The sequence below is a fragment of the Pararhizobium sp. DWP3-4 genome (assembly GCF_049898205.1).
In the GTDB taxonomy this organism is placed as follows: Bacteria; Pseudomonadota; Alphaproteobacteria; order Rhizobiales; family Rhizobiaceae; genus Pararhizobium.
The window spans coordinates 1-45,562 of record NZ_JAFCXF010000020.1 but is presented as its reverse complement, the minus strand read 5'-3'; the positions used below and the strand labels follow the sequence as shown (position 1 = coordinate 45,562).

Below are 45,562 nucleotides of genomic sequence, written 5' to 3'. Positions count from 1 at the left end.
GCAGGCAACGATCTCCTGAACGGTGGAGCCGGCGGCGACAAGCTGGATGGCGGTGCAGGAACCGATACGGCTTCCTACGCGGGCGCAAAGACCGGCGTCACAACCAGCCTTGCCAATGCCGGCCTCAACACAGGTGACGCCGAGGGCGACAGCTATGTCTCGATCGAGAACCTGAAAGGCTCAGGTTATGCGGACAAGCTCTATGGCAATGCCGAAGCCAATATGCTCGAAGGGGAGGCCGGTAACGACTTCCTGAACGGCGGCGGCGGCAAGGACGTGCTGTATGGCGGGGCTGGTGCAGACGATCTGACTGGTGGTGCCGGTGCCGATAGCTTTGTCTTCAAGGCGCTGGCCGACTCGACCGTATCGATCAGCGGCCGCGACACGATCCTCGATTTCTCGGGCACCGGTGGTGACCGGATTGACCTGTCGGCGATCGACGCCAATACCACAGCGTCCGGCAATCAGGCTTTTACCTACCTTGGCAGCGCAGACTTTACCGGCAAGGCCGGGGAGCTGCGCACCGTCAAGGGCGCCTCCGACACTTATGTCTATGGCGACGTCAACGGTGACGGAAAAGCCGATTTTGCTGTTCACCTCGACGACGCCATCGCGCTTCACAAGGGATACTTCGTGTTGTAACGCAGTGAGGCCGCGAAAGCGGCCTCACTGACCCAGGAGAAGTCGGAAGCGAACCGTGGGTCGCCATCGCCGTCAGCGGTTTCTCAGCTGATCAAGCTTTCGGCACGCAACGCAATCCTCCGGTGCGTGTTGCGGGCCGGTTCCCGAACCCGAAGTGCACGGCGGAACCTGGCCGAGATCAAAGCCTTGAGGTGTTCACGGCCAGAATCAATCCCAACGATGGGGGCGAACGGCTTCATCACAGAGACCTTGCCGGCAGGGTGGATTCGCGCGAATTCACCGAAATTGGTGAAGGTTTCGTGATTGCCATCTTTCAGGAGGAAGGTCTCGGCTGCAAGCCCTTCAGCCAGCACCGCTTCATGCGTATCGAGTACGATGTGATAATATTCGATGATCTTGCGATCATCCGGCAGCGCGGGCGCAATGGTGATGCCGTTGACGAGATCCTTTGCTCGGATCAGCACGCCATCAATTAAGAGCGCGTGGCCTGGGGAAACATAGAGGTCTTTGTGGGGTGTCTGCCGGTCGATTGCGTGTTTGGCGACACGGATGGGGAGCACACCGGTAGGCCAGGACGCGCCATTTCGCTTGTAGATGTGACGGCCGATCCATTTGACGTCCATTGCCTTGCCATCGACGGTCGTAACGAGATCTCCGGTCTTAAGATGTTCGATACCGATCTCGCCGGCCGGTGTCGTGATCGCGGTGCCCAAGAGAAAACACATCGGATTTCCGCCCCCTTGGTCGCCCTTTTTCCACCATGGAATTCCGATGGCTTGGGCGATCGACGCAGGAAGGACCGTTGTCGCTGTGAGAGCGCTCAATGCGGCGACCTTGGCGCCGCTCGCGGCGGCCAAACCGAGAAAATGCCGCCGCGCACCATTGACTTGCGTCTGGCGTTCCTTGTTTGACGACATCGTCATCTCCTTTTGAATGAACCGCTGAATTTCAGTCTAAGATGAGCACCGTACTCGCTCCCGGCCTGGACAGATACCTCTGCAAGAGGTGAAGGCGAGCTGTCTCTTCGGAGTAGGCTAACCATCTTGAGTATCGTGTTTGCGCGCTTGCATCGATCGAGGATCAGCTAGATCACATGGCGTCGAGCTTCCATCCCCGACAGGCCCGGGACGCCCTAGGCAACTGAACCCCTACACCAAGCGCATGAAATCCCTGATTAATTTTGTTCGCCCTTGGACGGAATTTGATTTTCCATTTCCTCTGCATAGAGGATGAGAAGGGCGCCAAGCTCCTTGGCCGCAGTCGGGGACATTGCTGTCTGAAATTGATGCGGCGAGCGATCGGTATCCTTGTACGTATCCCATTCCCATTTGGAAATGGCGTAGCCGATCCGCAGCATGACGTGATACGGCTCGCTGACGGCGACACCCCATTCCAACAGGGTATAGGCCTTCAGCTTATTCCCGGCATCGACCTCCCATTTTGAAATGTCGTTTTCGCTCATAGTGCGGACTTTCCGATTTGGCATTTACCCAAACTCTGAAAACCGGCGATCTTTTAGAGTTTGCGGATCGAAAGACGGGGCGGGGAGTGTCACCCAGACGCTCTCCCCAGATGGCCCCCGTCATCCGCGTCGTCTGATTTAGGGCAAGCGTTGGAGTGCCCGCAGCGTATCAACAAGCGGCCGTCGAACCCGCGGACACTCAAGCTGCAAAACCGCTTACTGCGCGTGCCGCAGCTGCCGGTTCGAGCGGCGTGCGAGCTGCATCGAACTCATCCGGTCTTTCGCCCAGCTCAAAAAAATGCTCGATCGCCTGGACTGACCGTAACGCTGCCTGTCCGTCGCCATAAGGATTTACCGCGTGCGCCATGTCCTGATAGGCGCGCCGGTCCGTTAGCAATTCGCTGACTTCGTCAACGATGCGGTCCTCGTCGGTGCCAACAAGACGCACCGTGCCGGCGGCGACGGCTTCAGGCCGTTCCGTGGTTTCACGCATGACGAGGACCGGCTTGCCAAAGGTAGGCGCTTCTTCTTGCACACCGCCGCTATCCGTCAACACAATGGAACAATCGCGCATGGCTTTGACGAAATCACAGTAATCGAGCGGCTGCGTAATCAGCACATTCTCAAGCCCCTGAAGCGGGGGTAGCAACACGTCTCGCACGGCCGGGTTAAGATGCGCGGGGAGCAGGAAGGCGATCTCGGGGAACTTGCGCGCCAGCCGGGCGATGGCGCGTGCGGTTTGCGCCATGGGCTCGCCCCAGGATTCGCGCCTGTGTGCGGTCACCAGAACGCTTCTGCGGCCGCTGATCCGCCGAAGATCCGGATTTCCCGCTTGATGGATGCGCCCCGACACATGCAGCAGGGCATCGATCACCGTATTACCGGTCACGACAATATCGCTTTCCGGAACACGGTCCTTGAGGAGATTTGCCTTCGAAGTCTGCGTAGGTGCGAGATGCAGCGCTGCGAGCTGGGTGGTCAAGCGACGATTGATTTCCTCGGGGAACGGGTTATGCCGCTCGCCTGTTCGCAATCCCGCCTCAAGGTGGATCAGCGGGATTTTCCGGTAAAAGGCTGCCAGTGCCGCGGCAAAGCAGGTTGTCGTATCGCCCTGGACGACGACCGCGGCCGGCGCTTCGCTTTCGATGACATTGGCCACACCTGCAAGAACTCGGGCGGTAATGCTTTCGAGTGTCTGTGCCTGCGTAATGATGTTGAGGTCATGGTCGGGCTGAATTGCAAACAGCCGGTTGACCTGATCAAGCATTTCCCGATGCTGACCGGTGACGGCGACGATGGGCGTGCAATGGCGCGAAGACGCGAGCGCATGGACTAGCGGAGCCATCTTGATGGCCTCGGGGCGAGTGCCATAGACGATGAGTATTTTGCGCATGGCAATTTCCTTTATCCGGAGTTGACAATCATTTTGGCGAACGAAGGCAAACAAGCCTGGCCGACCCAATCCAGTTCGTTGTCAATCAGTGCAATATCGGCATTTGTTCAAAACGACTCCGAGCATGTTTGTCCGCTCGGACAGATACCGCTCGCAACGATCCACCTCGGCAAATGTGCTGTGCTCTGCGGCCGCAACCAGAATTGCGCAGTCCACATTCGGCAGGAATGCTGTCACATCATCGCTGGAAAGCATCGGGGGCAGATCGTACAAAATGACATCCGGCCCCATCCGCAGGCGTAAATCCTGCAATACGCGGACAGCCTCCAAACTCTGCAGCAATTCCGCGGAAAACTGCACCGGTCGATCATTTACCGCCACTGCCAGGTTTTCACCGTAGCGCAGAAAGATATCTTGGATCGGCGCATCGCCTTTCAGGAAATCCTCCATGGAGGCGCGCGCAGTGACGCCGAGCATTTCGCCAATTTGCGGTAGCTTCAAGTTGAGATCGACCAGCAGCGTGCGGCGGTCTAGCTGATGCGCCAAGCTGAAGGCAAGATTAAGCGCAACAAGCGATTTTCCGCAGGATGCTGTGGGCGACGTGATCGCAATCGATGTCCAGCCATTTTGACGAAGATTTTGCAGAACTGTTGTACGCATCATGTCGAACGGCACATGCGCCGGATCCGACCGGTCTATCGTGACGATGCGGTTTCGAAAGACCGTGTCGGGCGCCGGATCTAGGCTCGCGAGATTTCCCCAGGCGATTTCAAATCCCAGCCGCGTGCAGGCCTGCATTGCCTGCTCCGCCAGCTGATCATTGCTTTGCAATCTGAGACTGTCTTGCAGGGAGGCTCTTGTCTGATCCATGATTTACACTCTGCCTCCGGCGAAGGTTGCTGCGGGGATAAGAGAGACTTTTGGCCCTGCGTCGCTTTTCGCGGTTGCGTGACGGACATCTTGGACCGATACCGGACCACCCTGGTCCGCCGAAAGCGGCGTAATTCCAATAACGAGCATTGCCGCTACGTGACGTCTGTAGTTTGGAAAGTGCTTTTTGCTCGGCGGCCTGATGTTGGGGATGGTGGCAAGCGGTTGTGACTGGAGCAATTCCACCAGTTCCACAGGTCTGCGGATGGTCTTGTTGAGCAACTCAAGCAACACGATGACGGCAAGACCCAATCCAAGTCCTGCGATGCCGCCAAGCGCGACGATGCGCCGGCGTTGAGGACTGATTGCCCTCACAGGCGGCGTCGCAGCCTCAAGAAGCGAGAACCGACCGCCATCCGCCCGCATTTCGATTTGTTCGCCGGTTAGCGCCTCCGCACGCCTGCCGATGGCGGCATTGTATTGCACCTGAATATTCTGGCGGTTCCGCTCCAGCGAGTTTAGCACCGTTTCGCTGGCAGCAGTGCCTGCGATCGAGCGTGTCAGGTTTTCAATTCCACGCGTCACGGTCGTCTTTTCGATCGCTACGGCCCGCAGACGATCATCGATATCTGAAAGTTGCAGGTCGAGCCCGAACGGGCCGGCTTGTCTGGCCGCAGGCGCGTCATCCTTGTTGCCGACCTCTGAAGGGTTGGCCAAGAGCGCATTCTGCAGAGACGCGATCCTGACGCGCAGTGCCTTGATATTCGGGCTGGTTTCCGAAAAGAGTGCAAGCTGTTCTGCAAGGGCGCGATTGAGATCGGCAAGCATCTGCTGTTCGGGCGTAGCAGGCGCTGCTCCAGCAAATTGCCCTGCATTAGTATAGGTCGCGATCAGGTTGCCGCGTTTTGTGCGAAGATCCGTTTCCTCGCGCTCAAGCGAAATCAGCCTTTCCTGCAGGCTGCCTTGCTGGTTGCGACGAAAGTCGAGGCTCTCTGGGAGAGTGTCCTTGTTCTCGGTCTTGAACTTGAGGATTTCGGCTTCCAGCCGGTTCAAATCGGCCGACAGTCTGTCCACGGCCTGATTGAAGAACCGCAATGTGCTTCCGGCACGATCGGTCCGTTGACGCTGATTTCTGTCGAGGATCATGGCCGCGAGTTCGTTAGCCACTCTGGCGGCCATATCCGGCTTGCCGGCCAGGAAGGATACACTGAAAACGGTTGCTCCCTGATCGCGGCTCTGCGTGTCAAATTGCAATTGCTCGAACTTTATCCGGGACCGCATGTCTGCAACGAGATCGTTCTCCTCGGGCACCTTCGCGCTATCGCTGTACACCGCCAGCGTGTTTGCCAGCGCCAACAGATCATCTCGTGTGGTGATTTGCTGCTGCAGGATCTGCAATTGCTCGACGGCGCTCAGCGGCACGGTCGAGCGCGCAAGTTCGGCCGGAATTTGTGGCGCCTCGGACAGAATTTTTGCGCTCGAACTGTAGAGCGGCGAAATGGAAAACGTTGCCGTGACGGCTGACAACAATGCGGCGACCATGATCGCTAGGAGATAAGGCAGCCTTCGAAACAGGATCGAGGCATAAAATTTGAAGTCTATGTTGCCCATACCCCAAACACCCAACTTCCAAACGAGCTTAGCACCATGGCCGATGTCATTGTTCAGTGGTTCGGAATCTCGCAACAGATGGTCAATGGAGGGTGTACGGGAGATCATCCCCAGCCGGATTAGTACTTTTGGACGCGCACTATCTCCCTATGCTGTAGATCGCCTCGCACGCCCCATGGCCGCTTCACCAAAGCAGCGTGTCCCACTCAGGCGGGCCCGAGCGATGAAGCTCTGGCGGCGTATGAGATGACGTAAGCAAAAGGCCGGCCCATAAGTTGCCCGTCCGCCGAAAGGCTTATGTGATGTCCTGGCGCTCTTCAGGTTCCTCCCAAAGTACAGGGTTGGACGCACCGTCCTGCATCTCAAGTCGGGTGCGGGAGCGTCTTCCTACACGTGGTCATTCCGTTCATCTTATGATGGGAGACAACTTTGGCAATCGGCCCATGTCATTGGCGATGCTCCCCCGCCGGCCTTGCACCGGCGCTAGTAACGCGCCGCCAAAAATCCAGTAGGAAGATCTAATGCCGCCGCCCTTCCAGCTCAGCGTGATCGTTCCCCACCTCAACGAGCCCAATGATCTGCGTTACTGCCTACTCTCGCTCGACGCACAACGCGCGGATGGTATTCCGTTCGAGATCATTGTGGTGGACAACGGTTCCACGGAAATGCCACTGGCGGTCTGCCACGATATTCCAGATCTCCGTTTGGAGCTGGAAATCGTTCCCGGCCCAGGCCCCGCCCGCAATCACGGCGCCAGTCTCGCGCGGGCGGACCTTCTGGCATTTATCGATTGCGACTGTATTGCACAGCCTGGCTGGGTCAAAGAGATCGTCAAGGCCATGTTAAGGAGACCCGATATCGGCCTCTTGGGTGGCGATATCGGAGTTTTGATGGCTGATCCGCACTGTCCAAGTGCAATCGAATCCTACGAAAACATCTACGCCTATCGTGCCCGTACTTATGTCGAACAATATGGTTTTGCGGCAACGGGCAATATGGCGGTCAGAAAGCGGGTTTTTCAGTCCGTCGGCCCCTTTGGCGGGATTTCGACGATGGAAGATACGGAATGGGGGCAGCGGGCGACAGCCATGGGCCATCGCATCCTCTTTCTTCCGGCCGCAAAAGTTCTGACGCCCTCATGCAAATCATTTGCCGATCTGGCGCGCCGGTGGGACCGGCATGTCGCCCACGCGTTTCGCAAGATTTCGGGCCACCCCGGTGCGACGCTGCGCTGGCTTGTAAATGCGGCGGTTATTGCCGGGTCGCCATTGGCGGAGACGTTAAGAATCTTTACGACAGATCGCGTTTCCGGCATCCGGAATCGGATCCTTGCACTGGCGTGCCTAACCCGCATTCGGGCGCATCGGGCACGTCGTATGTTCGGCCTGGTATTTCATGGCGATGCAGGCCGGTTCATCGAAAACTGGAACCGCGAAGGGTCTTGAACCGCCAAATGTCGACACGTTTATGCGGGGCCTGGCGAAGCCGCCCCCCACATGCCTTCAGCTATTGCCGCCTTGCCGAGGAGCGAAGGCTCTACCGATGCGTTGACTGCGCTCGCTGAACACGACGGTCACAACCTCCAACCGTCCCCCCACTCCAATGCAACTCTGCGACGTCCGCCCGCCTCGGTGCCGGCGGCTTCCCTTGCCCTTCCTCCTACCCGCCGGAGGCTGGTGAGAGCAGCGGAAAATGCTGGTTCAAAGTCCGCCATTCTCTGATTGAGAATTCGACCTACATCGAATTGTTTAGATTAGATTAATTGCGATTTGGATTGGTATGGTTAAGATCATATTAACAGCAGCATTGGGGCACTTTTTTTAGAATACGAAGAAGGCAACTTCTGTCGTGAATGCAATTTTATATTAAGTTTTTTCTCGCCCCTTGCGCCATTTTTTTAAAACTAGGCTGCTCCTGGAGGCGTCATGTCGGAAAGTAATCTCGGATATCCCTTGGGTTTTGCTGATCATAAATCGGCATACAACCAGACGGAAAAAGCGCGATCATTCTATTTTGCGGAAAAGCGATTTTTTGACATCCTCGTGACGTTATTGGCTGCACCGTTCGCTCTGACTATCGTTGCACTGGTTGCGGTACTAATCCGGTTGAATGGTGGCAAGGCATTCTTCTGTCAGCCGCGGGTTGGAAAAGGCGGCAGGATCTTCAATCTGTGGAAGCTTCGGACGATGGCGCCGGACGCGGACCAGAGGCTGGAAGAATATCTGGCATCCAACCCGGTCGCAAAGGCCGAATGGGAGACCAAGCAGAAACTTGAGAACGATCCCCGCATCACATGGCTCGGCAAATATCTGCGCAAATATTCGATTGATGAACTGCCACAGCTGCTGAATGTATTCGCAGGAGACATGAGCTTGGTTGGCCCGCGGCCGATGCTCCCTGAGCAACGGCAACATTATCCCGGAACGGCATACTTCAATATGCGCCCCGGCTTGACCGGCCTTTGGCAGATCAGCGAACGCAATGGCTGCACCTTCGTCGAGCGCGCACTGCACGACACCCGTTATTCCGGCATGATGTGCTTCAGTGCGGATTTGTGGATCTTGTTCCGCACGCCGATGGTCGTTCTCAAAGGAACGGGACTCTGAAAAAGAGGCCCCCACAAAAAAGCAGAGCACCAGATATTTCTGGTGCTCTGCCAACGATTGGATGAAAGAGACAAATCCGAATGACTTTACGGAAATTATACTCCGGAGTGGAATTATCAGTTAAGTCCTAGTGTTCACTTCCCTTCACGCTTTCATTCGATGAAGCGGAGGAAAGCGGAAAGAGATCCTTGATCTTGTAGGCCACTTCTGTCCGGTTGGTCGCCTTGACCTTCTTCATGATATTGCGGATATGAACCTTGACGGTGCTTTCGCGCAAATTGAGTTCATAAGCGATGATCTTGTTCGCCTTGCCCCGCCGCAACGCCTCGACCACTTCGGCCTGCCGTTCCGTAAACATGCCGGCCAACGGGCGAGCCGCTGGATTCCCGGTTTCAAGAGCCTGGCGCATGGCGAATACGCTGCTGGCCGGAACGAAGATGCCGCCAGCCATGGAAAGGGCAATGGCTTCTATACAGACGTCGATGCTGACGGACGATGGAATATAGCCTTTCGCACCGCATTCCAGCGCCTTCATGATCTGCGGCAGATCGTCAGCATCAGCGAGAACAATGATGGGCGCGTCAAACGCCGAGGCGAGCCTGGTAATTTCTTCGGACACACTCGGCTCGCCGATTTTTTTACCGCCAATGTTTAAAAGAACGGCGGCCAGCGGCGGGTAGTCATGCCGCTTTCGTTCCCACTCCTCCACCGACCCAAAGGCCAGAACATCCATGTCGATCTTGTGTGCGGAGATGCAATAGGCGAGGCACTGACGGTCAAGCGCACGATCGTCAATGATCAACAGCGAACGCCCTCGCGGCAGCTCGGTGGTTCTCTTTTCATTATCAGTTTGAATAGAATCATGGAAAAGATTAGTCGAAATGTCTTTGCCGTTTGTCATTAACAGTGAGTTCATACGTCTCTACTCCCAAAACGCACATGCAGGCGCCCCGTCAATGCCAGGGTCGTAAAAAAGCACGCGCCAGCCCCAGATCTATAATAGACTTAACCTGTGATATAAATTTGTTTAAATCAAAATATCTATTCGCAGTTACTTATATTACACGATGTAAATCGAGTTGCATAGTATTTGAATGAAGCCGTAAATTATTTATTTTCCGTGACGAAGTGAAGGTAAGCCAAGGGGGCAAACGGATACCCTTTAAGGCTTAATAGCCAGTACCTTTTTAGGGGTATCATCAGCTCCATGCCGCGCAGCCGTAGTCAGCTGTCACGAGCCGTAATATTTATCGTTGGCAGCAGGGGAATAAAGTTTCCTTTTACACACTACAAACAAGTATCTTTTAAATTATTTAAATAATGTCCGCGCATATTGCGATGCGAATGATCTTCTTCGCAGCAACGTCGTATTTCTGCATTGTTTCCTTAGACTCAGATGGGGTATTCGGCTTGAGCCCGTCTTTGAAGATTTTGGATAGAGGTGCTGCGCTTCGTGCTGATGATAAACATGGTCTGTTCTCTAACAGCCACAACCATCAGAAGGGAAGCGCAGCATGAAGTATTATGCGGGTTTTGACGTCTCTCCCATGAACAATTCCTGTGTGAGATCTGGCACAGTCCCGTCAGTTTGTACCCTTTCAAGCAGCAGAGGAATATGGGCCAGCCCCTTGGCTGCTGAAATACCGAATTCGTTGGCGTAACCCCGGATAGCGTTGGCGAGTTGGGTGCGGTTGGCTATGAGACGGGTACGGACGCTGATCAGCATGAGTCCCGCTTGTTCATCAACCGTCTTAACCGGAACAAACCGCATCGTTGGGCGGCTCATTGCCTCGCACAGCCCTTCGGCGTCCGCAGCGTCGTTCTTGTTGCGCTTGACGTAGGGCTTAGCGAGTTGCGGCGCGATCATTTTCACCTCATGTCCGAATGAGGTGAGCAGCCGTGCCCAATGATGGGAACCGCCACAGGCCTCGATCGCCAAGACTGGTCAGCTTTTTGATCGGGCGATTGGAATGGATCCGGCCAACGGCTAGCTGTTGCGAACGCTTCCTAGTTTGATCCGAATACTTTCCGCCAGTGTCCTGATGGACCGGCGTCAGAACGTCCCTGCCGGGACGTAGGCACGGTGATTCCGCGTGTTGGAGTGCCAACGCACAAATGGCGAATTGCGTCGTCCACATTGGAACACCCGACCTGCGAAGCCCCATCATGCGGCGACCGTGTGTCGACCGCGAAGACGACCCTGCTTCCGGCAAACGCTCACTAGACGCTGCAAAATCACATACTTGGCGCCCACATCGATCGCTTTCCAGCACTGACCACAGTGCCGGCCGGACTGATCTTTGAAAAAAACGCTTGCAAAATGCCGTGCGATTAGACGACTCCAACATCATGGGAGAGCCAAAGTGCTCATCCCAAAGAGAAGCGAGACCCGCAAAAGACTTTTCCACCGGCAATACCGGAAAGCTCGAAAGCGCTTGACCTCGACACGCCGAATACAGAAGGACTCGATAAATCAAAGCCAGATGATGACGGCTGCGTCGATGCATATGCTTGAGAAGAATGTGTGGGCGCAGGATCATACCTTGTGTGGATACGGCGCCAGTCTTTGAGCCTGCCAAACATGTTCTCGATCTTGTGGCGCTTTTTGTAGAGCTCGGGATCATGCGGGATCGCGACCTTGCGGTTTGCCCTTGAAGGAATGCAGGCGGTTATCTTGCGTTCCGCCAGGGCGTCTCGGAACCAGTCGGCGGCGTAGCCCTTGTCAGCCAGGAATGTCTTGGCTTTGGGAAATGCCTCCAGCATCCGAGCGACCCCTTTGTAATCGCTCATCTGTCCTTCGCTCAACAGCAGGATCAGTGGTCGGCCATGACCATCGCAACAGCGTGTAGTTTCGAGTTCAGGCCGCTTTTGGTGCGGCCGATACGTCTGGGAACATCCCCTTTTTTAGCAGACTGGCTGCGGTGCGTTGGGCTTTCAAATGGGTGGCATCGATCATCAATTGCTCTGGCTTACCGCGTTTTGCGATCAGTTCGGCCAGAATCCGGTTGAACACACCAAGCCGGCTCCAGCGAATGAAGCGATTATAGATCGTCTTGTGCGGACCATATTCCTTCGGCGCATCACGCCACCGCAACCCATTGCGCAAAACAAAGATAATGCCGCTTACGATCAGCCGGTCATCGACGCGTGGCACCCATGTGAAAGTGGGAAATAGGACTCGATCCGGCGCATCTGCGCCTCCGACAGAAGCATCAAATCACTCATAACAGCGTCTCCCTTCGATCCCAATGAATCAAAGAGAGCAAGCCACCGCAAGTGATTTAATAGGTCCTGAGCCTAAGCTGTGGTGTCCGAAGGTTCGGTCATGCCGCTCGCGATGCGCTACCGCCGCGCCTCGCATTGATCCACATGCGCACTTCATCGCAGAGCCCCAAGATCGTGGCAGATACCCCAAGCGGATGGCCTTTTTACGCCGCCCCTGGCCCCCACCTGGCTGAATAGCTTTTCGAGAAAACGAACTTCTCGACATAGATGTTACCAATTGGAAACAGCGTCTTAACCTCGCAGTAGGACAGGAGGTTAATGCGGTCGATGTGGTAACGGCGCGCGGCGATATCTAAGGCCCCGTAATCCTTAGACAACTTCAGCGCGGCTCGCCGCATCGGCGGAGCAAGCCAGTGCAGGAACGGTAGCCGGAAATGGGGTTCGATGGGGAATTCCCACGCCGGCGTTTGTATCCAGCCGGAAAGCCCCACCCTTTGCATCTCCGACGCCATGGCGCTCATATCAGGCCATGCACCGACATGCTCTATGACCGAATTGGAATGAACCAGATCGACCGATTTGTCTGCGTACCCCTTCAGGTCACGCGCGTCGCCAATCTCGCTGGAAAAGAGATTGGACAGGCCGTGACGATCGATCTCATTTTCATCGATGTTCAAGAGCCGGATTTCGCTGATGCGGTCATGGCCGACATTTTCCCAGTAATCCGGCCGGCCGCCCACGTCCAAAATGGCGATCGGTCTTCCGAGATGGTCGGCAAGTTTCTCAATCTGACGTCTGAGAATGCGCCCGCGAGCAGTCCTGAATCTGCTAATGGTTAGATCCTTCATATCGTCCAGCTCCCCGTGCGCGCCAATGTCATTGGTTCAAGATCGTGCCAAGTGTGTCGTCAATATTTCCGGACCATTCCGGAGAATTATTGTTCATCGATGCATAGCCGTAATAGCCCTTTCCCATCCTGTTATTGAGGAACGAAACGTTAGATATTGCGCCGCCGCCGAATTGACTGTCCGAATAGACGGTATATCCGCCGCCCAAGAGACGATTTCCCTCGACACGCACACGCGCAATAGGCCCGAAATAATTGCTGAGCATGATTGCCGACGTTTGCCCGTGCGGATTAACGATCGTATTGCCTTGAATGACAACATCGGTGATCCCGCCGTCCGTGGCAATTCCATCAAAATGAGGACCCTCCCATTGGGACTGAAGATCATGGATATAGTTGTTTTCGATCGTGATATTGGATGAGCCTGTGAGGTAGATACCGTCTTCCGTATTGTGGATGTTGCTGTGCCGGACAGAGACGTTGTTGCCGGAAATGCTGATCCCGCGAATGCCCGGCGCAGCCTGGCCGTCGATATCGCAATTCTCAAGCGTCACGCCGTCTGACCTGATGTCCAATGCCGCCCAGCCTTTTGCAGAGATCCTGCAATTGCGCAGCGTCACGTTCGGCGCCGTGATCGTGACCGCGCCTTGAAAATCCAGGCCACCGACGATCGCGCCAGCAACATTCAGGACGAAATTGGTCGCGCGGGTCAGTGGTAGATTGGCCGGAACGCCGGTGTTTGTTTCATCCGGATAGGTCATCACCGCCGCCTTAACCGCTTGCGGCGCCTCCACGATTGCCGTCTGCGCCGAGGCTGAGCGCGCATTCTGGAAGACGCCGGCCGTGAGCAGCCAGGAAATCGCAAACCAGCGATATTTGGCTCCACCCATCATGACGATGCCACGCTTGTTCGGACCGGGCCCTTTGGAATTGCTTTTCTGCGTTGCCCCGCATCGCCACCAACATCCTGTATCCAAGATGCGCTTCCCAAATAGAACATGATCAACAGGTAGGGAGCGTTCCAGAAATGCACCGTCCATCCCACCGTGAAGATACCGATTATGGAAATCAGGAAAGGCGTACGGTAGTCGTTTTGCTGCTCGTTCAGTCCTTTTTTCAAGGCGGTACTGAAGAAAACCCAGCCGAAGATCAGGACCATCAGGATCCCGGCAATGTAGCCGAACCGCACGAAATTGATCAACCAAAACATATCGATGCTCGGCTCCATCCATTCCGGCCGCTGATATTCATTGTGACCGATGCCGAACATCGGATGATTGAAGACGGAGAGCCATCCATAGTGCCAGATGCGGATACGGTCCCATCCGGTATCCTGGCTGAAAGCAAAATAATGAACGTAGAACTCGAAGAAGGATTGATTTGATAGCAGCGACACTGCCGTGTAGAGCGACGCAAAGAATGCTGCAAGCACATGCCAACGGTAGCGGAAGTCGCGAAGGAACCACCCCCAGGACATCAGGAGAGCCTGCACCACCAACGCGCTTAGTGGCCCCGACGACATCGAAAGAAAGGTGGCCAGAAACACCAGGATTGAGCGGCCCCAACGGCGCAGTGGCGACGCGTTCCGGCCAAGAACCTTGTGCACGAGGGCAAACACGCTTGTGCAAAAAACACCATATAAGATGGGATGATCGAAGACCGACTGCACGCGTCGCAGCCCCCATCGCGGCGCCATGAAGTAGTCGATCTGTGTGGGTAAGACAGATCTGAACGTATTGAGCGCGATGTTCGATCCCGTTGCCGCTTCATACAGCGAAAACGGCAGTAGCAGCAGGATGATCAGGAATATGGCTTTTACCATTCCGTGAAACTGCTGCTCATTTCTGATGAGAACGCGCGCAAGAAAATAGGCGCCCATGGTCTCGATCGCCATCATGCCGCCGGACTGAAAAGACGTTGCCGCGTCGTGTACGACCGCAAGACTGATAGCGCACCAAAGGCAAAACAGTATCACCAGAATATCGGGTGTCCTGATCCGCCCAGCCTTGCCGTTCATCCACATGACGAGGCATGGGATCATCGTTGCAATCAGGATGAAACGGGAGACGGACAGGCGCAGCGGACCGAGTTCGATGATCCAGGGAATAATCAGGCTGAACAGAAACAGGCGGGCTGGCCAGGGCAGACGATCCTGGGTCGGCGTATTCTTTGCCCGGTCCCTCTCCGAAAGCGCTGGGGCTGTAGCGGTCCGGTCCAACGCGGGTGCCTGTGCCAACCTGACACTTGCGCCGGGATGCCGGCGTTGTTGAGGATATCCTGCTCCCCGTCTTGCCACACCTTGCGTGAGCATCAAGAACAAACCCGTTTTGACGGCGTCATGTACACTGGACACACCGGCGTTAAACCGCAGGACCGGAAGGATTCCTCAATCGTTCGAAGGTTAAACACGATGTCTCTCCAGTCTGGATCGCCGCAAAGCCAGGGAACCCGTTTCAACACGCCGGCAGCTTGCCGAAGTCCTTGCAGGATAAGAAGCTGGTTTTTGGTCGAGAGGGGGCGTGGATTTTGCCGCAGTGCATACCTCCAATGCCACGATACGGTGAGCTGATTACCAACAGCATCGCCTAGCTGGCGACGAAGGCTCCCCCAAAGGACGGAGCTAGGTGCCCGGCGCAGCGCATGGCCTCACCTCTTGGCGCGCGGCTTATGAATAAAGCTAAATTGTACTGCCTGCCCCAGTCCCTTACGCCAGAGTTGTTGGAAAGCGGCCATGCTCGGACATCGACACCGAGAGAGTTGCGCAGACAAGCGCACGTGCGGTCCGCGATTTTTGATCGTGTGGAATTTCAATTTGATGACGATATCCGTTATTCTCCCCACATATAATAGAAGCGGCAGCCTGGTCGCAGCGATTAACAGCGTCATCACCCAGTCCCATCAGGATCTGGAACTGATCGTCGTCGATGATGCGTCGACGGAGGACATCGAAAGCGTGGTGCGCGGCTTCAGCGATCGGCGCATCCGTTATGTCAGGCGGGTTCGAAACGGCGGAGCTGCCGCGGCCCGGAACACCGGCCTTTGCCATGCAAAAGGCGAGTATATCGCTTTCCAGGACAGCGACGACCTGTGGTTACCGGGCAAACTGCAAAAGCAATTTGCCCTGTTCTCAGCGATCCCCGGCAATGTCGGGGCCGTTATCGGCGCGAAAATCGTCTACGGACGCGACAACCAGCGCAACTACGGATCCGGCCGTGTTGCCTATGATCCCCCGCCTGAGGGACGCCTTTCGCTTGACGACGACCAGCTCGGGCGGCTACTCACCCGCAATCGGATCAGTCTGCAAAATGCGCTGTTTCGAAAGAACTGCTTTCCCTACGCCGAATGGTTCGACGTCTGCGCCCGGGCCAATGAAGACTGGGACTTTGCCATCAGGCTGGCCCAGCACACGTCCATCTATGAAGATATCGAACCGGTCGTACTGGGCTTCATTTCGCCTGACAGCATCTCGATTAACCGCCGCCGCGAAATCATCGGACTGCTTCGAATCCTGAAGAAAAACAGGGACGTCCTTTGCAATCGCAAAGAACAGAAGTCCCTGATGCTGATCGATGTCGCGCGCTATTTTTATACTGAGGGAAAGAGAAAAAGCGCGATGAAATTTTTGTCCGCTGCGGTGAAAACCTATCCCCGCCATCTGCAGTTGATCGGCTCCATCATGGTCGGCAAATTGTTCCGGCGGTGTCCACAGCGGCCGGCCACATAATGGACGTCCATCAACTGGTTTGATACGGCTATACCCAGGTTTCCGCCGATGCCGGTGGCCACTGGCCGGAGCGGGCAGCAGCGAGGATTACAGATTCGCGCTCCCTCTTTCGGCGTTTGCGGCCGGGATCGTGATTGGCGTATTCAAGCATCAGTGCCAGACGCGCGGAGTGCATGGCCTCAGAAAGACGTCTCGCCGGTGGATTGGCGAGAACCTGCCGGTAGATGTCCAGTTGCACATCGATGGCACGTTTCAGGCTATAGCGCTCCATAACGGCGCGCCTTCCAAAGACACCAAGCTCGGCCCGCCGGGCCGCATCAACAACGAGATTTTCGATCTGACGCGCGAGCTTCTGCGCGCCCGGCTTTTTGTCGCCCAATCCGTAGAAGCCCTGCTGCAAGAAAAGGTCATAGGTTGCGGGTTCGAAAATCTCCGAGAATGCGTCTTCGCCTTGCACGATTAGCGGACGGCCGATCGCCATCGCCCTCAATGCCGAACTTCCCATTCCAACGACCAGATCGGCGGCGGCGTAGGCACAGCGCGGATCCATTTCGGCTCCCGGAAGGAGAATAACGTCGCGTCCGTGTTTGGCATTGACTGTCTTTGCCCGTATTTCCAAAGCACTGCGAGCGGGGCCATCCCCCACCAGTGCAAGTTTCAAAGGATGCGCACCGGCCAGGAGATCGACGGCGTCGATGGCGCGTACCAGAGCATCCAGCTTAAGATCGAGCGCAAGACGCGAAACACTGACGATCAGAAACTCCTCGTCCGATACTTGGTGCCGGCGGCGAAACACGTTGGCGTCAGTGTCTGGATTGTCCCGCTCGACATCGATGGGCGGTTCGATCACCCAGACGCCGCGTTTTTGAACCTTACGGGCCTGCTCGCCGAGATCCGCAGTGCCCATGATCAGCGGCACCGAGGCTGGAACGTAGGGCATCACTTCCATGCTTAAAACAGTGCACAACAACGGCACGTTGAGACAAAGCGACGCGCCGAAATAGGCGTCCAGACAGCTTGGCCATTCATAAGCGTGGATGAGGTCGACGCGGTGCCGACGGGCGATGGCAGCAATCTGTGCGATCCGTGAGGGCGCCGGGCGGTAGTGAAGGGGTCGGGCAGCAATGTATTTCAGTCCGCGTTCCGCGATATAGTCCACAAGCGGGCCGGGAATACCGTAGACCCAGACATCGTGACCTGCGGCGGCGGCACCGGCTGCAAGGTCGATTGCGTTGATCTGACTGCCCCCGATCGAGAGATCATGCGGGTATACAAGAAGGCGCATCGGTTCCCTCTGCGTTAGTCCCATCAAGCCGAACGCCTCTCTTCAAGATCCACAGAGTGCGCACGGGGACCCCGGCAGACTTGCGTGGATGGTATTGATCCCGCAAGCTCCCCCTTTGATTGACGCGTCGATGGCAGGGTGCTCACGGGAACAAACGTCCGCATCAGGAAGCAGCAGTACCCCCTACCCAGCTACGCCTTTCGAAGGGCGGATTACCGCATTTTGTTTTCTTTACTCACAAGACGAAACCAACTCTTCTGAAAGCTGGAGAATTCAAAAATGCGTGGCCATTGATGGTGTTTATCGCGGCAGCAACTGCCCCATCGAGCCTGTTTGAATTCAGTCCTGTTCGCGGATTTGGGGTCTTCGTAGCATGATCGCATCGAGTGTCATTTTAGAAGAAGGGGTGGTTATCCATCACCCCGACCTGGTCAATCTGTATGGGTGTAAATTGGGTTCAGGCTCCCGCATCGGCACGTTTGTAGAAATTCAGAAAAATGCCGTCATAGGCCGCAATTGCAAGATTTCAAGCCATTCCTTTATCTGCGAAGGCGTAGAAATTGAGGATGGGGTTTTCATTGGCCACGGGGTCATGTTCACCAATGATATGCATCCGCGCGCTGTCAATGCGGACGGAGAACTGATGACCGACGCGGAGTGGGACGTTGTTCCCACGCTCGTCAAGCGACAAGCCGCAATAGGCAGCAATGCAACAATCCTTCCCGGCGTGACGATTGGTGTTGGCGCCGTTGTTGGCGCCGGCGCCGTGGTCACGAAAGACGTGCCCGACTGGGTGATTGTCGCCGGTGTTCCAGCTCAAATCATCGGTTGCGCACAGGCCGCACCGGCCAAAATTCCTTTGTCCAGGAGAGTATAATGATCGGCATGGCGGTGATAGGTTACGGCTATTGGGGCCCAAATCTTGTCAGAAACATAGCGGAAGTGCCCGATGCGCAGCTTCTCTATGTCTGCGATATTATGCCGGAGCGGTTGGCGACCGTTAAGGCTCGCTATCCGGCCGTGGAAATCACCAGTGATTTCGAAGAGGTCCTGCGCGATCCCCGCGTCCACGCGATCGCAATCGCGACCCCGGTCTCGACCCATTTCAAACTTGCCATGAAGGCAATGATGGCCGGCAAACACGTCTTTGTCGAAAAGCCGATGGCCTCGACCGTGGATGAAGCGCGCCGCATGGTCGATGAAGCCGCCCGCCGGCGCCTGATCCTTGCCGTCGACCATACATTCGTGCACACCGGTGCGGTCCGCAAGATGCGCGAAGTCGTCGAAAACGGCCTCGGCGACATGTACTATTACGACTCCGTCAGGGTCAATCTCGGCCTTTTCCAGCACGACGTCAGCGTGATCTGGGACCTCGCCGTGCACGATCTTTCCATCATGGACTACGTGCTGCAGGAAAAGCCGGTGGCCGTGTCGGCGACCGGCATGAGCCATGTCGCTGGCGAACCGGAAAACATCGCCTACCTCAATCTGTTTTTCGAAAGCAAGCTGATCGCGCACATCCATGTCAATTGGCTGGCACCCGTCAAGGTCCGCCGCACATTGATCGGGGGCAGCAACAAGATGATCGTCTACGACGACCTTGAGCCCAGTGAAAAGATCAAGATCTACGACAAGGGCATCACCCTGAACGGCAATCCGCAGCGCAATGGTGAGAAAGTCTACCAGATGCTGGTCGGCTACCGCACAGGCGATATGCATGCGCCACAACTGGATATGACCGAGGCATTGGGCCGTGAACTCAAACAGTTCGTCGAATGCGTGGAAAAGAACCAGCAGCCGATTGTCGACGGCCACGCCGGTTTGCGCGTTGTCCGCATTCTTGAAGCTGCGACCCAGTCCCTTCAGCAGCGTGGTCGCGTCGTCGAGCTGGAACAAGCGAGGCTGATCGCATGATCCCCTTTCTTGATCTCAAAGCGCAATATGCATCGATCAAGGATGAAATCGACGCGGCCGTCCTCGGCGTGTTGGCTTCGGCACAATATGTTCTTGGCCCGGAAGTCTCTCAATTTGAAGAGGAATTTGCAGCTTACTGTGACGCGAAACACGCTGTTGCCGTCAACACAGGCACGAGTGCGCTGCATCTGGCCTTGCTTGCAGCAGGTGTTGGCCCCGGCGATGAAGTCATCACCGTGCCATTTACCTTCGTAGCGACGGTATCGGCGGTTTGCTACGCGGGCGCATTGCCTGTGTTCGTCGATGTCGAACCGGTCACGCTGACCATGGACCCGGCCAAACTTGAAGCCGCGATCACGCCGCGCACGAAGGCGATCGTACCCGTTCATCTGTATGGGCAGATGGCGGATATGGATGCGATCATGGCCATTGCAAACCGCCATGGCATTGCTGTTATCGAAGACGCCTGCCAGGCGCACGGTGCAGAGTACAAGGGCCGCCGCGCAGGCGGTATAGGGGCTTCGGGCTGCTTCAGCTTCTACCCGGGCAAGAATCTCGGCGCCTGCGGCGAAGGCGGCATTGTTGTTACCAATAATGACGAGCACGCCAAGGCCATGCGTATGCTACGGGACTGGGGCCAGGAGCGCCGGTACCATCATCTTGTAAAAGGGTTCAACTACCGCATGGACGGCATTCAGGGTGCAATCCTGCGTGTTAAACTCCGGCATCTGGACGCTTGGACCGCTGCGCGCCGTGCTCACGCGGTCCGCTATTCGTCGATGCTTTCCAGTTTGGACATTGTGGAAACGCCGGCCGAAGTCGCATATCGCCGGCACGTCTATCATATCTATGCGGTCCGCTGCCGGGATCGTGACAGTCTCCACCGCGCGTTGGAAGCCGAAGGTATCCAGTCCGGCTTGCATTATCCGATCCCGGTGCACCTCCAAAAGGCGCATGAGGATCTTGGCTACCGGCTTGGCGACTTTCCCGTATCGGAGGCCGCTGCCCGCTCCGTTCTTTCATTGCCAATCTACCCCGAAATGACGGCAAGACAGGTGGAGCAGGTAGTGGCAACGGTGGAGCACGACGCTTATGTCAGCTGATGTCACCTCCGTTGCCCGGATCGTTCAATCCGTTCACGGCCGCCGCGAAATCCCGAAGGATCCGGGCTTTGAGCAGGAACTGTCCACAGAGCTCAAACGATCATATGGACCCGCAGGCCTTGTGGAACTGTTTGGCCGCTTTTCAGCTGGCGATGGATACGTCGATGCTTTGATGCGCAAAGCGATCTGGCAAGCCGCCACGCGCCTATGCGGACCTGGCCTTCAAATCGGCAATGGCGCCGGCTTCAAACATCCCGAAACCTTCGAGATCGGCAGCGGGGTATTCATTGGAGCGCAGGCCTATATACAGGGCCGGTATGATGGAACATGCGTGATCGGCGACAATGTCTGGATCGGCCCCCAGGCCTTTCTCGATGCGCGTGACCTGGTCATCGAAGAATATGTCGGTTGGGGACCTGGCGCCAAGATTCTCGGCTCCAGCCATACCGCCATCCCAATCGGCGTGCCGATTATCCGCACGGATCTCGAAATCAAACCGGTGCGCGTCGGCGCATGGGCCGATGTCGGAACAAATGCGACGATCCTTCCCGGTGTGACAATCGGCAAGGGCGCAATCGTTGGTGCCGGAGCGGTTGTCGTTTCCGATGTCGCTCCGTTTTCGGTCGTCGCCGGTGTCCCGGCAAAATTCCTGCGTTGGCGTAGCGATAGCGACACGACGACGGCCACATCCTGAACATTGGGAGCAGACAATGAAAGACAAGCGAATTCTCATCACCGGTGGCTCCGGTCTCGTCGGATCACACATCGCCGATCTTGTTGCTCTTGAGCAGCCACGCGAAATCCTGATCCTTGACAATTTCGTGCGTGGCCGCCGGGAAAATCTTGCCCAGGCGTCCGCGACTTTTCCGCTGACGATCATCGACGGAGACATCCGCGACCGTGCTTTGCTGGCAAAGCATTTCGAGGGTGTCGATATCGTCTTCCATCAGGCCGCGATCCGGATCACGCAATGCGCCGAAGATCCCCGGCTGGCATTTGACGTTCTGGCTGCCGGAACCTTCAATGTTCTCGAAGCGGCGGTTAATGCGAAGGTGAAAAAAGTGGTCGCCGCTTCCTCCGCCTCCGTTCTGGGGCTCGCCGAAAGTTTCCCGACGACCGAAGACCATCATTCCTACAACAACCGGACGATCTACGGCGCCGCGAAGGCGTTTAACGAGGGCCTGTTGCGCAGCTTCGCCGAAATGTACGGTTTGAAATATGTCGCGTTGCGGTACTTCAACGTCTACGGTCCACGCATGGACGTCTACGGCGCTTATACCGAGGTGCTGATCCGCTGGATGGAACGGATATCGGCGGGCTTGCCACCGATCATCAATGGAGATGGCAGCCAGACCATGGATTTCGTCCACATTCACGACATTGCGCTGGCAAATATACTTGCGGCACAGTCGGATGTAACCGACGAGGTCTTCAATGTCGCGAGCGGTACGGAGACCAGTCTTCTGGAACTCGCAAAACTGTTGACCGGCGTGATGAACGCGTCGATCGAACCGCAACATCAGGCGGCGCGCACAGTGAACGCCGTGACACGCCGGCTCGCTGATACGAGCAAAGCCGAGCGTCTCTTGGGTTTCAAGGCTCAGCTGACATTGGAAGACGGATTGCGGGGGCTCGTTGATTGGTGGCGCCAGGAAAGATTACTGGAAGTCGGAGGGCGGGCCGCATGAGCCCGATGCTTCCCCAGATTCCCGTTGCCAAACCAATGCTCGATGAGATGGAAGTGGAGGCGGTTCGACGGGTCGTGTTGTCCGGCTGGGTTACACAGGGACCTGAGGTCGCGGCTTTCGAAAACGAGTTTGCCGCCTTCGTTCAAGCCGATCACGCCTGCGCTGTTTCAAACTGCACGACGGCCCTGCATTTGGCGTTGAAAGCTGTTGGCGTGGGGCCCGGCGACGAGGTCGTAACCGTCAGCCATACGTTCATCGCAACGGCGAATGCTATCCGGTATTTAGGCGGGATTCCCGTTTTCATCGACATCGAAACCAACGGATTCAATATCGACCCGCAGCTGATCCAATCGGAAATCACGCCTCGAACAAAGGCGATCTTGTGCGTGCATCAACTCGGCATGCCCTGCGACCTTGCAGCAATTATCGAAATCGGCCGGAGCAATGGCATTCCGATCATCGAAGATGCGGCCTGCGCCACAGGGAGCGAAATCCTGTGGGATGGTCAGTGGGAAAAGATAGGCCGGCCGCGCAGCGATATTGCCTGTTTTTCTTTTCATCCCAGAAAGGTCGTAACGACTGGTGACGGCGGCATGCTGACGACCGCGAATGCCGAGTATGACCGCAAGTTTCGCTTGTGGCGTCAGCACGGCATGAGCGTTCCCGATACAGTCCGCCATGGCTCACGCCAGGTCATCTACGAAGGCTATCCTGAGCTTGGCTACAATTATCGCATGACCGACCTCCAGGCCGCGATGGGCCGGGTGCAACTGACCCGGCTGCCTGACCTGATATCAAGACGGCGTCATCTCGCTGAGCTCTATCGGCAGGAACTGCGCGACATTACATGGCTTGAAACACCCGTTGAACCGTCGTGGGCACGCAGCAATTGGCAAAGCTATTGTGTCATGCTTCCGCCGTGGCTCGACCAGCGTGACACCATGCAGGTGTTGCTGGACAAAGGAATTTCGACCCGGCGCGGCATTATGAACATCCATCGCGAAGACGCTTATGCCGACAAGACGACGCATCGGGTCGCTGCAGGCCAGCTCCCAAAAAGCGTGGCAGCGCAGCAGGGTACAATCATTTTGCCCTTGTTTGCGCAATTAACCGACGAAGAGGTTCTGTTCGTCGCCGACACGCTTCGCAACCTATGCCTTGCGCCGCAAAGGGCGACGGCCTAATCCCTCTTACCGGGTCAGATCCGCCCGAAAATCAATCCAGAGACGTATATGCGTGCGTCTCTGGATTTGCGCGTCTCCGGGCATTCCCTCGCACGCGACACACTGCGGGACTTCCCGCGTCATGCTGCTCTGAGCACCCATCTTCTGATCGGCAGAGGAAGCTGCTCTGGTGGCAAAAGCCCCATCAGCATTTTCAACGAATACAGCCCGCTCAACAAGACGGCGATAGATCCGAAAGCAGTCGCTTGCCAGAAGGGCAGAAAAAGCGTTGCACAGAAAACCAGCGCTGACGAGACAATGAAGATCAGTCCGATCTTGAGATTGGCGGAAGACCAGCGAAAGCCGGTGAGTTTGCGTGCGAAAAAGTAAATGAGGATGCTGTGCCATAGGTAAAGCCCGAAAAATGCCGCCGCCGAGCCGACCAGGCCAAACTTAGACACCAGCAACCAAGCCAGACCGATATGCACCACAGTTGCGGCGACTTCCGTCCAGAAAAAGATCGCCTGCTCGCTCTTTGCCAGCACGATAAAGCCCATGGGCCAGGCAATGATACGAAGCAACATGCCGAGGCAAATCCAACGCAAAAGGTCTGCGGCGCCATAGAATTCCGGGGAATAGAACATTCGCATGACAAGAGGCGCAAAGGTCAGCGTTGCAAGGACGCCCGGCCCGGCGAGCAGAATGCTGACCTGAGCTTGCTCGTTAACCAAGCGGTTACAGGCCGCATGATCGTCGGCAATCGCCGTCAAGCGTGGATAGAAATCTGTGCCCATCGCTTGCAGGATGAAGCCCGCATAGAGGCTGCCGAGTGCCCAGGCCGACTGATACAGCCCCGCCGCGACGATGCCGCCGTGCTGCAGGACGATGATGCGGACGACGTAGGCGGTTGCAAGGGTGAGCAAACCGCTGGCCATGAAGACGAGACCCAATCTGAGCAGTCCGCCCAGTTCCTGTCTGAACTGAGGAGCAGACAAATTGTCCGCACTTTGCGGCATCTTCCGGCTGTACCACCAGGAGATAAGCAGGGTCACGGCGGCGATAGCGACGAGTGACGGAGCCACCCCTTCAAAGCCCAAAAAGTAAACAAGGGGGATGGTGACCACGGTCGAAAAAAATGCGGTCAGCAGATTGATGCGGGCAAGGATTGAGATTTCCCGCATCCCCTGAATCATCGCCGTCTGTCCCGCCGACGCGAGCCGAAAGAAAATTGCAAGCGAGAGGAATGCGACGCTGGCGGCATGCTGATGATCGCCAAAAGTGAGGTGCGCGACCGGAAATGCCAAGCCTGCAAGCAGAAGCGTGCCGGCAATACCGAGGACGATGGAGATGCGCTGAAGAATGAAGGCCGTTCGTGCAATCTTTACGGCGTCCCCCGTTCCGACCGCCTCGGCAATTTGACGGACCCCGCTGGACTGAACACCTAACCCTGCAACCGCTTGGCCGATGTCGGCGATCGAACTGTAGACGGCCATCAACCCGACGCCCTCGGGTCCGAGGATGAGGGCCATGGCCTTGTTGCGGACGATCGAAAACCCCACCGTTATCAGCGACGATCCACCGATCAACGCTGTCGATTTAAGGATCTGCGTGTAGGCTTGCCCTTCTGACGGGTTCTCGCGTGCGTTCATGGGGTTTCAAGCCTTATGCCTGCCGTGCGCCGGCAAAGAATAGTTGGGATAGTCCCTGTCGATTATCCGCCGGACAACCGTTTCTGCGCTCGTTTGCCAGCCTGGTGCACGCCAGCCGAAAACCCTTTCGAACTTATCGGTTGAAAGACAGGAGTTGGCCGGGCGTTTTGCCTTGGTGCGGTAATCGGACGACAGGATGTCTTCTACGTCAGCATAAGGGCCGCCATGAGCTCGGCTCACGTTAAAAATATGCCGGGCAAAACCCGACCAATTCGTCTCGCCCGTCCCGCTCAGGTGATAAATGCCGGTATAATGTCTTTCGGGGAACGTCGCGATGAGAAGGATCGCCGTCGCGAGGTCCAGAGCGGAGGTCGGATTGCCCCACTGATCGGAAACAACACCGATGCTTTCGCGTTCGGTGGCGATGCGCAGCATGCTTCTGACAAAATTGGTACCGAACGGACTGTAAACCCAGCTTGTCCGCAGGATTATATGGCGAGGGTTGACGCTGGCCACGGCGTGTTCGCTGCGCAGCTTAGTATAACCGTATACGGTTTTCGGTTCGGCCTCGTCGTCTTCCAAATAAGGATACGGATCGCTTCCAGAGAAAACATAGTCCGTGGACAGATGAATAATCGGCACCCGCAAAACGGCCGCAGCCTCGGCGACCGCAGCCGCCCCCGTCACGTTGATGGCATAGGCAAGATTGCGCTCATCCTCGGCCAGATCGACCGCTGTATAGGCGGCGGACGAAACGACGACGTCGGGCTTGGCTGCAAGAATTGCCTGCCTGACCGAGCAGGGATCCGCAAGATCAAAGTCCGGCCGGCCAACGGTGATCAACTCGATATCTTCCATGCCGGCGGCCGCCTCGACAAGGCTGGTGACGACCTGCCCCTTCATGCCAGTCACCAGGATTTTCATTGCACCGCTGCCAATCTTCCTAATCGAGCGCCGGCAATAGTCTGTGCCAGACCGGTTTCGAAACTCTCCTGCCGTTTCCAACCGAGCTTGGTTTCCAGTTTGGTGGTATCCATCGAGTACCGGCGGTCATGACCGGCCCTGTCCTCCACGAAACAGATGAGATCACGGTAGCTTTTTTTTTGATTAGTTTCGCGGATGCCGGCCAGCATCAAAACGCTCAGGGGATAAAAAATCATTGGCTTGTCGTAGATAGGCACCATCCGTTTCGATACGGCAATCGCGAGAGGGTAGAGCTGCGTGCCGCTACCCCCGGCAAGTATGATCCCCTTCATGTTGAATGCCCTGCTTTCTCGATCACGTTGCCCCTAAGCGATTGATCCGCGCCACACCATGCTGCTGTTTAGGGCGCTCTCACTGACTTGCCTGTTCCGATTGGGTCTCCTGCTCAACCGGAAGAGCCGCGACGCCCAAAGGGGCCGCAGCCAGTTTGCGGCTCACCCGCACTACGTCGCCTGGTTGAAGGGCGGTCGAATCGGACGCGGGGATCTCGCGGATGGATGCGCCATCCCGCCGCGTGACGCTGAACGCCAGCGTCGGTCCGCCGGCATCATCTTGCGGGCCGGCACCTCCCGACAACGCCTCAAGCAGAAGCTTCTGCGTCGTCTCGCTCTTCAGCTTCTGCTGGTCGAGGCTCGCCTGTTCCGATTGAAGATCGACGGCTACTTCCGTGCGTTGTTTGTCATAGAGGCCATCGAGGCTGCGGGTCGTTTCCGCGATGTTCTGCCGGGCCCGCATGATGGCTGTCACAAGATCCAGCCGATTTCCGTGATAGCTGCGCAATGTGCGCTCAAGGTCAGATTGCCGTGACGGCAACGCGATGCCGCGCTCGACCATGCTTTTGACATTGGTCAGCTCTTTTTCGACCGACGCAATGTCTTCGTCGGTACTGGATATTTTCTGTTCAATCGTGGCAATTTCAGACGTCAAGAGATCGCGCAGTTCGGCATAGGATTTCGATTGACGGTCCATGTCATTCATGCGCGCGGCGAAGATGATCTTCTCCTGCTCGAAGATTGCCGCAGCGACGCCTTGCCCGTCCTGCATGTCAGGGTCCAGACGAATGTCCTTGCCATCAGACATTTCAGCCTGCAGCCGCGCAATCTTGATCTTGCTGCGCAGGATGGAATTGCCGATCTCCTGTAGCTGGCCGACATAGCCGGTTTTGTCAGAAACCCCTTTTGACCCGTTCGAAGGCCTAAATTCGCCTCCGCTCATCGCCACGGACTGCAGCACTGTCAGGCCCGGATGAAATCCATACTCGCCTGGCTTATTCACGTCACCGATGACGTAGATTGGCGGCCGCTCCAAAATTTCAATGGTCGCCTCTGGTGTCTGCACCAATCCGATTTTTGACTTCAGTTGCCTGGCGATTTCTCCAGCCAGTCCCGCACCGTCGAGATTGCCGACCGAAATCGTTCCTATGATCGGAAGTGACACCGTCCTAGCCTGCGAGATCATAAATTCGCCGCCCAGTGCGTCCCACTTCTCGTAGACGCCCTTAGAAGGCATCCACTGAACGACAGTCAGGCGGATTTTTGTTTGCGGCTCGAACTGATCACTATCCGCTAGAGCCTGCGAAAGAACGCCGCCAAAAACACTTATGGCGACCGCAGCAACAACCATGCGGAGTGAACCCTCGTAACGCCGGAAAGAATCGGGCAATGTATTTCTCCAAAGCTGTCAGCGGGACTGTAATTAGCGTCCAGTGTGCCCATTACGCAGGGATTGAGAAGGGGAAGAGCGGCGGCTTTGCTTCATCAATATGGTTGAGACCGCAGCGCTGCGTCCACCGAGAATATGACGCCCTCTATATCGATTGATCCGGACCAAGCCGAAGGCGGACCGGGTGGCGGAGCCGTAGAGAGTAAAGCAGAAGCCTACCTCCCCTTGGATGCCTCGCTGCCTACTCTCCCTCTCCGTTCGGATGAGAGATCATGCGGCGCTATCCTCAGACGCATTGAACGGCGATGCTCTTGTCTCAGCCGTTTTGCGCCGTCGCGGTCACTCGCATCGTCAGCTACAGTCTCTGGAACGACTGCGTGGATTCCGTTCGATCTTCGGCCACTATCGGGCCTGGACGGCGAGTGATGGGTATTTACATGATGCTGCTGGACGGGAATGAGCATGACTCTGTAGGGGCCAGCAGACGCGTGGGACCACAACGCGTCATTTTAATCCTGGCAAACAGCGGGAGCATATCGCCATCTCTTGTCGATGCTGTCGAACGTGAATTCCCGTGGACACGAATCGAGCAGGTGGAGACGCTCGCCGCTGCATGCGCAGTCTTTGCTTACCCTGTCGCACTCATTCTCGTTGACCGAGCCTTGATGAGAAAAGCTGAAGCTGAGGCAACTGAGCTTTTGCGCATTCACCCGCATGCATTGACCGCGGTGATCGAGCCCTATGACAAGGTGCTGGTCACGTCGCTTACTGACGTCGTCAGATCTCCGCTCATCCGCAGCGTCCTGCCAATGGATCTCCGGCTCGATGTCTGGCTGTCGATCATGCGATTGCTGCTGTGCGGCGGGCAGTACCTGCCGCCGACACTGATCCTTGAATCAAAACTCCGCCACCAGAAAGCGCCCGCATACGCTGACAACGGCATTGCGCAAACCCCAACGGTGGCGGCCCTCACAACCCGTGAATCGCAGATTTTGGGCATGGTTTCGCATGGTCTGCAAAACAAGTTGATTGCCGCAGAATGCGGCCTATCGGAACATACCGTCAAAATTCACTTACATCATATCATCCGGAAGCTGGGTGTTCACAACAGAACAGAAGCTGCTGCACACTTTCGCAACCTCCATGACAGCAGCCGGGCGATGAACGAGAACTGAGACCGGGATACACTATTGGCGTGGACGTCCCTTAAGCGTCGAAATTGACGCCGTTTCAGGCTGATGCCAAGCGTCGCGGCTCTTTGCAACAGCAACACCATCATCGCGATCCATGATGATGGCTATCAGCGGCACAGCCGGTTTTTTTGGCGGATGCAGCGGATGAATTGAGGACGCCGATCGCCATTGTGCGCACCCGCGCTGATCTACTGCCGGAAAGCGACGTCGCCCGGGATCTGCTGCGCGACATCTAACGGCTTTCCCGCCTCTCACATCAGCTCCTGGATATTCAGGCCGTCGGCGAGATTTCGCAACAGGTGCAAACGGTGGACCTGAATGATCTGGCCGGCAGGATAGCCACCGATCTCGCGCCGATCGCCGTCAATGCAGGCTATGACTTCGTCTTCGAGCCGAGCAATATCCGGGTCTGCTTCGCTATCTAGCTCTACGCGATCGATCATAGTGGGGGCGCCGGCGCAATTACCTTGCAGGTGAGCGCCGAAGGCTGGATCGATATCTGCGACCAGGGGCCGGGAATTCCCATACCAGAACGCCTCCCGGTCTTTGAACCGTTCCATCGTCTCAACTTGCAATCGCCAGGAGCGGACCTCGGCCTTAATCTCGCACAGACAGCGGCCGAGCTTTACGGCGGCAAAGTCCGTTTTATCGGCGGTTCCGGTCAATTCATCGTGCGGCTGGAAGTGGGTGCGGCCTATTCCCGATGAACCACGATCGCCTTGATCGGATCCAAGCGGACTACCTTTGCCAGGTTGCAGCAACGCTCAGTTAGCTTCGGCGTATTCCTTCCCAGGCGCGGACTTATTATTACGCGTTTGTCTCAGTCGATACCGCCCGCGATATGACGCTGCGCGAACGCCTTTTGGAGGCGATCGCGACCTGGATGAAATTACCTATTTGAAAGGTTAGAGTCTCAGTCAGGCAGGCTCTAACAGCCAGCACTCTACTGTTTGGTTGAGCGCTCATTTGCCAGCATCGCCGCCACCGAGAAGGCAATGGATTTTGCCTCGCGACGTGCTTCGACAAAGTAACTTGTGAGGCTTGGCTTCATCCCCACAAACCACAATCCCTCTACGGTGCTCTTGTCCAATTCGACGACGCCGTATTGCGAGCCGTTTTCACCTACCACACCCATCGGACCCAATACGCGCGTCAACGACGACGAATAGCCGACCGCCGCAATAACAACATCCGGTTCTAAGGTCCTCCTATCCGCGAGCGTAACCGTCGTGCCTAAAAACGCTACGACTTCTGGCACGACCAATATCTGTCCGCGTTTGACACCCGCAATTGCCCCATCGTCCACCGCAATCGCAATGTTGTCTCTGGCTAGGCGGGTGGCAGCATCGGAGGGGCCTGCTGGGAAGCCGTACCTGGTAAGATCACCGAACGCGATCTGCTGCGTCCATCCGATGACCTTGTCCACATACGAAGTCGGAAGCTTGGCCATGATCGGCGACAGACGGTGGACGGCGAAACGGCCCAGGCGTTTCGGCAAAAGTCCTGGCGGGCGTCTTAGCGAAAGCCAGACCTGGCCTGTCTTCACACGGCTCAGATGATTAAGCACATCGAAGCCCGAATTGCCGCCTCCGATGACGAGAACCGACTTCCCCGTATAATCCATGGCATCGCCGAAATCGGCAGCATGCACCACCCTGCCCTTAAAGGTATCCAAACCCTTCCACTTAGGCATGCAGACGAACGCGTAGCGTCCACTTGCTACGATGAGATGTCTCGATCGCCGTATCCCGGCATTCGTCTCGATCACGAAATGACCGTCTACCTTGCGGCACGAAAAAACCTCGACGCCGCACTGGATATCAAAACCATGCTTTTCCCGAAAGTCTCGAAGGTGAGCGACGACGCTGTCCCGCTTGGGGAACGCGCCGGTCCCCACTGGATATTTCAGGCCAGGCAGCGAGGAAAGATCACGGTGAGTGTTCAGGGTAAGCTGAGGGTGGCGCCGCGCCCAGGGCATCCCCACGTCGTTTTCTTTCTCAAGTATGAGCGTATCGATCCCACGCAGCTTCAAGGCATGGGCTGCCGTGAGACCCGATAGTCCGCCCCCTATCACCACGACGTCGCGGATTGAAAATTCAGTGGTCATTATGTTCATTCATCTGGAATTCGCTTTATATCTATCTATTAGCTTTCAATTTAAAAGCTGAACGCTATCTAAATTCTGATCTACATGCTCGATGAGTTATTCAAGGCAAGCACGTAAATATCTCCAGGGGAACCCCAGTGCATGCCCAGTCTGAGGAAAATACTCGACGCGTTGCTCGATGCGCGCCTTCCAAAAACGCCAATCTTCGAACCCAATCTTGCGTCGAAGCTCGAACTCTGTCGACGGTATGGAGATTTCTCGCTTGCCTATTCAACGGCCGTTCAGCCCGATCTCCGGTACTTTGGTGATGGTGAGGGTTACATTGCCTACGCTACCAAGATGGGGCATACCTTCGTGCTCGGTGACCCCGTCGCAAGCGTGGAACTGAGGGCAGACTACATTCGACGGTTCGTCGCATCATCTAACCGCCCCTGCTTCGTGCAGATCGGTCATGAGACCGCGCGCGTCCTTTCCAGCCTTGGTTATCACATCAATCAAATGGGTGTGGATACCCGGCTTTCGCTCGATACGCACTCATTTGCGGGCAAACGCAACGAGACCGTCCGCTACTCCGAAAAATGGCTGCTGAAAAAGGACTATAGGATCGTGGAATGTGACGGGACGATCGCAAACTCCGATCAGGTCCGTCATATTTCGACAAACTGGCGAAACGGCCGTCTCGTCAACCGGCGCGAGATGCGTTTCCTGAACCGTCCCTTTGAACCGAAGCTCGCCCCTCACATGCGGCGGTTTCTGATCATCGACCCGGTTGGGGTGCCGACGGCAATCCTCGATTTCGATCCGATCTTCAGGAACGGAGACATTATTGGTTACACAGCGGCGTTTAAGCGAAAGCTCACGGGCACGACGCCCCATGCGGAGATCGGCCTCACAAAATTTGCCACCGACCGTTTCCGGGAAGAAGGCCGGTCCCATGTGACATTTGGGCTGTCACCCTTGGCGGCAATTGCGTCCAGTGGATTTTCAGAAAGCAGGGTCTGGCGAAGCTTTTTCGAGCGGGCGTACCGGTCCAAACGGATCAACGAGAAAATTTTCAACCTTCAGGGGCAGGCAGCATTCAAACGCCGATTTCATGGCGAGGAACTTGCTACATATATCGCCTTCCAGCGTCGCAGTCCCCTTGAAATGCTGGCCCTGCTGCGTCTGTTGAAGACGTTATAAATTTCACTGAGGGCAGAAAAAGAAAAGGAGTTTGAAATGGCGGGACGAAAAGCGAAGGAAAAACGTCCGTATGCGGTCGCCGTGACCACCGCTGGTCCTGTGTCATCGCAGGGAGATAGGGTTCAGGAAGTGCTGGACTACCAGGCGACGAAATCTCGCCGTCAAAGCTATCCGAAAGACAGCTCGACGAAGTTGCTTTCGATCCGGATTGATGCGGATGTTTACGACTATTTTCAAAATTTAGGAGGGGACTGGAAGTCTCGCATAAACGAGACACTTCGCAAAGCAACGGGCCTTGACGAGAAGAGCTGACCTCGAAACCTGCGGGCGTCAATTGCCGGTTTGCCTGAACGAAGTAAGGCTCCCGCACAGTCCCCGTAGCCTGCCCTGTAAAAAAACAACCCGGCGATACCAACAGATTTCCCCGGAAATGAAATCATCGTCGTTGATCCGCCGCTCACACCTAACCGCAAGGCGAACTTTCATCTCGTTGCCGCGTTCTACGGTAGTACACAGTACAGAAACGCGAGGTTCGCATGGCTCCCAATACCGTAATTGCAATTGGCGCATCAGCTGGTGGTGTCGGAGCTTTGCGTTCTCTTGTGGCAGGTCTACCTGCCTCTTTTGCCGCTCCGGTTCTTATCGTTTTGCATATCGGTGCACATCGCAGCGAGCTGCCTGCTATCTTGACTGCCGCAGGTCCCATGCCAGCGAAACACGCCCAAGACGGCGAAAGGATCAAGCCGGGTCAAATCTACCTTGCGCCACCAGATCGTCACATGATCGTCGTTGACGGATTGGTCCGCCTTTTGCGTGGCCCAAAAGAAAACTGCGCTCGGCCAGCCGTGGATCCGTTATTTCGGAGCATCGCTGAAAACTATGGTCCCGACGCTATCGGCGTCATCCTGACGGGGAACTTGAATGACGGGACTGCTGGGCTCTATGACATCAAGAAACGCGGTGGGATCGCTGTAGCACAGGCCGCATATGACGCCGCTTATCCCGATATGCCGAATAGCGCTGCAGCCCATGTCGCGCTGGACTATTGCCTGCCTCTGGCCGATCTGGCGGGTTTGCTGTTAAAATTGGTCGGGGGGAAAATGGAAAGGGAAGCTGCAATGGCAAACCGTCATTCTCTCACAGAGAACGAACAGCATCCAGAAGTCGTAACCAGCGGAACATTCGAGCGCCCGTTCACCGTCACCTGCCCGGACTGCGGCGGCGCGCTCAAAAGGTTCGAACACGGATCGATCGTAAAATTTGGCTGCCATATCGGGCACACCTACACGGCCGAGATCATGGCATCGGCTCAGTTCGAGGAAATGGAGAAAGTCATGCGCGCGGCCGTGAGGTTCTTGAACGAACGCGCGGAATTTTGCCTGCAAATGGCAGAGTATTCCCATCGCTCCGAGCCTGATATTTCTTCGCAATGGCATGAGGCCAGCAAACAGGCACTCGACCGCGCGTACAAACTTCGCGATTTGGTCGAGCAGGAATGGCTGACACCTGAGACTTCCGCAACGGTCACCATGGCAGCAGATAAGAATGTCCATCCGAACTGAAAATTCAAACGGGATAGGCCAGCGCCCGTTCGATGGCGCGTTGTAATTCCCGTGGTTCGTATGGTTTACGAAGTGTCGGATGGTCGCGGTATGTGTCAAGGAAACCCTCTGCCCCGTAACCAGTCGCGAACACAAACGGTATAGATCGAATAAGGAGAACGTCGGCGACCGGAAAAGACTGGCTGCCAGCCACGTTCACGTCGAGCACGGCAAAGTCGAGATCTGCCTGCCGGGCGAACTCCAGCGCTTCAGGAATTCGGGTAGCCGGCCCCACGACCTCGTGACCCATGGCGATGAGCAGGTCTTCGAGGTGCATTGCAAGCAAAACCTCGTCCTCAACGACGAGAATCCGATTCATCTTCGTTTCGTTCCCGTGGTGCTTCATCTTCCCCTCAACGCATTGGCGCGTCGATGGTACATACGACGCCAGACGGCTCGTACGTAACGTTCACTGTACCGCCAAGTTCCTGCGCCAGCGCACGCTCAATCAGGCGGGAGCCAAAACCCTTGCGGTTCGGCCTTTCAACTGGCGGCCCGCCACTTTCCGACCAGGTAAAATTCAAACGGCGATCTTTACCCTCACCGACCAGCCGCCAGACAATGGCTACCTTTCCCGCTTCCGTAGATAGGGCTCCGTATTTCGCTGCGTTGGTGCAGAGCTCATGCACAGCCATGGAAATTGCCAGCGATGCGCTCGGTCCCAAACGAACACGTTCACCCTCGATCTGAAACCGATTACCTTCAGCATGGGGTTCGGCAGTGTCGGTGACGATGTCGACAAGGTCCGCTCCATCCCAGTTTTCACGGGTCAGCACGTCGTGCGCCTTGGCAAGATTAATCAGTCGCGCACTAAACGCGGTGCGCGCGCCCTCAATCGTCGATGCTTGGCCAAGAGTCTGGCTGGCGATCGACTGGATAACCGCCAGGGTGTTTTTGACCCGATGATTTAGCTCGCCAACGAGGACTTCCCGATGTTCCTCAGCGCGTCTGCGCTCGGTAATGTCTTCGATCGCCACCAGGATCAGTTCATCGCGCCCCCCTTCCTGTGGTAATCGGCATGCGGTGAGCAACATCGTACGCCTTCCCGTCAGGCGGAACTCCTGCTCAATCTCGAAATTGTGGATTTCATCTCCCGCAGAAAGCACCTTGTCCAAAAGCGCGCGAAGCGGCGGGTTATTCCATTCCCCGGTTCCGAGTTCAAAGATCAGTTGCCCTTTCGGCTCTTCGTCGAATACGGCAAACAGTTCGCGAAAGGCGGTGTTGGCGGTCTGGACATGCAGTTCGCGGTTCAGAACGAGCAGGGGATGCTGAACCGTTCGCACTATGGTTTCCGCATAGACCCGCGCGTCGTTGATCGCATCTGCGTCCCGCTTGCGATCCGTGATATTGTGGAACGTGATCACCACCCCCGCTATGCGATTATCCTGGGTGCGATAAGGAAGCATCCGCCGCAAATACCACCGCCCGGAATCGCTTGGAACCTCAGCCTCAATGGTCGATAGTTTTTTCAATACCGCCTGGGCATCCCGCAGCAGATTCTCGTCGGAAAACTTCTGCGCAAACGCGGCGATCGGGCGGCCGATGTCCGACGGGGTAAGATCGAAAAGGTCTTTGCTCGCTGGCGCAAACCACCGGATGCGAAACTTCTCATCCAGAAAGACCGTGGCGGTTTCCGACCCTGCCAGAAGATTGTTGAGATCGTTTGTGGTGTTTTCCAGTTCGCCGATCTTGTACTGAAGCTGGCTGTTGACGGTGTTCAGCTCTTCGTTGAACGACTGCAACTCCTCCTTCGAAGTCTCAAGTTCCTCGTTGGTTGATTGAAGCTCCTCGTTCATGGAGGTCGCTTCTTCATTGGACGCCTTCAGTTCCTCGTTGGTGGTTTCCTGATGCTCGATCGTGCTTTGTAACTCGGCGCGGGTCGCCAGCAGTTCCTTGAGCAGGGCCTGTTCCCGCTCCGTAGCGTTGTCGATGTTTTCGCCGATCGGCACGCGGGGGAGATCGTGGTGCGGCAAAGCGGGTGTAAAGGTAATAAGAAGGAAGCTGCCGCCTTGCACCGCAGCGGGCACAGGTGTCACCGTCATGGTGACGGACATGCCGGGCTTCCCCTCCCGAAGCACGGCGTCAACCGTTACCGTACTTTTAACTTTCGTCGCTTCCCGTATCGCGGAACGAAGTGTCGGGGCCAGCCCTTCGCGCGCCATCATGAGCAAATCTCTGGTCGGTTCGCCGGCCGGGTGCTCGAGGTAATCCCTTGTCGTTCCGTGAAAATAAAGCACGCGGGCCTTGTCGTCGATCAACACTGAGGCTGGCGCGTAGCGATCGAGAAGCACGCGGCGCGCAAGTTCTCCCGCAGGAAGATTTGGCTCTTGGGACGACGGTGACGATTTATCCATTTTGGTCTGTGATCCCGTTAGTGGTCGCTTCGTGGGGTATCCGATGGTTTTATGCCGAGCAGAGCCGCGCTTGCGGTAAATTCGCCATTTCTTCGATTCCGTCTCGAACAACTCGTCATGCCGACCAATCGTTTCGGCATTGCCGAGAAAAAGATGCCCGCCCGGCCGCAGCGCAAAATGACACAGGGAGATGATCCGTTGTTGTGCGTCGGCATCGAGATAGATCAGGACATTTCTGCAGGTGACCAGGTCGAGACGCGAGAAAGGGGGATCTCGCAACAGGTTTTGCGACGCGAACACGACCATGTCCCGTAGCTCTTTGGTAACCTGATACGTGCTACCGTGCTTTTCGAAAAAGCGGGTCATACGACGCTCAGGAAAGGCAGACAGCGCGGCCGATGGATACATCCCCTCCCGTGCCTTTCTCAAGTTTTCGTCCTGGGCATCAGTGGCGAACACTTTCAGTTCGAAGTGCTTGCCTGCCGCTTCAGCCAGCTCCGTTACTAGCATGGCGATCGAGTAGGCTTCCTCCCCCGTGGAGCAGGCAGGTGTCCAGATACGGATCGACGCGTCGGTCTCACGTTCGGCGATGATGGGGGCTATGACCAGCTCCGCCAGCGCCTTCCAGGCATCGGCATCACGGAAAAATCCTGTAACGCTGATCATCAGGTCACCAGCCAGCGTCATAAGCTCATGTGGGTTGGTTCTGAGTTCATCGACATAGCTATCCAGCGTATCTATGTTTCTCAGTCCGAGGCGCCGGTGGATACGTCGGCCCAGCGTCGAATGTTTGTAGCCACGGAAATCGTAACCGCCGCGTGCGCGGAGAAGCTCCAGCACATTGCCTACAGTGGCTTGGCTACTGGCCGACACATCCCCCATCTCAGCGGGATGGACGACATACCCATGCCTTACGAAGGCAAGCAGAGCTTCCGGCATTTGTTCGGGAGACAGAACGTGATCAGCCATTCCAGCCGAAATCGCGCTCCTGGGCATGCCGTCGAACTCCGCAGTCTCCGGTGCTTGGACCAAGCTCATTCCGCCTTCGGCCCGGATCGCCCTCAAACCCTCAGTCCCATTGCTCCCCGTACCAGAAAGTACGATTGCAACTGCTCGCTCACCTTGATCCCTTGCAAGAGAACTGAAGAGCACATCGACCGGATGGCCATGCGAGGCGGAAGGCTTGGCGATGTGAAGCCTCCCTTCGCGAACAATCAGATCGGTGTTCGGAGCGATGACGTAAACGTGGTCCGGGGCGAGTAGCAGTAAGTCGGCGACCTGGACGACCGGCATAGCCGTATGGGTGCTCAGAACGTGCGCGAGTTCGCTTTCATGCTTCGGGTCGAGATGGAGTACCACAATGAAGGCGCAACCGTTGTCGGCGGGCGTGGCGTCAAAGAACTGCGCAAGCGCCTTGATGCCACCGGCCGATGCACCGATCCCAATAACGGGAATCCTCGGAATCTGCGAAAATGACACATCCTCCACCTGGTTCACCGCGGTCGAACTTAATCCGGCCTTGGGATGAACCCGGCCACCCGCATCTTTATCAGATGGGTCCTCATCCATAGTGCATTGCCAATCCGCCAGTTCAACCCGACGGGTTACTCGCTGCGTTGGTGTTTCAGGAGGACACGCCAAGAGCGAGGCCCGATTTACATTCGCACACCCGTCCCCTGCTCGCAAATCATTCGTGCCACGTGGAGCCTTTCCGTGACCGTTTAAGATTGAACGAAGCGCGCTCTACAATCTTTGATTGCTTTCCCGAAGCGACGTGCGGCGCAGGCCGGCATTGATCAGCCATTCGGTCGGATCACGACCTTGACGCAGCCGTCAAGCTTGTCGCGGAACGTCTTATAGGCTTCCGGTCCATCTTCAAGACTGACACGGTGCGTGATCAAAAAAGACGGATCGATCTTGCCTTCCAGAATCAGCTTCATCAGGGGCTCAAGATAACGCTGCACATGCGTCTGGCCCGTCTTGAGCGTCAGCCCCTTTCCAATGAAGGCTCCAAGTGGAGTTGGTACAGCCGAGCCGATAAACACTCCCGGAAGCGAAACCACGCCTCCGGGTCGGCAGGCAAGGATCGCCTGTTGCAAGGCGTAAGGTCGTTCGGTCGATGTCAGTTTGGATTGAAGAGTTTCCATGACGCCACCTGAGCCGTGACTTTCCATGCCAACCGCCTCAATAACGGCGTCGGGGCCTTGACCGTTGGTCATGTCCAGAATGCGTTGCTGCAGATCGTCGTCCGCGTAGTCCAAAGTCTCTGCACCAGACTGCCGCGCCAAAGCGAGGCGCTCGGGAATGGTATCGATGGCGATGACGCGTTCTGCACCGAGCAGGAATGCCGACTTGATGGCGAAGAGCCCGACAGGCCCGCATCCAAAGACTGCAACGGTTTGGCCCTCCTTGATATCACAATTCTCGGCTGCCATGTATCCGGTCGGGAAAATATCCGACAGGAAGAGGACCTGCTCGTCGCTCAGGCCGTCCGGCACGACGATCGGCCCGATATCGGCAAAGGGAACACGCAGGTACTGCGCCTGGCCACCCGGAAAGCGGCCATAAAGCTCGGAATAACCGAACAGCCCAGCCGTCGGATAGCCGATCTGTTCGGCTTGCATCGCTCCCGATGGATTGGATCGCTCGCAAAGGGAAAACAGTTTCCATTTGCACATGCGGCAATCCCCGCATGAAATGGTAAAGGGCACAACAACGCGGTCGCCGATCTTGAGTTTCGAATTGCCTCTCCCAACCTCAACAACCTCGCCCATGGTCTCATGACCCATCACGTCGCCCGCATGCATGCCGGGTACGAAGCCGCCGTAAAGGTGGAGGTCTGAGCCGCAGATGGCACAGCTTGTAACCTTGATGATTGCGTCCCGATCATCCTGGATGACAGGATCGTCCACTTCCTCGCAACGAATGTCGCCACTTCCGTGCCATGTCAGAGCTTTCATGTCCTAATCCTCGTTGAGCTTCATGTGCAGTTGAGGGTTGGGCGTCGGAGCAAGATTCAGGTGGGTTCTCCGGACGACGCGCTGAGCCAATCGGGTCTTAAATGCGACGAACCAACGCTAGAAAAAGTTGGGGGCCTTGCGGTCCCGGACAACATCGTTAGCTAACTGTGAGAGCCACGCATCGCCGCTGTCGTAAATTTTTCTTCAGCGCATAGTCAGGCGTGAAGTCTGAGGAGACGGCGGTGAGCTGATCCGCAGCTTGGCCTACAACTGATAGTTCCCAATAAACCAATTCTGTGATTGAATGTAGCTGCACAACCATCAGCTAGGCCTATTGTTCCAATTAAACCGCGAGGGGTGGTGATAGGTTTTTACAAGCATCGGTCTCGGCCCGAACTTCGTCTACTGTGCCGCCGCGCGACCATCTTTCTACCGAGAGAGGAACTTGTAGAGGTCAGCGGCGTTGGAGACGCACGTAGGAACCTGTGTGAATCACCAGAATGGCTTCTCATGACCACACCTATTTCACCCGTGCGCAGGACGAGATCACGAATAGCCCGGATTCTTCGGTAACTGTAGGGTCGATCCTTCGGAACGAAACGCCAGCTCAAATTGCTAGAAATGAATGGAGCCCGTTGATGTCGAAAAAAGCGGAAGACAAACACAAAGCCGCCGTAGTGAAGACCATCCACGACGACGCAAAGGGCCAATTTGCCAAGGGCCTAAAGCGCAGTGACAACAATGGTGTGGTCAGCGCTAAGCCCCGCGTGATCACCGGCTCCGACGATGCCACGGGCCACAAGGCACCCCCCGGAAAAAAGCAGGTCGGCAAAGAATGGGACCTGAACTACGACGAGCGAGAAATGAAGGACACCGAATTCAAAGGGTGATTGATGAGGTTAGAAGAGGTCAGTTGGCCCGATCTGCCACTGGATCGCTTATCGCTGCCAGCGCCACACGCACGGCGCCGAGTTCAAGAACGCCGGCACCGGCATGGATGCTTTCATGGCGCCGTACGCTTAGCCAGAGAACGGTGGTAGGCACCCTCCCGGGCCATGGGGTCAGCTACGGCGAGGTCGGCCGCGCCCGCCGTCGAGATGGCGTGTCGTCAACCTTTGAAATTTCCCACGAGTGACCTTGTCCTACTCTCGACGGAGCTCTTTGATCATGGTGAGGGCATTCTCAACTGCGGCGCCCGAAGCGGTGTTGTCGAACACGCACCAACTCTCTGCTGCAAGCAAGGTCGCAAATTCGTGGATGTCATCGTCGCAATAGCTTGAATAATAAATTTTTGGCGTGCCATGCAGCCGGATATAAAAGGGTGCCTGGGTGAAATCGGACTTTTGCCAGACGGGAGCTGGATCTGCCAGAACCCGGTCGATCCCGTATTGCTCCAGCATGTCGACAGCTGCCGGTGCCGCCCAGCTTTTGTGGCGAACCTCAATGACAATCTGGCCCTCATACCTCGCTCGCATTTCGGCGAAAGCAGTGTCCCCGAGCTGGGCGTCGAAACTCAGACTCGCCGGCAGCTGACAAAGGAGCGGACCAATCTTGTCACCCAGCGGAGAAATCTCTTCCAGAAACGACGAGAACAGTGGCGCGATCTTGTTTAGCCGCCGCTCGTGGGTAATAGCCTTCGGCATCTTGAGGGCGAAGCGGAAATCGTCAGGCACGGAAGCAGCCCACCGGGCATAGGTGGACAAACGATGATGCCTGTAAAAAGTCGAATTGATCTCGACACCTCGGAGTACGGTTGCATATCGGTTGAGACCCGTGCCGTGTGCCGGGAAGTGGTGCGCGACGGATTTGGAGATCGCCCAGGCGGCCGTTGCAACAACCGGCATTTGCTGTCCCTCTACTCACAAAGTTTCGCACAAAGCAGTGCGAAATAACCGGCCGGAATCTTGATCGGACCAGCCTTCCGAAACGCCATCTGTATCGTGTCGATATCCCCCGCAGCGAATCCGCATACACCTGAATTGGCCATCGCACGAAGAATCCGACCACACGCCATTCCCTCCCGGTCACACGGCGCTAATCTGGACGCTTCCATGCCGGACGAGCTTCCGACACGTTCGGCCTCCACAAAGATCACCCGATCGATTCAGTGCTGCTTAACGCAGTTCGACGGCGAGCCGCAGCCTCACGGGTGTCGATCCTGGAGTTGGCAGTTTCGTTGAGCACGGACGTCTTGTGCGAGACAACTCCAACGGCCCATGGTCCTCGGAGTTCCGTTGAGCCCGAACTTTCTATATTTTGGTTGACTTACTCCAAGAGCGCGCGTCCCCGCCGGGCGGCGGCTCCCATCCGAATATGCTGCGTCCACCGAACCAGGCGGAGTCATCGAATTCTCCGGCGACGATTTCCTTCAGGTCCGGTCCGGTAACAAATCGTTCGATTTTTCTGGATTGGTCATCCAGCCGCTTAAGCGCCTGCAACTCTTCGTCGCGGCCGAGCCGACCCTTTCGGACCGCTGATTTCATGACATTGATCGTCTCGTCATAGACCTTCACCGGCACAGGAAACGGGTGGCGATCCTTGCCGCCATGGGCAAGCGAAAAACGTGCCGGGTCAGAAAAACGATAGGGAGCGCCATGCACGACCTCGGCAACCATGGCCAACGCTCTAACCGTCCTTGCGCCAACCCCGGGCGTAAGCAACAGGCTCTCGAAATCCACTGGTCCACGATCGGCCGCTGCTGCGAGATTGCCGTGCAGGCGTCGCATGTTTACATCGGTCTGACGGACATCGTGATGGTGAGGCAGGACGAGATGCGGCAGCATCGGCTGAACATCGATCGCTGACGCCTCTTTTGGTGCAGACTGCGCTTCCAGCGCGCGCACCTCCCTGACAATTTTGTCGGGCCCCAAGCATGAGAGAAGGTCCAGTTGACCTTCGCGCGACCTTACCGCCCGGCGGTCAGCAAGATTGACGATCTGTCCCTGGTCCCGGCCTTCGATCGCGGCGTGAGGAGAATCGACAAAGCTCGTCAGCCCCTCAGAAAGCCAGTGGTAGCGCCGAGCCTGCCTCCGGTCATCATTCATTCCCTGCTGAATCACAACCCACTTGGCATCGTCGCTCACGATAAACCCGTGCAGGTAAAGATCGAAGCCATCTTGCACGGCGGCGCTGTCAACCTTTGCAACCAGCCGACTTGTTGTGGCGAGCGCCAAGCCGTCTATCCCGACGCGGTCACCGATGGACGCCAACTCGACCGGAGTTTTACGCGACTGCGCCCCACGCCCGCCGCAGACATGGATTCCAAGCTCAGAGGACAGCGGCGTCAATCCACGCTTCAACGCGCCAATCACACTCGTTGTGATGCCGGATGAGTGCCAGTCCATTCCCATGACTGCGCCAAAGGACTGGAACCAGAAGGGGCTTGCCAGTCTGCGCAAAAATTCATCGCGTCCATAATGTTGAACAATAGCCTCGGTGATCAAGGCACCAAGCCGGGTCATGCGGTCGCCCAGCCATTTGGGAACACGGCCGCCATGCAATGGAAGATCCGCGCTGCCTGTCCGCTGTGTCAAGGACTTATCTCCATTCAGGCTATTCAAGGATGTCAGCGGAACAGACAACCTGATCCATGGCAGTCCCGGCTAGGCTAGCATATCCGTCCGCCTCAGCGAATTCCCAATCACGTACCGCTCGCGGCCGCGGTTCATAGCTTCTTGCTTAAAAACCGCGAACCCCTGATGCCATAACGCCAGGGAACGTCAGCTGCCTTGGTAACACCGATACGCGGTCCAGCAGAAATCGTCTGCGGTTCTGTTGGAAGGGTGAGATGAAAAACATCTTTGGCAAGGGACAGACCATTGAGTTCACCTGTCACTGCAAGCGACTGGCAGAGACGTCCGGGGCCGGAACACAGAAGAACGGTATTCTCCACAGCGCGCCTCTGTCGCATCAGATCCAATCCCGCTAAGGGCTCCAAGGCGCGGATCAAGACTGCGCTTCCAGTCCGGCAAACGAAGTTCAAGCACCAGTGAATGCCATAGGAACGGTACACATAGATGCTCGAAGGTGGCCCGAACATTGCGCGATTGCGAGGGGTTTTCCCGTTGTAAGTGTGGGATGCGGGATCTTCGTCCGTATACGCTTCGGTCTCGACGATCAGACCGCCGACGCCCGCCACGGTAAATTCTGCGCCAATCAATTCGATCGCTACGGTGGGCGCAAAGCGATCGAAAAACGCTTGCATCCATTCCCGGTCTGCTGTCATCGATGCTAATCCCTGTTCTGTCAGCATCCCGCCAACCGTGGCTAATACCTTAGGAAGAATAAGTCGATCGGTTTCGTCCGATTTCAAGGCGTCGCGCCAGGCTAGGCTTGGCACTCGCGGGTGTCGCAATCAATGGGTGAAGCATAGGCCAATCGTGCCGGGCAATGACAAGCCGCAGGCCGTTTAGTGTTTTTACACGACAGCTCAGGACCGCCGGTCAAATTTCGCGTTGCACCGGTCGACTGCATCAGCGGACGATATCGTTGACCCCAAAGACCTGTGGACGGCGGCATTCGACAGGAAGGTGCCTACACGTTGTCCATAGGTGGCGCGCAGCTGATGGATATCCTGCAGGATTGGCCAGAGCTGAATGCCGTAACCGGCCATGAGGGCCATGGCGCGTTCGATCGGCGCCAAGTGACCGAGAGCCGCGAACTCGTCGATAGGCCGCGTAGCGGACGCGGCGTCGCGCACCATGTCAGTCAGGCTTTGGGTGACCAGTAGTCGTAGCCATCTCGAACAGGTCGACAGCCGATCGGACGACAGGGCCAGAAACACCGTGACGTTGTTGCGCTTGAGATCGGTAAAACGAAAATCTGATCGGCCAAGCACCGCGGTCATGCGCGGACTGTCAAGGAAGTGAGTTTGACGTTGCGCCGCCGACAGCACGCCCCCCGCTTCGCGATCTGACTTGCTAACACGGTGTTCTCTCCCTTCAGGTCTATGCAGATCACCGAGCTTTGGCGTTCAGCAGATTAGGAATGATGGTGCCAACACCCTTGCCGGTCCGTGTTGGCGCTATGGTCAAAAGGTGTGCTGGCCCGTCATAGCGCAGCAGCCTGATTGTCTCCGGATCGCCACCGATTATCAGACCGTCATCTGTTGCGGAGAGTTTTTGCAGTTCCCCAGCCGTCGCCCAACGCGCGGAGCCACAACACGGAAAAAATCGGCACATTCGTCATGAACACGGAGAGAAAACCTCCGACAGCGAACACAAGTGGCAGATATCCTGCGAAGGCCTGGACGAGGTTGGTGATCTCCCAGGCTGGAAGCCGGCGATCAGATGAATGAGAAAGCTGGCGAGGAACAGCAGCGCCGCGAACAGCACGCAGATAATCGCGGAACCGACCGCCAGGACCGGAGCCTTGACGATCGATTGGAGGAGCCTCGAACACGTCATTCCGGGTTTCCACGGCTCGACCTTTCGAGCCATGATGCCGGCAGGAGGATGTCGTCGAACAGAGCTCGATCGCCATCGCGAGCCAGAAACCCGGACAGTTCGGTGGACAGTCTCTCGCGAAGCCAGTGAGACAAGGCAGGATCTCTGGAGTGTTCGAGCTGACGCAACACGAAGGCACCCAGCAGAATTTTGCGTCTTGTGTCGCGTGCTCGTTCCTGTTTGCCGAGACGGGCCACAAGCGACTTCTTGCGCTGCTCAAGTTCTGCGATCCGCTGGACAATCGGTTTACGTCCCATCGTGCTCTTTCGGGTCGGCATGGCGCGAAAAATAGTGATCGCTGGAGACGATGCAGAAACCGGAAAAACGAACGGTATGAAACATGTGCATCGTGTCGATGGTCATCGCACCGTCGGTGGCGTTCCTTCCGAGCGTTTGGGCGAGCTGCTGGATGGGGTGAATGGCGAAATCGCGCAGGCTCAGTTTCCAGCCTTTAAAGTTTGGCGTGGTCCAGTCGCCGTAGATCCGCTTGACGACGGGTGATCCCAACGGCGGGACCTCCCTCAAATGGCTGCGGACGATCCTGGGCGCGGCGGCGTCGTCGATCAGCAACGCCAGTGGTGCTCGACGTGTGTGTGTCATGGACGCTTCCTTGTTTGTCGCAAGACTACAGACAACGCAGCACCGGCACCATTGTAGGATCCTACAATGGTTGCGCCTGGTGCAATCCCTTACGAAGAGAGCGAAGCGAAAGAAGTTCCAAGGGCGCACTTACGAGTTGCTGCGCAACTCAAGTCGCCGATCTGCATATCGGGAAAGGCAAACCGCGTTTGGCGATTTACCATTGCAGCATGAAGCCGATTGCAAGGAGCGGCGGCCGTAGCGCGGTTGCTTCGGCCGCCTATCGTGCTGCAGAAAAGCTGACGAATGAGCGA

The 45,562-nt window shown here is 56.5% G+C and carries 40 protein-coding genes and 4 pseudogenes; 16 read left to right on the top strand and 28 right to left on the bottom strand.

Annotated elements, in window-relative coordinates:
* A partial coding sequence (locus ACP7E6_RS27600; protein ID WP_426233102.1) for a M10 family metallopeptidase C-terminal domain-containing protein occupies positions 1-642 on the top strand: 642 nt, incomplete at its 5' end.
* An 83-nt stretch (positions 643-725) separates the two neighbouring features.
* Here ACP7E6_RS27600 and ACP7E6_RS27595 read toward each other — a convergent pair.
* The 5 genes from ACP7E6_RS27595 to ACP7E6_RS27575 form a co-directional block, all read right to left on the bottom strand.
* Positions 726-1,559, bottom strand: coding sequence for a Hint domain-containing protein (locus ACP7E6_RS27595; protein ID WP_426233100.1), 834 nt, complete (start codon positions 1,557-1,559; stop codon positions 726-728).
* Between the two features lie 257 nt (positions 1,560-1,816).
* Positions 1,817-2,104, bottom strand: coding sequence for a hypothetical protein (locus ACP7E6_RS27590; RefSeq protein WP_426233098.1), 288 nt, complete (start codon positions 2,102-2,104; stop codon positions 1,817-1,819).
* Between the two features lie 199 nt (positions 2,105-2,303).
* Positions 2,304-3,551 (bottom strand): non-hydrolyzing UDP-N-acetylglucosamine 2-epimerase, encoded by a 1,248-nt coding sequence (wecB, locus tag ACP7E6_RS27585; protein ID WP_426233096.1) that lies wholly within the window; start codon positions 3,549-3,551, stop codon positions 2,304-2,306.
* Positions 3,552-3,578: 27 nt separating this feature from the next.
* Complete coding sequence (locus ACP7E6_RS27580) at positions 3,579-4,367, bottom strand: CpsD/CapB family tyrosine-protein kinase (RefSeq protein ID WP_426233094.1); 789 nt, start codon at positions 4,365-4,367, stop codon at positions 3,579-3,581.
* Positions 4,368-4,370: 3 nt separating this feature from the next.
* On the bottom strand, positions 4,371-5,765 hold the full coding sequence (locus ACP7E6_RS27575) for a GumC family protein (protein WP_426233092.1): 1,395 nt from the start codon (positions 5,763-5,765) through the stop codon (positions 4,371-4,373).
* 734 nt (positions 5,766-6,499) lie between these two features.
* Between ACP7E6_RS27575 and ACP7E6_RS27570 the strand changes: the two genes are divergently transcribed.
* On the top strand, positions 6,500-7,423 hold the full coding sequence (locus ACP7E6_RS27570) for a glycosyltransferase (protein ID WP_426233090.1): 924 nt from the start codon (positions 6,500-6,502) through the stop codon (positions 7,421-7,423).
* Positions 7,424-7,903: 480 nt separating this feature from the next.
* Positions 7,904-8,584, top strand: a complete 681-nt coding sequence (locus ACP7E6_RS27565) for a sugar transferase (RefSeq protein WP_426233088.1) — start codon at positions 7,904-7,906, stop codon at positions 8,582-8,584.
* A gap of 127 nt (positions 8,585-8,711) precedes the next feature.
* On the opposite strand, the gene ACP7E6_RS27560 is transcribed toward ACP7E6_RS27565, so the two are convergent.
* The 6 genes and pseudogenes from ACP7E6_RS27560 to ACP7E6_RS27535 form a co-directional block, all read right to left on the bottom strand.
* Positions 8,712-9,500, bottom strand: a complete 789-nt coding sequence (locus ACP7E6_RS27560; RefSeq protein WP_426233086.1) for a LuxR C-terminal-related transcriptional regulator — start codon at positions 9,498-9,500, stop codon at positions 8,712-8,714.
* A gap of 633 nt (positions 9,501-10,133) precedes the next feature.
* Positions 10,134-10,526, bottom strand: a pseudogene (locus ACP7E6_RS27555) (IS110 family transposase); the annotation flags it as partial.
* A gap of 531 nt (positions 10,527-11,057) precedes the next feature.
* Positions 11,058-11,809, bottom strand: a pseudogene (locus ACP7E6_RS27550) (IS5 family transposase).
* 203 nt (positions 11,810-12,012) lie between these two features.
* Positions 12,013-12,657, bottom strand: coding sequence for a class I SAM-dependent methyltransferase (locus ACP7E6_RS27545; RefSeq protein ID WP_426233084.1), 645 nt, complete (start codon positions 12,655-12,657; stop codon positions 12,013-12,015).
* 28 nt (positions 12,658-12,685) lie between these two features.
* Positions 12,686-13,417 (bottom strand): right-handed parallel beta-helix repeat-containing protein, encoded by a 732-nt coding sequence (locus ACP7E6_RS27540; protein ID WP_426233082.1) that lies wholly within the window; start codon positions 13,415-13,417, stop codon positions 12,686-12,688.
* A 128-nt stretch (positions 13,418-13,545) separates the two neighbouring features.
* Positions 13,546-14,673 (bottom strand): O-antigen ligase family protein, encoded by a 1,128-nt coding sequence (locus ACP7E6_RS27535; protein WP_426233081.1) that lies wholly within the window; start codon positions 14,671-14,673, stop codon positions 13,546-13,548.
* A 798-nt stretch (positions 14,674-15,471) separates the two neighbouring features.
* On the opposite strand from ACP7E6_RS27535, the gene ACP7E6_RS27530 reads away from it, so the two are divergent.
* Positions 15,472-16,380, top strand: coding sequence for a glycosyltransferase family 2 protein (locus tag ACP7E6_RS27530; RefSeq protein ID WP_426233108.1), 909 nt, complete (start codon positions 15,472-15,474; stop codon positions 16,378-16,380).
* Between the two features lie 28 nt (positions 16,381-16,408).
* On the opposite strand, the gene ACP7E6_RS27525 is transcribed toward ACP7E6_RS27530, so the two are convergent.
* The gene (locus ACP7E6_RS27525) at positions 16,409-17,665 is read right to left on the bottom strand and encodes a glycosyltransferase family 4 protein (protein WP_426233079.1); all 1,257 of its coding nucleotides are present in this window, start codon (positions 17,663-17,665) and stop codon (positions 16,409-16,411) included.
* Positions 17,666-18,038: 373 nt separating this feature from the next.
* Between ACP7E6_RS27525 and ACP7E6_RS27520 the strand changes: the two genes are divergently transcribed.
* The 6 genes from ACP7E6_RS27520 to ACP7E6_RS27495 are packed head-to-tail and all read left to right on the top strand — an operon-like array spanning position 18,039 to position 23,554.
* Positions 18,039-18,542 (top strand): acyltransferase, encoded by a 504-nt coding sequence (locus ACP7E6_RS27520; RefSeq protein ID WP_426233077.1) that lies wholly within the window; start codon positions 18,039-18,041, stop codon positions 18,540-18,542.
* The gene (locus ACP7E6_RS27515; RefSeq protein WP_426233075.1) at positions 18,542-19,579 is read left to right on the top strand and encodes a Gfo/Idh/MocA family protein; all 1,038 of its coding nucleotides are present in this window, start codon (positions 18,542-18,544) and stop codon (positions 19,577-19,579) included. The genes ACP7E6_RS27520 and ACP7E6_RS27515 overlap by 1 nt, the downstream gene beginning before the upstream one ends.
* Entirely contained in the window at positions 19,576-20,682 is a 1,107-nt protein-coding gene (locus tag ACP7E6_RS27510) for a DegT/DnrJ/EryC1/StrS family aminotransferase (protein WP_426233073.1), read from the top strand. The genes ACP7E6_RS27515 and ACP7E6_RS27510 overlap by 4 nt, the downstream gene beginning before the upstream one ends.
* Positions 20,672-21,376 (top strand): acyltransferase, encoded by a 705-nt coding sequence (locus ACP7E6_RS27505; protein ID WP_426233071.1) that lies wholly within the window; start codon positions 20,672-20,674, stop codon positions 21,374-21,376. The genes ACP7E6_RS27510 and ACP7E6_RS27505 overlap by 11 nt, the downstream gene beginning before the upstream one ends.
* A 16-nt stretch (positions 21,377-21,392) precedes the next feature.
* Complete coding sequence (locus tag ACP7E6_RS27500) at positions 21,393-22,370, top strand: NAD-dependent epimerase/dehydratase family protein (RefSeq protein WP_426233069.1); 978 nt, start codon at positions 21,393-21,395, stop codon at positions 22,368-22,370.
* Complete coding sequence (locus ACP7E6_RS27495) at positions 22,367-23,554, top strand: DegT/DnrJ/EryC1/StrS family aminotransferase (protein WP_426233067.1); 1,188 nt, start codon at positions 22,367-22,369, stop codon at positions 23,552-23,554. Before ACP7E6_RS27500 ends, ACP7E6_RS27495 begins: the two co-directional genes overlap by 4 nt.
* A 119-nt stretch (positions 23,555-23,673) precedes the next feature.
* Here the strand turns inward: ACP7E6_RS27495 and ACP7E6_RS27490 are convergent, their stop codons facing one another.
* From ACP7E6_RS27490 to ACP7E6_RS27475, 4 genes and pseudogenes are all read right to left on the bottom strand, one after another.
* Positions 23,674-25,182, bottom strand: coding sequence for an O-antigen translocase (locus ACP7E6_RS27490; protein ID WP_426233065.1), 1,509 nt, complete (start codon positions 25,180-25,182; stop codon positions 23,674-23,676).
* A 6-nt stretch (positions 25,183-25,188) separates the two neighbouring features.
* Positions 25,189-26,106, bottom strand: coding sequence for a dTDP-4-dehydrorhamnose reductase (rfbD, locus tag ACP7E6_RS27485; protein WP_426233063.1), 918 nt, complete (start codon positions 26,104-26,106; stop codon positions 25,189-25,191).
* Between the two features lie 149 nt (positions 26,107-26,255).
* Positions 26,256-26,438 (bottom strand): annotated as a pseudogene (locus ACP7E6_RS27480) (sugar phosphate nucleotidyltransferase); the annotation flags it as partial.
* Between the two features lie 79 nt (positions 26,439-26,517).
* Positions 26,518-27,828 (bottom strand): exopolysaccharide biosynthesis protein, encoded by a 1,311-nt coding sequence (locus ACP7E6_RS27475; protein WP_426233062.1) that lies wholly within the window; start codon positions 27,826-27,828, stop codon positions 26,518-26,520.
* A 425-nt stretch (positions 27,829-28,253) separates the two neighbouring features.
* On the opposite strand from ACP7E6_RS27475, the gene ACP7E6_RS27470 reads away from it, so the two are divergent.
* Entirely contained in the window at positions 28,254-29,003 is a 750-nt protein-coding gene (locus ACP7E6_RS27470; RefSeq protein ID WP_426233060.1) for a helix-turn-helix transcriptional regulator, read from the top strand.
* Between the two features lie 269 nt (positions 29,004-29,272).
* Here the strand turns inward: ACP7E6_RS27470 and ACP7E6_RS27465 are convergent, their stop codons facing one another.
* Positions 29,273-29,464, bottom strand: a complete 192-nt coding sequence (locus ACP7E6_RS27465; RefSeq protein WP_426233058.1) for a hypothetical protein — start codon at positions 29,462-29,464, stop codon at positions 29,273-29,275.
* 30 nt (positions 29,465-29,494) lie between these two features.
* Between ACP7E6_RS27465 and ACP7E6_RS27460 the strand changes: the two genes are divergently transcribed.
* A complete protein-coding gene (locus tag ACP7E6_RS27460; RefSeq protein WP_426233056.1) occupies positions 29,495-29,728 on the top strand; it encodes an ATP-binding protein in 234 nt (77 codons plus the stop codon).
* A gap of 236 nt (positions 29,729-29,964) precedes the next feature.
* Here the strand turns inward: ACP7E6_RS27460 and ACP7E6_RS27455 are convergent, their stop codons facing one another.
* Positions 29,965-31,128, bottom strand: a complete 1,164-nt coding sequence (locus ACP7E6_RS27455; RefSeq protein ID WP_426233054.1) for a flavin-containing monooxygenase — start codon at positions 31,126-31,128, stop codon at positions 29,965-29,967.
* A gap of 141 nt (positions 31,129-31,269) precedes the next feature.
* Here ACP7E6_RS27455 and ACP7E6_RS27450 point away from each other — a divergent pair, with 141 nt between their 5' ends.
* The 3 genes from ACP7E6_RS27450 to ACP7E6_RS27440 all read left to right on the top strand — a co-directional run bounded on the left by ACP7E6_RS27450 (position 31,270) and on the right by ACP7E6_RS27440 (position 33,872).
* A complete protein-coding gene (locus tag ACP7E6_RS27450; protein WP_426233052.1) occupies positions 31,270-32,310 on the top strand; it encodes a phosphatidylglycerol lysyltransferase domain-containing protein in 1,041 nt (346 codons plus the stop codon).
* 36 nt (positions 32,311-32,346) lie between these two features.
* Positions 32,347-32,622, top strand: coding sequence for a BrnA antitoxin family protein (locus ACP7E6_RS27445; RefSeq protein ID WP_426233050.1), 276 nt, complete (start codon positions 32,347-32,349; stop codon positions 32,620-32,622).
* A 224-nt stretch (positions 32,623-32,846) separates the two neighbouring features.
* Positions 32,847-33,872: a chemotaxis protein CheB gene (locus ACP7E6_RS27440; RefSeq protein WP_426233048.1), complete on the top strand. Its 1,026-nt coding sequence runs from the start codon at positions 32,847-32,849 to the stop codon at positions 33,870-33,872.
* Positions 33,873-33,876: 4 nt separating this feature from the next.
* Here the strand turns inward: ACP7E6_RS27440 and ACP7E6_RS27435 are convergent, their stop codons facing one another.
* The 3 genes from ACP7E6_RS27435 to ACP7E6_RS27425 all read right to left on the bottom strand — a co-directional run bounded on the left by ACP7E6_RS27435 (position 33,877) and on the right by ACP7E6_RS27425 (position 39,225).
* Positions 33,877-34,230: a response regulator gene (locus tag ACP7E6_RS27435; protein WP_426233046.1), complete on the bottom strand. Its 354-nt coding sequence runs from the start codon at positions 34,228-34,230 to the stop codon at positions 33,877-33,879.
* Between the two features lie 34 nt (positions 34,231-34,264).
* On the bottom strand, positions 34,265-37,834 hold the full coding sequence (locus ACP7E6_RS27430) for a chemotaxis protein CheB (RefSeq protein ID WP_426233045.1): 3,570 nt from the start codon (positions 37,832-37,834) through the stop codon (positions 34,265-34,267).
* A 227-nt stretch (positions 37,835-38,061) separates the two neighbouring features.
* Entirely contained in the window at positions 38,062-39,225 is a 1,164-nt protein-coding gene (locus ACP7E6_RS27425; RefSeq protein WP_426233043.1) for a zinc-dependent alcohol dehydrogenase, read from the bottom strand.
* Positions 39,226-39,863: 638 nt separating this feature from the next.
* Between ACP7E6_RS27425 and ACP7E6_RS27420 the strand changes: the two genes are divergently transcribed.
* Positions 39,864-40,115 (top strand): hypothetical protein, encoded by a 252-nt coding sequence (locus ACP7E6_RS27420; RefSeq protein ID WP_426233106.1) that lies wholly within the window; start codon positions 39,864-39,866, stop codon positions 40,113-40,115.
* Positions 40,116-40,367: 252 nt separating this feature from the next.
* Here ACP7E6_RS27420 and ACP7E6_RS27415 read toward each other — a convergent pair whose 3' ends face one another.
* The 7 genes and pseudogenes from ACP7E6_RS27415 to ACP7E6_RS27385 form a co-directional block, all read right to left on the bottom strand.
* Entirely contained in the window at positions 40,368-41,069 is a 702-nt protein-coding gene (locus tag ACP7E6_RS27415; protein WP_426233041.1) for a DUF72 domain-containing protein, read from the bottom strand.
* Between the two features lie 405 nt (positions 41,070-41,474).
* Positions 41,475-42,758, bottom strand: coding sequence for a DUF763 domain-containing protein (locus tag ACP7E6_RS27410; protein WP_426233040.1), 1,284 nt, complete (start codon positions 42,756-42,758; stop codon positions 41,475-41,477).
* 131 nt (positions 42,759-42,889) lie between these two features.
* Positions 42,890-43,429: a DNA-3-methyladenine glycosylase gene (locus ACP7E6_RS27405; protein WP_426233104.1), complete on the bottom strand. Its 540-nt coding sequence runs from the start codon at positions 43,427-43,429 to the stop codon at positions 42,890-42,892.
* 280 nt (positions 43,430-43,709) lie between these two features.
* Positions 43,710-44,381, bottom strand: a pseudogene (locus tag ACP7E6_RS27400) (type IV secretory system conjugative DNA transfer family protein); the annotation flags it as partial.
* On the bottom strand, positions 44,326-44,643 hold the full coding sequence (locus ACP7E6_RS27395; RefSeq protein ID WP_426233110.1) for a hypothetical protein: 318 nt from the start codon (positions 44,641-44,643) through the stop codon (positions 44,326-44,328). The gene ACP7E6_RS27395 and the pseudogene ACP7E6_RS27400, both read right to left, overlap by 56 nt.
* Complete coding sequence (locus ACP7E6_RS27390) at positions 44,627-44,926, bottom strand: mobilization protein (protein ID WP_426233038.1); 300 nt, start codon at positions 44,924-44,926, stop codon at positions 44,627-44,629. Before ACP7E6_RS27390 ends, ACP7E6_RS27395 begins: the two co-directional genes overlap by 17 nt.
* On the bottom strand, positions 44,916-45,269 hold the full coding sequence (locus ACP7E6_RS27385; RefSeq protein ID WP_426233036.1) for an NYN domain-containing protein: 354 nt from the start codon (positions 45,267-45,269) through the stop codon (positions 44,916-44,918). The genes ACP7E6_RS27390 and ACP7E6_RS27385 overlap by 11 nt, the downstream gene beginning before the upstream one ends.
* Positions 45,270-45,562: the final 293 nt, after the last annotated feature.

What these genes read in the sequence shown, in the direction of transcription:
- ACP7E6_RS27390 (WP_426233038.1), bottom strand. Translation starts at nt 44,926, where the DNA reads ATGGGACGTAAACCGATTGTCCAGCGGATCGCAGAACTTGAGCAGCGC.
- ACP7E6_RS27420 (WP_426233106.1), top strand. Translation starts at nt 39,864, where the DNA reads ATGTCGAAAAAAGCGGAAGACAAACACAAAGCCGCCGTAGTGAAGACC.
- ACP7E6_RS27405 (WP_426233104.1), bottom strand. Translation starts at nt 43,429, where the DNA reads ATGCAAGCGTTTTTCGATCGCTTTGCGCCCACCGTAGCGATCGAATTG.
- ACP7E6_RS27465 (WP_426233058.1), bottom strand. Translation starts at nt 29,464, where the DNA reads ATGATCGATCGCGTAGAGCTAGATAGCGAAGCAGACCCGGATATTGCT.
- ACP7E6_RS27435 (WP_426233046.1), bottom strand. Translation starts at nt 34,230, where the DNA reads ATGAATCGGATTCTCGTCGTTGAGGACGAGGTTTTGCTTGCAATGCAC.
- ACP7E6_RS27440 (WP_426233048.1), top strand. Translation starts at nt 32,847, where the DNA reads ATGGCTCCCAATACCGTAATTGCAATTGGCGCATCAGCTGGTGGTGTC.
- ACP7E6_RS27450 (WP_426233052.1), top strand. Translation starts at nt 31,270, where the DNA reads ATGCCCAGTCTGAGGAAAATACTCGACGCGTTGCTCGATGCGCGCCTT.
- rfbD (WP_426233063.1), bottom strand. Translation starts at nt 26,106, where the DNA reads ATGAAAATCCTGGTGACTGGCATGAAGGGGCAGGTCGTCACCAGCCTT.
- ACP7E6_RS27415 (WP_426233041.1), bottom strand. Translation starts at nt 41,069, where the DNA reads ATGCCGGTTGTTGCAACGGCCGCCTGGGCGATCTCCAAATCCGTCGCG.
- ACP7E6_RS27455 (WP_426233054.1), bottom strand. Translation starts at nt 31,128, where the DNA reads ATGACCACTGAATTTTCAATCCGCGACGTCGTGGTGATAGGGGGCGGA.
- ACP7E6_RS27510 (WP_426233073.1), top strand. Translation starts at nt 19,576, where the DNA reads ATGATCCCCTTTCTTGATCTCAAAGCGCAATATGCATCGATCAAGGAT.
- ACP7E6_RS27580 (WP_426233094.1), bottom strand. Translation starts at nt 4,367, where the DNA reads ATGGATCAGACAAGAGCCTCCCTGCAAGACAGTCTCAGATTGCAAAGC.
- ACP7E6_RS27425 (WP_426233043.1), bottom strand. Translation starts at nt 39,225, where the DNA reads ATGAAAGCTCTGACATGGCACGGAAGTGGCGACATTCGTTGCGAGGAA.
- ACP7E6_RS27505 (WP_426233071.1), top strand. Translation starts at nt 20,672, where the DNA reads ATGTCAGCTGATGTCACCTCCGTTGCCCGGATCGTTCAATCCGTTCAC.
- ACP7E6_RS27515 (WP_426233075.1), top strand. Translation starts at nt 18,542, where the DNA reads ATGATCGGCATGGCGGTGATAGGTTACGGCTATTGGGGCCCAAATCTT.
- ACP7E6_RS27495 (WP_426233067.1), top strand. Translation starts at nt 22,367, where the DNA reads ATGAGCCCGATGCTTCCCCAGATTCCCGTTGCCAAACCAATGCTCGAT.
- ACP7E6_RS27430 (WP_426233045.1), bottom strand. Translation starts at nt 37,834, where the DNA reads ATGGATGAGGACCCATCTGATAAAGATGCGGGTGGCCGGGTTCATCCC.
- ACP7E6_RS27520 (WP_426233077.1), top strand. Translation starts at nt 18,039, where the DNA reads ATGATCGCATCGAGTGTCATTTTAGAAGAAGGGGTGGTTATCCATCAC.
- ACP7E6_RS27490 (WP_426233065.1), bottom strand. Translation starts at nt 25,182, where the DNA reads ATGAACGCACGCGAGAACCCGTCAGAAGGGCAAGCCTACACGCAGATC.
- ACP7E6_RS27565 (WP_426233088.1), top strand. Translation starts at nt 7,904, where the DNA reads ATGTCGGAAAGTAATCTCGGATATCCCTTGGGTTTTGCTGATCATAAA.
- ACP7E6_RS27535 (WP_426233081.1), bottom strand. Translation starts at nt 14,673, where the DNA reads ATGAACGGCAAGGCTGGGCGGATCAGGACACCCGATATTCTGGTGATA.
- ACP7E6_RS27530 (WP_426233108.1), top strand. Translation starts at nt 15,472, where the DNA reads ATGACGATATCCGTTATTCTCCCCACATATAATAGAAGCGGCAGCCTG.
- ACP7E6_RS27470 (WP_426233060.1), top strand. Translation starts at nt 28,254, where the DNA reads ATGGGTATTTACATGATGCTGCTGGACGGGAATGAGCATGACTCTGTA.
- ACP7E6_RS27445 (WP_426233050.1), top strand. Translation starts at nt 32,347, where the DNA reads ATGGCGGGACGAAAAGCGAAGGAAAAACGTCCGTATGCGGTCGCCGTG.
- ACP7E6_RS27560 (WP_426233086.1), bottom strand. Translation starts at nt 9,500, where the DNA reads ATGAACTCACTGTTAATGACAAACGGCAAAGACATTTCGACTAATCTT.
- ACP7E6_RS27595 (WP_426233100.1), bottom strand. Translation starts at nt 1,559, where the DNA reads ATGTCGTCAAACAAGGAACGCCAGACGCAAGTCAATGGTGCGCGGCGG.
- ACP7E6_RS27540 (WP_426233082.1), bottom strand. Translation starts at nt 13,417, where the DNA reads ATGACCTATCCGGATGAAACAAACACCGGCGTTCCGGCCAATCTACCA.
- ACP7E6_RS27570 (WP_426233090.1), top strand. Translation starts at nt 6,500, where the DNA reads ATGCCGCCGCCCTTCCAGCTCAGCGTGATCGTTCCCCACCTCAACGAG.
- ACP7E6_RS27545 (WP_426233084.1), bottom strand. Translation starts at nt 12,657, where the DNA reads ATGAAGGATCTAACCATTAGCAGATTCAGGACTGCTCGCGGGCGCATT.
- ACP7E6_RS27500 (WP_426233069.1), top strand. Translation starts at nt 21,393, where the DNA reads ATGAAAGACAAGCGAATTCTCATCACCGGTGGCTCCGGTCTCGTCGGA.
- ACP7E6_RS27590 (WP_426233098.1), bottom strand. Translation starts at nt 2,104, where the DNA reads ATGAGCGAAAACGACATTTCAAAATGGGAGGTCGATGCCGGGAATAAG.
- ACP7E6_RS27385 (WP_426233036.1), bottom strand. Translation starts at nt 45,269, where the DNA reads ATGACACACACACGTCGAGCACCACTGGCGTTGCTGATCGACGACGCC.
- ACP7E6_RS27525 (WP_426233079.1), bottom strand. Translation starts at nt 17,665, where the DNA reads ATGCGCCTTCTTGTATACCCGCATGATCTCTCGATCGGGGGCAGTCAG.